Annotated in this window: 52 protein-coding genes (1 of these 52 cut by a window edge); 27 read left to right on the top strand and 25 right to left on the bottom strand. The window is 69.8% G+C overall.

The genetic code is table 11. The features are described from left to right. A protein-coding gene (locus HPO96_RS01475) for an alpha-galactosidase (protein ID WP_171670325.1) crosses the window boundary here: on the bottom strand, positions 1-1178 show its 5' portion. It extends 559 nt beyond the left edge of the window; 1178 of the gene's 1737 nt are visible here — the first part of the coding sequence; it begins with the start codon at positions 1176-1178; the stop codon falls past the left edge of the window. A gap of 114 nt (positions 1179-1292) precedes the next feature. Between HPO96_RS01475 and HPO96_RS01470 the strand changes: the two genes are divergently transcribed. The 5 genes from HPO96_RS01470 to HPO96_RS01450 all read left to right on the top strand — a co-directional run bounded on the left by HPO96_RS01470 (position 1293) and on the right by HPO96_RS01450 (position 6337). Beyond that, positions 1293-2507 carry a hypothetical protein gene (locus HPO96_RS01470; protein ID WP_171670323.1) on the top strand — a complete coding sequence of 405 codons (1215 nt, stop codon included), beginning with the start codon at positions 1293-1295 and terminating at the stop codon, positions 2505-2507. Next, complete coding sequence (locus tag HPO96_RS01465) at positions 2504-3751, top strand: extracellular solute-binding protein (protein WP_171670322.1); 1248 nt, start codon at positions 2504-2506, stop codon at positions 3749-3751. The genes HPO96_RS01470 and HPO96_RS01465 overlap by 4 nt, the downstream gene beginning before the upstream one ends. Continuing rightward, positions 3748-4794, top strand: a complete 1047-nt coding sequence (locus HPO96_RS39475; protein ID WP_202885457.1) for an ABC transporter permease subunit — start codon at positions 3748-3750, stop codon at positions 4792-4794. Before HPO96_RS01465 ends, HPO96_RS39475 begins: the two co-directional genes overlap by 4 nt. Continuing rightward, a complete protein-coding gene (locus tag HPO96_RS01455; RefSeq protein ID WP_171670320.1) occupies positions 4791-5618 on the top strand; it encodes a carbohydrate ABC transporter permease in 828 nt (275 codons plus the stop codon). Before HPO96_RS39475 ends, HPO96_RS01455 begins: the two co-directional genes overlap by 4 nt. Positions 5619-5737: 119 nt before the next feature. Next, the gene (locus HPO96_RS01450) at positions 5738-6337 is read left to right on the top strand and encodes a hypothetical protein (protein WP_171670319.1); all 600 of its coding nucleotides are present in this window, start codon (positions 5738-5740) and stop codon (positions 6335-6337) included. Between the two features lie 48 nt (positions 6338-6385). On the opposite strand, the gene HPO96_RS01445 is transcribed toward HPO96_RS01450, so the two are convergent. From HPO96_RS01445 to HPO96_RS01425, 5 genes are read right to left on the bottom strand one after another with little or no spacing between them, the layout of a single operon-like run. Then, the gene (locus tag HPO96_RS01445; RefSeq protein ID WP_171670317.1) at positions 6386-7027 is read right to left on the bottom strand and encodes a response regulator; all 642 of its coding nucleotides are present in this window, start codon (positions 7025-7027) and stop codon (positions 6386-6388) included. Beyond that, positions 7024-8262, bottom strand: coding sequence for a histidine kinase (locus tag HPO96_RS01440; RefSeq protein WP_202885456.1), 1239 nt, complete (start codon positions 8260-8262; stop codon positions 7024-7026). Before HPO96_RS01440 ends, HPO96_RS01445 begins: the two co-directional genes overlap by 4 nt. A gap of 20 nt (positions 8263-8282) precedes the next feature. Continuing rightward, positions 8283-9053, bottom strand: a complete 771-nt coding sequence (locus tag HPO96_RS01435; RefSeq protein WP_171670316.1) for an ABC transporter permease — start codon at positions 9051-9053, stop codon at positions 8283-8285. Beyond that, a complete protein-coding gene (locus HPO96_RS01430; RefSeq protein WP_171670314.1) occupies positions 9050-9961 on the bottom strand; it encodes an ABC transporter ATP-binding protein in 912 nt (303 codons plus the stop codon). Before HPO96_RS01430 ends, HPO96_RS01435 begins: the two co-directional genes overlap by 4 nt. Before the next feature lie 59 nt (positions 9962-10020). Further along, on the bottom strand, positions 10021-11016 hold the full coding sequence (locus HPO96_RS01425; protein ID WP_238354670.1) for a saccharopine dehydrogenase family protein: 996 nt from the start codon (positions 11014-11016) through the stop codon (positions 10021-10023). A gap of 73 nt (positions 11017-11089) precedes the next feature. On the opposite strand from HPO96_RS01425, the gene HPO96_RS01420 reads away from it, so the two are divergent. After that, entirely contained in the window at positions 11090-11662 is a 573-nt protein-coding gene (locus HPO96_RS01420; RefSeq protein ID WP_238354669.1) for a TetR/AcrR family transcriptional regulator, read from the top strand. Position 11663: 1 nt separating this feature from the next. Here the strand turns inward: HPO96_RS01420 and HPO96_RS01415 are convergent, their stop codons facing one another. Further along, positions 11664-13451: an AMP-dependent synthetase/ligase gene (locus tag HPO96_RS01415; RefSeq protein WP_171670310.1), complete on the bottom strand. Its 1788-nt coding sequence runs from the start codon at positions 13449-13451 to the stop codon at positions 11664-11666. A gap of 100 nt (positions 13452-13551) precedes the next feature. On the opposite strand from HPO96_RS01415, the gene HPO96_RS37800 reads away from it, so the two are divergent. The 7 genes from HPO96_RS37800 (at position 13552) to HPO96_RS01380 (ending at position 21306) form a co-directional block, all read left to right on the top strand. Then, positions 13552-14445 carry an SRPBCC family protein gene (locus HPO96_RS37800; protein WP_238354668.1) on the top strand — a complete coding sequence of 298 codons (894 nt, stop codon included), beginning with the start codon at positions 13552-13554 and terminating at the stop codon, positions 14443-14445. Positions 14446-14451: 6 nt separating this feature from the next. Continuing rightward, positions 14452-15744, top strand: a complete 1293-nt coding sequence (locus HPO96_RS01405) for a TRC40/GET3/ArsA family transport-energizing ATPase (protein ID WP_171670309.1) — start codon at positions 14452-14454, stop codon at positions 15742-15744. Further along, a complete protein-coding gene (locus HPO96_RS01400; RefSeq protein WP_171670307.1) occupies positions 15741-16121 on the top strand; it encodes a hypothetical protein in 381 nt (126 codons plus the stop codon). The genes HPO96_RS01405 and HPO96_RS01400 overlap by 4 nt, the downstream gene beginning before the upstream one ends. Continuing rightward, complete coding sequence (locus HPO96_RS01395) at positions 16112-17059, top strand: ROK family glucokinase (RefSeq protein WP_171670306.1); 948 nt, start codon at positions 16112-16114, stop codon at positions 17057-17059. The genes HPO96_RS01400 and HPO96_RS01395 overlap by 10 nt, the downstream gene beginning before the upstream one ends. Positions 17060-17132: 73 nt before the next feature. Beyond that, entirely contained in the window at positions 17133-18260 is a 1128-nt protein-coding gene (locus HPO96_RS01390; RefSeq protein ID WP_171670304.1) for an ROK family glucokinase, read from the top strand. Beyond that, the gene (locus tag HPO96_RS01385; protein WP_171670302.1) at positions 18257-18988 is read left to right on the top strand and encodes an endonuclease/exonuclease/phosphatase family protein; all 732 of its coding nucleotides are present in this window, start codon (positions 18257-18259) and stop codon (positions 18986-18988) included. The genes HPO96_RS01390 and HPO96_RS01385 overlap by 4 nt, the downstream gene beginning before the upstream one ends. Before the next feature lie 17 nt (positions 18989-19005). Continuing rightward, complete coding sequence (locus tag HPO96_RS01380) at positions 19006-21306, top strand: glycoside hydrolase family 95 protein (protein ID WP_171670301.1); 2301 nt, start codon at positions 19006-19008, stop codon at positions 21304-21306. A gap of 149 nt (positions 21307-21455) precedes the next feature. Here the strand turns inward: HPO96_RS01380 and HPO96_RS01375 are convergent, their stop codons facing one another. The 4 genes from HPO96_RS01375 to HPO96_RS01360 all read right to left on the bottom strand — a co-directional run bounded on the left by HPO96_RS01375 (position 21456) and on the right by HPO96_RS01360 (position 25084). Further along, positions 21456-22205, bottom strand: a complete 750-nt coding sequence (locus tag HPO96_RS01375) for an enoyl-CoA hydratase-related protein (RefSeq protein ID WP_171670299.1) — start codon at positions 22203-22205, stop codon at positions 21456-21458. 131 nt (positions 22206-22336) lie between these two features. Next, positions 22337-23566 carry an ornithine cyclodeaminase, nickel-pincer nucleotide-dependent gene (locus HPO96_RS01370; protein ID WP_171670297.1) on the bottom strand — a complete coding sequence of 410 codons (1230 nt, stop codon included), beginning with the start codon at positions 23564-23566 and terminating at the stop codon, positions 22337-22339. 56 nt (positions 23567-23622) lie between these two features. After that, positions 23623-24327 carry a hypothetical protein gene (locus HPO96_RS01365; RefSeq protein WP_171670296.1) on the bottom strand — a complete coding sequence of 235 codons (705 nt, stop codon included), beginning with the start codon at positions 24325-24327 and terminating at the stop codon, positions 23623-23625. Beyond that, positions 24311-25084 (bottom strand): alpha/beta hydrolase, encoded by a 774-nt coding sequence (locus HPO96_RS01360; RefSeq protein WP_337796460.1) that lies wholly within the window; start codon positions 25082-25084, stop codon positions 24311-24313. The genes HPO96_RS01365 and HPO96_RS01360 overlap by 17 nt, the downstream gene beginning before the upstream one ends. 303 nt (positions 25085-25387) lie before the next feature. Here HPO96_RS01360 and HPO96_RS01355 point away from each other — a divergent pair, with 303 nt between their 5' ends. From HPO96_RS01355 to HPO96_RS01330, 6 genes are all read left to right on the top strand, one after another. Then, on the top strand, positions 25388-26152 hold the full coding sequence (locus HPO96_RS01355; RefSeq protein ID WP_171670292.1) for a lysophospholipid acyltransferase family protein: 765 nt from the start codon (positions 25388-25390) through the stop codon (positions 26150-26152). 76 nt (positions 26153-26228) lie between these two features. Further along, the gene (locus HPO96_RS01350; RefSeq protein WP_202885455.1) at positions 26229-27602 is read left to right on the top strand and encodes a class II 3-deoxy-7-phosphoheptulonate synthase; all 1374 of its coding nucleotides are present in this window, start codon (positions 26229-26231) and stop codon (positions 27600-27602) included. Beyond that, on the top strand, positions 27599-28624 hold the full coding sequence (locus HPO96_RS01345) for a threonine aldolase family protein (protein WP_171670291.1): 1026 nt from the start codon (positions 27599-27601) through the stop codon (positions 28622-28624). The genes HPO96_RS01350 and HPO96_RS01345 overlap by 4 nt, the downstream gene beginning before the upstream one ends. 14 nt (positions 28625-28638) lie before the next feature. After that, positions 28639-28929 carry a hypothetical protein gene (locus HPO96_RS01340; RefSeq protein ID WP_171670289.1) on the top strand — a complete coding sequence of 97 codons (291 nt, stop codon included), beginning with the start codon at positions 28639-28641 and terminating at the stop codon, positions 28927-28929. 8 nt (positions 28930-28937) lie between these two features. Beyond that, a complete protein-coding gene (locus HPO96_RS01335) occupies positions 28938-29495 on the top strand; it encodes an NADPH-dependent FMN reductase (RefSeq protein WP_171670287.1) in 558 nt (185 codons plus the stop codon). Between the two features lie 37 nt (positions 29496-29532). Then, positions 29533-30507 (top strand): ribose-phosphate diphosphokinase, encoded by a 975-nt coding sequence (locus HPO96_RS01330; RefSeq protein WP_171670286.1) that lies wholly within the window; start codon positions 29533-29535, stop codon positions 30505-30507. Here HPO96_RS01330 and HPO96_RS01325 read toward each other — a convergent pair. Beyond that, the gene (locus tag HPO96_RS01325) at positions 30504-33104 is read right to left on the bottom strand and encodes an NPCBM/NEW2 domain-containing protein (protein ID WP_171670284.1); all 2601 of its coding nucleotides are present in this window, start codon (positions 33102-33104) and stop codon (positions 30504-30506) included. The genes HPO96_RS01330 and HPO96_RS01325 overlap by 4 nt on opposite strands. A gap of 78 nt (positions 33105-33182) precedes the next feature. Continuing rightward, a complete protein-coding gene (locus tag HPO96_RS01320; RefSeq protein WP_171670282.1) occupies positions 33183-36299 on the bottom strand; it encodes an amidohydrolase family protein in 3117 nt (1038 codons plus the stop codon). 138 nt (positions 36300-36437) lie between these two features. Here HPO96_RS01320 and HPO96_RS01315 point away from each other — a divergent pair, with 138 nt between their 5' ends. Both HPO96_RS01315 and HPO96_RS01310 read left to right on the top strand, forming a co-directional pair. Beyond that, entirely contained in the window at positions 36438-36962 is a 525-nt protein-coding gene (locus HPO96_RS01315; RefSeq protein ID WP_171670281.1) for a hypothetical protein, read from the top strand. A gap of 59 nt (positions 36963-37021) precedes the next feature. Continuing rightward, positions 37022-38092 carry a glycoside hydrolase family 172 protein gene (locus HPO96_RS01310; RefSeq protein ID WP_171670279.1) on the top strand — a complete coding sequence of 357 codons (1071 nt, stop codon included), beginning with the start codon at positions 37022-37024 and terminating at the stop codon, positions 38090-38092. Position 38093: 1 nt separating this feature from the next. Here HPO96_RS01310 and HPO96_RS01305 read toward each other — a convergent pair whose 3' ends face one another. The 5 genes from HPO96_RS01305 to thiO all read right to left on the bottom strand — a co-directional run bounded on the left by HPO96_RS01305 (position 38094) and on the right by thiO (position 44527). Further along, positions 38094-39311: a glycoside hydrolase family 15 protein gene (locus tag HPO96_RS01305; RefSeq protein WP_171670278.1), complete on the bottom strand. Its 1218-nt coding sequence runs from the start codon at positions 39309-39311 to the stop codon at positions 38094-38096. 7 nt (positions 39312-39318) lie between these two features. Beyond that, complete coding sequence (locus HPO96_RS01300) at positions 39319-40200, bottom strand: EamA family transporter (RefSeq protein ID WP_171670276.1); 882 nt, start codon at positions 40198-40200, stop codon at positions 39319-39321. Between the two features lie 38 nt (positions 40201-40238). Then, positions 40239-42194 (bottom strand): Stk1 family PASTA domain-containing Ser/Thr kinase, encoded by a 1956-nt coding sequence (pknB, locus tag HPO96_RS01295; RefSeq protein ID WP_171670274.1) that lies wholly within the window; start codon positions 42192-42194, stop codon positions 40239-40241. A 90-nt stretch (positions 42195-42284) separates the two neighbouring features. Beyond that, entirely contained in the window at positions 42285-43274 is a 990-nt protein-coding gene (locus HPO96_RS01290; RefSeq protein ID WP_238354666.1) for a LysM peptidoglycan-binding domain-containing protein, read from the bottom strand. Positions 43275-43384: 110 nt separating this feature from the next. Then, positions 43385-44527 (bottom strand): glycine oxidase ThiO, encoded by a 1143-nt coding sequence (gene thiO / locus HPO96_RS01285; RefSeq protein ID WP_171670270.1) that lies wholly within the window; start codon positions 44525-44527, stop codon positions 43385-43387. Positions 44528-44569: 42 nt separating this feature from the next. On the opposite strand from thiO, the gene thiE reads away from it, so the two are divergent. Genes thiE through HPO96_RS01270 form a run of 3 tightly spaced genes read left to right on the top strand, consistent with a single transcriptional unit; the run spans position 44570 to position 46066 of the window. Continuing rightward, a complete protein-coding gene (gene thiE / locus HPO96_RS01280) occupies positions 44570-45217 on the top strand; it encodes a thiamine phosphate synthase (RefSeq protein WP_171670269.1) in 648 nt (215 codons plus the stop codon). Next, entirely contained in the window at positions 45214-45639 is a 426-nt protein-coding gene (locus tag HPO96_RS01275; protein WP_337796459.1) for a guanyl-specific ribonuclease, read from the top strand. Before thiE ends, HPO96_RS01275 begins: the two co-directional genes overlap by 4 nt. Continuing rightward, a complete protein-coding gene (locus HPO96_RS01270) occupies positions 45632-46066 on the top strand; it encodes a barstar family protein (RefSeq protein ID WP_171670268.1) in 435 nt (144 codons plus the stop codon). The genes HPO96_RS01275 and HPO96_RS01270 overlap by 8 nt, the downstream gene beginning before the upstream one ends. Here the strand turns inward: HPO96_RS01270 and HPO96_RS01265 are convergent. Next, a complete protein-coding gene (locus tag HPO96_RS01265; RefSeq protein WP_171670266.1) occupies positions 46063-47133 on the bottom strand; it encodes a polyprenyl synthetase family protein in 1071 nt (356 codons plus the stop codon). The two genes, HPO96_RS01270 and HPO96_RS01265, sit on opposite strands and share 4 nt — an antisense overlap. A 58-nt stretch (positions 47134-47191) precedes the next feature. Between HPO96_RS01265 and metF the strand changes: the two genes are divergently transcribed. Further along, positions 47192-48109, top strand: coding sequence for a methylenetetrahydrofolate reductase [NAD(P)H] (gene metF, locus HPO96_RS01260; protein WP_171670264.1), 918 nt, complete (start codon positions 47192-47194; stop codon positions 48107-48109). 17 nt (positions 48110-48126) lie between these two features. Continuing rightward, on the top strand, positions 48127-48657 hold the full coding sequence (locus HPO96_RS01255; protein WP_171670263.1) for a SixA phosphatase family protein: 531 nt from the start codon (positions 48127-48129) through the stop codon (positions 48655-48657). Positions 48658-48660: 3 nt separating this feature from the next. Here HPO96_RS01255 and HPO96_RS01250 read toward each other — a convergent pair whose 3' ends face one another. From HPO96_RS01250 to HPO96_RS01235, 4 genes are all read right to left on the bottom strand, one after another. Beyond that, positions 48661-50112 (bottom strand): alpha/beta hydrolase, encoded by a 1452-nt coding sequence (locus HPO96_RS01250; RefSeq protein WP_171670261.1) that lies wholly within the window; start codon positions 50110-50112, stop codon positions 48661-48663. A gap of 19 nt (positions 50113-50131) precedes the next feature. Next, positions 50132-52348 carry a UvrD-helicase domain-containing protein gene (locus HPO96_RS01245; protein WP_171670259.1) on the bottom strand — a complete coding sequence of 739 codons (2217 nt, stop codon included), beginning with the start codon at positions 52346-52348 and terminating at the stop codon, positions 50132-50134. Positions 52349-52416: 68 nt separating this feature from the next. After that, the gene (locus tag HPO96_RS01240; protein WP_171670258.1) at positions 52417-53724 is read right to left on the bottom strand and encodes a phytoene desaturase family protein; all 1308 of its coding nucleotides are present in this window, start codon (positions 53722-53724) and stop codon (positions 52417-52419) included. Further along, a complete protein-coding gene (locus tag HPO96_RS01235) occupies positions 53724-54335 on the bottom strand; it encodes a DUF4126 domain-containing protein (protein ID WP_171670256.1) in 612 nt (203 codons plus the stop codon). The genes HPO96_RS01240 and HPO96_RS01235 overlap by 1 nt, the downstream gene beginning before the upstream one ends. A 145-nt stretch (positions 54336-54480) precedes the next feature. Here HPO96_RS01235 and HPO96_RS01230 point away from each other — a divergent pair, with 145 nt between their 5' ends. After that, positions 54481-56400 (top strand): N-acetylmuramoyl-L-alanine amidase, encoded by a 1920-nt coding sequence (locus HPO96_RS01230; RefSeq protein WP_171670254.1) that lies wholly within the window; start codon positions 54481-54483, stop codon positions 56398-56400. Here HPO96_RS01230 and HPO96_RS01225 read toward each other — a convergent pair whose 3' ends face one another. Beyond that, positions 56401-56871 carry a YbaK/EbsC family protein gene (locus HPO96_RS01225; RefSeq protein WP_171670252.1) on the bottom strand — a complete coding sequence of 157 codons (471 nt, stop codon included), beginning with the start codon at positions 56869-56871 and terminating at the stop codon, positions 56401-56403. It lies immediately after the preceding gene. An 11-nt stretch (positions 56872-56882) separates the two neighbouring features. After that, the gene (locus HPO96_RS01220; protein WP_171670251.1) at positions 56883-57482 is read right to left on the bottom strand and encodes a DM13 domain-containing protein; all 600 of its coding nucleotides are present in this window, start codon (positions 57480-57482) and stop codon (positions 56883-56885) included. Between the last annotated feature and the right edge of the window lie 189 nt (positions 57483-57671).

The following is a 57671-nucleotide window of genomic DNA, read 5'->3' as shown; positions in this document are numbered from 1 at the left end:
TCCCCAGCCCGGAGGAACGTGCCGAACTGCCAGAGCCGCGGGTTCACGTAGTCCTGCCGGAACTCGATCATCACCTCCGACCGCAACCGCTGCAGCTCGTCGCGCACCGCCTGCAGCAACAACTCCACACCCTCGTCGATCGACGCACAGTCGGCATCCGGCGCGTCCGGCACCGGCCCGTCCCACGCCCACGAGTCGATGAAGTCGATCTTCAATCCATCGACGCCCCAGTCCCGCACCGGGCGGACGCAGCACTCGACCAGATGCTCGCGTACCTCCGCATACCGCGGGTCGAGGATGGCGACGACATCGCCGTCGGCGAACCCGAGCGTCCGCGACTGCAGCCGCTCCCACGCCTTGGAGTGCACGCCGATCAGCGGCGGCGCGATCCACAACACGTACTGCAGCCCAGCCTCGTGCACCCGTCGTACGTGCGCCGCCATATCCGGGAACTTGCCGCTCGTCGGCTCCCAGTCACCACAGAAGGCGTACCCGCGCGCAGTGCTGTCGGTCTGCCAGCCGTCGTCGACGATGATCGCCTCGTATCCGTACGCCGCACTCGCGCGCGCATGGTGCTCGACCCGCTCGGCCGTCACATGCTGATGATCGCTGTACCAGGTCGAGTACATCGCCGACCGGGCCGGCTCCGGTACGACGGCGATCCGGTCGCCCAGCTCCGCCGTCCAGGCCGCGGTCACCCCGCGCAGCGCCTCCGCGAAGTGCACATCGCGCAGATCGACCCGCAGCACGAACCGTGTCACGCCGTCGGTCGGCGCGACATCGTCGACGAGCAGCTCAATCGCCTGCTCACCGGTCTCCTCGTTCACGCCGATCGCGAACTCGCAGCCGCGGACGAAGGCCGACAGCGAGACTGTGATCAGGCTCCGGTCCCGGACGTCGACGAGGCTGCCGACCGGCGCCGAGCGCACCGAGCGGATCCGCCGCCGGGAACCCCAGTCGGTCGGCAGCTCCCGGCGCGCGCCCTGACTGGCCCGCCACAGCGTCACGGCCGACCCGGTCGGCCACGTCCAGCGCAGGGTGACCGGGGCATCGGCCACCACCTCGAACAGCAGCACACCGGGCTCGGAACTCGGCAGCTCCGTGACCGTGCGCGCGCCGTCGGCGCTGCCGGTCCGGTGTGAGCGGCCGTCGGGAGAGCGGATCTCGAATGTCGTCACGGACCGGACTATAGCGGTAAAACCCGCAGCGCCGAAGTGTTGACGAAATTGGTCTAAGTCCTTACTTTAGCGAGTGAATTTTACCGCTAATATCCAGCTGTCGAGGAGTACCTCGTGCTCGTTGTGAGCTCCGACTCCGGCTACGTCGAAGAGGCCTTCGCCTGGGCCCGCGACCAGGCCCTGGCCTGGGTCCGGACCGGGCCGGGCAATCTGCCGTCGTACTGGGCCGGCTACCCGTCGCGGGAGCTGTTCTACCTGCGCGACGTCGCGCATCAGGCGGCCGGCGCCCACCTGCTCGGCCTGGACGCGGAGAACTTCGCGATGTTCCGGCACTTCGCCCGCTCCGCGACCCCGGCCCGGAAGTGGTTCCCGCTCTGGGCCTTCCACTTCGACGGCCGGATCGCCGCCCTCGACCACCACTCCGACGAGCACTTCGTCCGGGAGATCCCCGCGGTGTTCGACCTGACCTACCGGGCGCTGGAACAGTACGACTGGACCGGCGACCGCCGATGGCTCGACGACCCCGACCTGGCCGCCTACTACCGGACCTGCGTCGGCGAGTTCGTCACCGCACACGACTCCGACGGCGACGGCGTCCCCGAAGCCGGCGGTACCGCCGACATCTTCCTCGGCACCGCCACCTACAACGAGCGCGAAGCCCCGCTCCTGATCGCGGGCGACGGCCTGGCCGCCCAGTACGCCGTTCTCCGCAAACTCGGCCGGGACGCCGAGGCCGACCGGCTGCAAGCGATCTACCAGACCTGGTGGCGGGACGACCACTTCGCCCGCGGCGTCACCACGGACGGTCTGGACTTCGATTGGGGCCTGGAGTCGCACACCCTGGCTGCGCTCTTCGGGCTCGGCGGCACCGATCAGCACCTCGACTGGCTCGAGGCCAAGATGACCTCGGACCCGCCGAAGAACATCGAGTCGAAGAGCTACTACCCCGAACTGCTCTTCAAGTACGGCCGCGACGAGTCGGCCTGGCAGTGGACGAAACATCTGATCGACAGCCGCGACGACTACCCGGAGATCTCGTTCACCGTGGTCGAGCACCTGGTCGCCGGCCTGCTCGGGCTCCGGCCACGCGCGGGCGACGCCGTCCTCGCGGTCGACTCCCATCTGCCGGCCGAGCTCGGCGTCCTGACCGCGGACCACATCCGGGTCGGCGGCTGGGACCTGCGGATCACCCAGGAAGCCCGGCACACGACCGAGGTCACCGTGCACAGCGGCCCCGGCCCGCTGACGGTGGTCGTCGCGGGCACACCCCATCTCCTCGGCCCCGGCGAGACCGCCCGGGTCAGCACACCCACGAAGGACCGCTCATGAAGACTTCCGTCCGTCTGCTCCCGGCCGCTGTCGCGCTGCTGCTCGCCGCCGGCTGCGCGACCGGCAACCAGCCCGCCCCGAACGCCGGCAGCGACTCGGCCGGGATCACCTTCTCGTTCTGGGGGACGAACTCCGAGGCCGCCTCGCTGCGCGCGATCGCCGCCGCGTTCGAGCAGGCCAACCCGGGCACGAAGGTGACCACGAACTGGATCCAGTCCGACTACGAGCAGAAGATCCAGACCTCGATCGCCGGTGGCACGCAGTCCACCGTGATCCAGATCAGCAACACCAGCCTGGCCGGGTTCGCGCCGAGTTTCGCCGAGCAGCAGGTCGACCCGGCACAGTTCGTGCAGCCGAACATCTCGTCGTCGATGCAGTTCGAGGGCAAGTACTACGCGACGCCGTTCGCAGCCAAGCCGAAGGTGATGGCGATCAACGTCGACGCCTTCAAGGCCGCGGGCGTACCGTTGCCGAGCGCAACGACGCCGCTGACGCTGGACGAGTTCCGCGCGCTGGCCGCCAAGCTGTCGCACGGCGAGGGCAAGGCGCGCGTCTACGGTTCGAGCAACCTCTGGTACCGCGGCTGGCTGACCGCCGCGGGCGGCGGCTACTTCAACGCCGGCGCGACCGAGTGCACGTTCGGCGACGCGACCGGGGTGAAGACCGCGCAGTACGTCGTGGATCTGCAGAACGAGAAGTCGGCGCCGACCGCACTGGACATCCAGGGCCAGGACCAGGCGCAGTGGTTCGCCGCCGGGCGGCTGGCCACCTTCAGCGACTTCGGTCCGTGGACGGTCGCGGACTTCGCCAAGATCAGCAAGCCGAACTGGACGCTCGTCCCGGTCCCCGGCAAGGGATTCCCGATGGAGGTCAACGGGCTTGCGATCAGCAGGACCGCGAGTGGTAAGCAGCTCGAGACGGCCAAGAAGTTCGTCGAGTTCGCCGGTACCGACCAGACGGCCCAGGACCAGCTCATCCAGGGCAACACCGCGCTCGGCGTCCCGGTGATCGCCGCCTCGGCGCCGACGCTGGAGAAGGTCCTGCCCGCCGATCGGAACCTGGCCGCGTTCACCGCCGCGCTCAAGTCGGGCGAGGTCGGGGTCTCGGTCGCGCGGGAGGCGCAGCTGTCGGGGGACGCCGAGAAGGGGATGAACAGCTACACCGCGCTGGGCAGCGGTAAGGACGACGTCGCGAAGATCCTGCCCGAGCTCGCGGCCACCTGCACGCAGGCCCTGAAGAAGTGAACCCGACCGTCGGCTGGATCCGCGAGCTCGCGGCCGCCTGGGGCGTCCCCGGCCTCCTGGTGCCGCTGGTCCCGTTCCTGCTGCTCCTGATCGCCCTGTACGCCGTCATCGGACTGGCGGCGTACGGGGTCCGGCGCCGGTGGCCGCGCGCGGACCAGGCGGTCGCGTTCTGGCTGTTCATCTCACCCTGGCTGATCGGTTTCGCGATCTTCACGGTCGGCCCGATGGCGTCCTCGATCTACGTCAGCCTGACCTCGTGGGACCTGATCACCCCGCCGAAGTACGTCGGTATCGCCAACTACACCGAGGCGTTCCAGGATCCGCGGGTCGGCCAGGCGCTGAAGGTCACCCTGCTGTACGGCGTGATCAGCGTCCCGCTGCAGACCGCGCTCGCCTTCGTCGTCGCTCTGCTGCTGAACACCGAGCTGCCCGGGATGCGGCTGTTCCGGACCATCTGGTACCTGCCGAGCCTGGTGTCCGGCGTGGCCCAGATGGTCTTGTTCCTCTGGGTTTTCAACCCGCAGTACGGGTTGGCGAACGACGTCCTCGGCAAGCTGGGCATCGAAGGCCCGGGCTGGTTCAACGACGCCTCCTGGGCGCTGCCGACGGTGATCCTGATGAGCCTGTGGACGGTCGGCGGCGCGATGGTGATCTACCTGGCCGGGCTGAAGGACGTCCCTCCGAACCTGTACGAGGCCGCGGCCATCGACGGCGCCGGGCGGTTGCGGATGTTCTGGCATGTCACGCTGCCGCAGATGTCGCCGATCATCCTGTTCAACGCGCTCACCGGCATCATCGGCTCGCTGCAGATCTTCACCCAGGGGTTCGTCACCAACGGCGGCCCGAAGGACTCGCTGCTCTTCTTCGTCTACTACCTGTACGACAACGCGTTCCAGAACTTCCGGATGGGCTATGCCTCCGCCCTGGCCTGGATCCTGTTCGTCGTCATCCTCGCCCTGACCGCGGTCACCTTCCGCGGCAGCGCATTCGCCGTGTACTACGAGACCGAGCTGACCACGCGCCGGAAGCGGAGAGCCCGATGAGACGCCGCAGCACGCTGACGACCGTCGTCCTGTACGTCGTGCTGGCGGCCGGCTCGGTCGCGTTCGTCTACCCGTTCCTGTGGATGATCGCGACCTCGCTGCGCTCGCCGGCCGGGGTCGGCAGCTCCGGGGCGAGCGTCGTCCCGCGGGAGTTCCTCTGGGACAACTACATCCGCGCGGTGACGTCGTTCCCGTTCTGGCGCTACACGCTGAACTCGGTGCTGACGACGCTGATCCCGATCGTGGGCACGGTGTTGTCGTGCTCGCTGGCCGGTTTCGCCTTCGCCCGCTTGCGGGTCCGGTTCTCCGGGGTCGTGTTCGCCGTCGTCCTGGCCACCATGCTGCTGCCGGGGGAGGTGACGATGGTGCCGCAGTTCATGCTCTTCAACAACCTCGGCATGATCGACACGCTCTACCCGCTGATCCTGCCCGCGTTCTTCGGCTCGCCGTTCTTCATCTTCTTGTTCCGGCAGTTCTTCGCCCGGATGCCGGGCGAGCTGGCCGATGCCGCGGTCGTCGACGGATGTGGCTGGTTCCGGACATTCTGGTCGGTCTACCTGCCGCTGGCCCGGCCCGCGGTGGTCGCGGTGTCGATCCTGTTGTTCATGGGCTACTGGAACAACTTCCTCGGCCCGGCGATCTACATCAACTCCGACCAGTGGAAGACGTTGCCGCTGGCCCTGGCCGGTTTCCAGTCGGTGAACGGCACCGACACGCCGTTGCTGATGGCAACTTCGGTGCTGATCACCCTGCCCTGCTTGGCGTTGTTCTTCGCGGCGCAGAAACACATCACGCAAGGGATTACCTTCACGGGCGGAAAGTGACCGAAGGGTGGCGTTCGGTCACCGAACCATGGACAGCATTGGTCTACTTCCTTTAGCGTGTGCGCACCTTCTGCCTCCGCCCTCCCGTGAGGCACCGCCCCCCACAGAAGGAGGAATCAATGGCGCGCAAGCTGTTGATGCTGTCCGGCCTGGCCAGTGTGGTCGTTGCCGTCGTCACCTATGCCGCTCCGGTCTCGCTGGCCGGCGTCGTCGACGACAAAGCACCGGTCACGATGGCGGCCTCGTCCCCATCCGCCCACTCCGAAACCGAATCCGGCCACGCCGAAGGTGCGTCCGCACCGCACGGCACGACTGTCGCCCCGATGCCCGCAAGCCTGAAGGGCAAGGCGAAGGTGATGGCGCCGCCACCTGGCGGCTGGCCCGTTCCGAGCCAGCGCAGCTACACCATCACCGCTTCCTGTTCGCAGCACGCATCCGCCATCCGGCAAGGTGCAGCGGCGTGGCAGGGGCTCACCGAAGGTGGCGGCACCCCGATCGAGTGCCGCAACGGCTACATCACCGACTGCGGTGGCGGTAGCAACGTTGTCGGCTGCAACTGGGGCGCCGGTCAGCGCATCGCCTTGTACATGGGCGGTGTGAACGACGACGCGCTCTTGGTGGCGCACGAGTTCGGCCACAACTGGTACGGCCACTCGACGGTGCAATGCGCCGCGTGGGACAGCCCCACGACGGTGATGTCGCCAACCATCTGTAACTGACCGCAGATGGGTCCGGCCCACACCTGCCGGTGGACCGGGCCCCACGCGTCAGTCGCGGCCCAGAATCCCTTGTTCGTAACCCTTTGCTACCGCCGCCGCCCGGTCGTTGACCCCGAGCTTGGTGAACACGTGGCTCAGATGCGTCTTCACCGTCGCCTCGCTGATGAACAGCTCCCGGGCGATCTCCCGGTTCGAGGTTCCCTTCGCGACGAGCGCCAGTACCTCTCGCTCCCGCGCCGCCAGCGGTGCGGCCGCCGGCTCGCGGACGGCGGAGACCAGCCGGGACGCGACCGCGGGGGAGAGGACCGTCCGCCCGGCCGCGGCCTCGCGGACGCCGGTGAACAGTTCGTGCGGTGGAGCGTCCTTCAGCAGGTAGCCGGTCGCCCCGGCCTCGATCGCGGGCACTGTGTCGGTATCGGTGTCCCAAGTGGTCAGCACGAGCACCTTGGCCCGCGCGCCGCGACGGCGCAGCTCGGCGATCGCTTCGAGCCCACTGCCGCCTGGCATCCGCAGATCCATCAGGATGACGTCCGGGTCGTGCTCCTCGGCCAGTACGACGGCCTCGACGCCGTTGGACGCCTCAGCCAGCACGGTGAAACCGTCCGCGGCCTCGAACATGCCGCGCAGGCCGTTCCGGACGACGGGATGGTCGTCGACCAGTAGTAGCGAGATCACGTCGTCCCCTGTCATCGTTCGTCGACCACCAACGGTACGCGTGCGGAGACCGCCGTCCCGCCGCCTGGCTCGGCCTCCACGGTGAGCGAACCGGCGAGCCGCTCGGCGCGGGCCCGCATCCCGTCCAGTCCGAAACCACCGCTGTCGGAACGCACCGGCAGCGCGAGTGGGTCGAACCCGACACCGTCGTCCCGGACATCGAGTGTCACCTCGGTATCCATGAAGCTCAGCGTCACGCCGACTCTGGACGCCGATGCGTGTTTGGCCACGTTGGCCAGCGCCTCTTGGGTGATGCGCAGCAGCGTCGCGGACAGCTCGCCGTGCAGCCGGTGGGTCGTTCCGGTGACGGTGCACTCGGTGCGAACGCCGGTCCGCTCGGCCCACTGGGCAACCGTCTTCCGCAGTACCTCGGGGAGCGCATCCGACGACAGTCCTTCGGGCGCGAGGTTCTGCACCGAGCGGCGCGCCTCGCCGAGACTGTCCCGCGCCAGGTCGGTGGCGCGGGCGATGTGGTCCTTGGCGACTGCGGGATCGCTGGTCGATTCGACGGCCTGGAGCTGGGCGATGATGCCGGTCAGGCCCTGCGCGAGCGTGTCGTGGATCTCGGCGGCCAGGCGACGCCGTTCGTCCGCGACCCCCGCCTCGCGCGCCTGGACCAGCAGTTGGGCCTGCAGGGTGGCGTTCTCGGCCTGCGCCTGCTCGAGCTGTGCGATGGCTGCGGCGCGCGCTGTCGAGCGCTCCTCGGACTGCTCGCCGAGATGCCGCACGAAGCCCAGCAGCGCGTTGTTGGCGATCAGCAGGCAGCCGAACACGACCCAGCCGATCGGACCGTCGGTGGGAATGCCTCCGACCTGCGCGAACGAGATGGGCACGGAGCAGATGAACAGGCCGAGGCGCTGCCCGGTCCGGGACCGGATCATGCCGTCGGTGTCGAAGTAGCCCGCGGCGACGTAGAACGCGAAGAAGCCGTTCAGCAGCGCCAGCGTCGCGGCGAACGCCCAGCGGAGGACGAAGTACGCCAGGGTGAGGTTGTTCGGCTTGGGGTGCCGGGGACCGATCCAGAGCCACGACAGCTGCAGGAGCAGCGCACCGGCGACCAGTACGGTCGCAGTCGTCTGCTTCCACGGCTCCGGCATGATGAGGCCGGCCGTTGCATAGCCGAGCACGACCGACAGCCCGAGCAGTGCCAGCGGCGCCAGTTTGGTGAACAGCCGCTGGTGCCGGTCCAGGTCGCCGTACTGTGCCGTCACGACCTCAGTCTGCCCTGCCGCTACTGCCACCGGAACCAACGCATCGCCGCGGCGGACAAGACCAGCGCCCAGGCCGCGACGACGCCGAGATCGGACCAAGCCGGCCAGGCGCCGGTCGCTGCATCGCCCAGTGCCTGAGCTGCGGCGCCGAACGGTGTCAGCGTGACGATGCGGGCCATCAGGTCGGGCATCGCTTGGACCGGCAGCCACATCCCTGCGCAGGCCAGACTCGGGAAGAAGACTGCCGAGCCGATCGCCGCCGCGACCTTCGCTGTCCGGGCCACTGCGGTGATGAGCGCGCCGAACGCGAGTGCCCCGGCTGTGGTGAGCAGCAGCGCGAACGTGTAGGCGATCGGCTGCTGCGGCAGGCGGACGTCGTATACGAGCCGGCCGATCAGCAGACAGACGATGGCTGAGCCGAGCGCGATGCCGCCGGTCAGAACCATCTGGGCGGACAGCAGCGCGGCTGGGCGGACCGGTGTCGTGGACATCCGGCGCAGGATGCCGCGTTCGCGATAGCCGGTGATGACGGGTGGCATCGTCTGCAGACCGGTCATGATGATCGCGGTCAGGACCAGCACGGGCACATAGACATCGATCGTGCGCAGCCCGCCGAGACCGGCGCTGGGTTCCCGGAACGCCGGAATCAGCCCCAGGATGACCAGCAGGAGCGGCGGGAAGCCCACCGCCCAGAACAGGATTCCGGGCTCCCGGCTCATCAATCGCGCCTCGGCGCGCAGCACGGCAACGTACGGCGAGGTGCGCCGCGGCGCGGCGGTGGCGGTGCTCATCGGTTGGCTCCGGTCAGGTCGAGGAAGGCGTCGTCCAGCGTGGCGTCGGTGACGCGGAGCTGGTGCGCGGTGATGTGGTTGCGGACGAGCAGCGAGATGACGGCATTGACGGTCTCGTCGCTGCCCGCGAGCGTGATCCGGTCGTCCTTGTGCTCGATGGAGACGAGCGCGGGGAGCGCGGCCAGCTGCTCGTCGTCGAGCGGCGCGGACGGCGTGAACGAGATGACCGTCGAGCCGGCCGACCGGGCGATCAGGCCGCTCGGGGTGTCGAGCGCGGTGATCCGGCCCTGATCGATGACGGCGATCCGGTCGCAGAGCCGCTGCGCTTCGGCCATGAAGTGCGTGACGAGCAGGACTGTGACGCCGCGCGCCCGGATCTCCTCGACGACCTCCCAGGTGTCGCGCCGGGCGCGCGGGTCGAGCCCGGTCGTCAGCTCGTCCAGGACGACGACGCGCGGGCTGCCGATCAGCGCGAGCGCGATGAACAGCCGCTGCTTCTGCCCGCCGCTGAGGACGCCGAAGCGGGTGTTCAGCCGTGCGGTGAGCCCGAGCCGCTCGGCGAGCTGCCGCCAATCGGCCGGATCGGGGTAGAAGGCGGCGTACAGCTCCAGCGCCTCGCGAACGGTCAGTTTGGCTTGCAGTTCGCTCTCCTGCAGCTGCGAGCCGAGGATCCGGGTGACGGCGGCGTGGTCGGCTACCGGGTCCAGGCCGGCGACGCGGACGCGTCCGCCGTCCGGCACGCGCAGGCCCTCGACGCACTCGACGGTGGTGGTCTTGCCGGCGCCGTTCGGGCCGAGGATGCCGAAGATCTCGCCCTCGGCGACGGTGAACGAGATGTCGTCGACGACGGTCCGCCCGCTGTACGACTTGCGGAGATTGCTGACTTCGACGACCGGTGGCGTGCTCATGACTCGAGCCTGCCGGACGGTGCGGGGCCCGCGCATCGCCCGTTGAGCTCGACCCGGAATCAGCCGATCGGCTGATGGCCGATCGTCGCCCCGGACTCCCGCAACCGCCCGACGGCGTAGCCGGGATCGATCAGGCCCTCGGGCATGTGGATGCCAGGGGCAACCAAATCGCCGCGCAGGGTGAGCAGCCGCTCGACACTGAGCGCGATCCCGACCGCGGTCACCGGGCGCTGGCCACCGGGGTGCGTGAGCCGGACGCTGCGGGCCAGCGGCGCGCCGTCGCGATCGGCGCCGCGGAGGTCGATCCGGACGTCGTGCGACGGGTCGCCGCCGGCCCGGCGCCCGGACGACTCGCCCATCCCGAACGCGAACCGGACGTCGCGCGCGCCGGTCGCCAGGGCGACGCTCGGGACGTCGAGAATCCCGGCCAGCTGGCCGGGGAGGACGACACCGTCGCTCGCCGGGACCTCGACGTCCACCTCGGCGGTCCAGACGAAGACGCCGTCCCGGCGGATCATCGCGGTCGGGGCGGCGTCGGCCCAGCGTTCGAGATCCGCGGCCGCGGCGGGGCCGCCGGCGTCCTGCTCGTCGAGGACGGCGTTGATCTCGATCGCGTCCACCCGGCCGAACGCGCGGGCGGCGTCCATCGCGACCAGGACGACGATGCCGGCCGCCCAATGGCTGGCCACCACGATCGGGGCCGCGGCCGGGCGCTGCCCGCTGGCGACCAGCTCGGGGGCGATGTCCGACATACCGCTGGAGATGCTCAGGTACGGGATGCCGTGGTCCTGGGCGTAGCGGAGGCCGTGCAGGTGCTTGTCCCAGACGGTTGCCACGACGGCGGCGTACTTGGCCTCCTGGGGGAGACCGAGGCCTGGGCGGGACAGGTCGACGGTGACCGCGGACGCCGTCCCGAGCTCCGCGGCGGCTCGTTGCGCGCGGCCCGGGTTGCGGCCGGCGATCGTCAGCGGAAGCTCCGGATGCCAGCTCCGCAGCATCGCGGCGGTACTCGATCCGGCCTGGCCCGAACCGCCGAGCATGAGTACGGGTTCCATCATCAGCTCCTTAGCTACATTATGTAGGTTACAAGTTGTAGCTTAAGCTGGGGGCGGGACGCAAGGAGGACTTATGACGATCCGGATGTCGAAGCAGGCCCGGCGCGAGCAGTTGCTCGACACCGCGCTGACCCTCGTCCGCGCCCGCGGCACCGACGGCCTGACACTGGTCACCCTGGCTGAGGCCGCCGCCGTCAGCCGCCCGATCGTCTACGACCATTTCGGCACCCGCTCGGGCCTGCTCCTGGCGCTCTACCGGCTGCTGGACGAGCAGCACCGCACGGCCGTCGAGAAGGCGCTCGGGTCGGCGGCGGCGACATCCGCGGCCGTCGCGCAGGTGCTGAGCGAGGCCTACTTCGCCTGCGCGACGGATCTGCCCGAGTTCGGGGCGGTCGCGGCCGCGCTGAAGGGCGACCCGGAGGCCGACGCCGCGCAGCACGACCTGCTCGACGAGTACGTCGAGCTGATGTTCGTGGCGCTGACGCCGTACTCGGGCCTGCCCGCGGCCGCGCTGCGCGTTCGCTGCGTCGGCGTCCTCGGCGCCGCCGACGCGCTCGCCGTCGAGCTGAATCACGACCGGGTGACTGCCGCCGAGGCGGTCGCCGCGCTGACCGGGCTGATCACGGGCGACCTCCTCCGCGGGTGAGCTACTTCGTGTAGAGGGCCTCGACGTCGGCCTCGTGGTTCGCCATCACGATGTGGCGGCGCAGCGAGAGCTTCAGCGAGAGCTCGCCGGACTCCTGCGTCCAGTCGATCGGCAGGATCTGGAACTTGCGGATCGCCTCCGCCTTGGAGACCGAGCCGTTGGCCTCGTCGACCGCCTTCTGGATCTCGGCGATCAGCTCGGCGTCCTCGGTGAGGGCGGCCGGGTCGGTCGGCTTGCCGCGCTCCGTGGCCCACGGGACGATGTTCTCCGGGTCGATCGTGATCAGCGCCGCGATGAACGGCTTGCCGTCGCCGACGACCATGCACTGGCTGACCAGCGGGTGCAGGCGGATCTGGTCCTCCAGGACGGTCGGTGCGACGTTCTTGCCACCGGCCGTCACCAGGATCTCCTTCTTGCGGCCGGTGATCTTGATGAATCCGTCGACGTCGAACTCGCCCAGGTCGCCGGTGTGGAACCAGCCCTCGGCGTCGATCGCGCCGGCCGTCGCCTCGTCGTTCTTCCAGTAGCCCTGCATCACCTGGCCGCCCTTGAAGAGCAGCTCGCCGTCGTCCGCCACGGCGACCGTCACACCGGGCAGCGGCCGGCCGACGGTCCCGATCCGGATGTCGTCGGGCAGGTTCACCGAGACGGCCGCGGTGGTTTCGGTCAGGCCGTAACCCTCCAGGACCGGGACACCGATCCCGCGGAAGAAGTGGCCGAGTTTGTCGCCCAGCGGTGCGCCGCCGGAGACGGCGTACTGCACCTGGCCGCCGAGGACGGCCCGCAGCTTGCTGAACACGAGCCGGTCGAACAGCGCGTGCTTGGCCTTCAGGCCGAACGACGCGCCGCCCTTGTCCTGCGCCTGGGAGTAGGCGATCGCGGTGTCCGCGGCGGCGTCGAAGATCTTGCCCTTGCCGCCGGCGTGCGCCTTCTGGTGGGCGGAGTTGTAGACCTTCTCGAAGACCCGCGGCACGCTCAGGATGAATGTCGGCTTGACCTCGCCGAGGTCGGCGACCAGGTTCTTCACGTCCGGGCTGTGCGCGACCTTGACCCGCTTCAGCACACAGCCGACCTGGATGATCCGGGCGAACACGTGGGCCAGCGGCAGGAACAGCAGCGTGCTGGCGCCGTTGGTGTCGAACAGGTCGTCGAGGATCTTCACGGCCGGCTCGAGCTCGGCGGCGAAGTTGCCGTGGGTGAGCCGGCAGCCCTTCGGCCGCCCGGTCGTCCCGGAGGTGTAGATCAGCGTGGCCAGGTCGCCGGGCGCGACGGCCGAGCGGCGCTTGTCGAAATCGGCGTCGCTGACGTCGCGGCCCAGCTCGATCAGCTGGTCGACCGCGCCGGCCTCGATCTGCCAGACCTCCTGCAGCGCGGGCGCCTCGGCCCGGGCCGACTCGATCACGGCGCCGTGGGTGGCGTTCTCGACGACGGCCACGACGGCCTCGGAGTCGCTCAGGATCCACTGCACCTGCGAGGGGGACGACGTCTCGTAGATCGGCACGGTGGCCGCGCCGATACTCCAGATCGCGTAGTCGACCAGCGTCCACTCGTAGCGGGTCGGGCTGAGCAGGGCGACCCGCTCGCCGTGTTTGACGCCGGCCGCGATCAGGCCCTTGGCGACCCCGGTCACCTGCGCGGCGAACTCGGCGGCGCTGACGTCGGCCCAGCCGGCGCCTGCGCGGCGGCTGAACACCGCGGTGTCCGGGTAGGCGGACGCGTTCGCCCAGACCGCGTCGCTCAGGCTGCCGGTCGGCGGCTCGGTCACAGCAGGAACGGTGTACTCACGCATCCGCGTCTCCCCATCAGTCCGTCACGAATTGCCGGCTTCCGGCGCACGCTACAGTCACTTACCCACAGGTAGCCAGGTTTATGTGACCCAAGGAATAGCCATGCCCACGCTCGACATCAGTTGCGACGACTTGGTCGTTGCTGATCCAGCCTACGTCGCCGAGCGGCTCGGCTCGGACGCGGTGTGGCGCGAGTGGTGGCCGGAGCTGACGCTGACGCCGTCCGAGCGGCGCGGCGCGGAGGGCGTCCGGTGGATCGTCACGGGCGCCGCGCTGGGGACGGCGGAGTGGTGGCTGGAGCAGGTCCGCGACGGCGTCGTCGTCCACTGGTACCTGCGCGCCGATCCGGTGAAACCGCTGCGCGGGCGGGCCCTGACGCGGTTGCGGGAACGCTACGTCCGGCGGTACCGGGAGCGGCTGTGGGCGTTCAAGGACGAAGCCGAAGCGGGCCGCGCCGCGGGCGAGCGACGTACCGGGGACCAACCCGCGATAGTCTCTCGCTCTGAGCTCTACCCGACGGTGCAGTCTTCGTTTGGCAAGTCCCGGCAGCTAAGAGGTGAATCGATGGCGGAACAGACCACCTCGACCATCGTGGTCAACGCGACCCCCAAAGAGATCATGGCGGTGATCGCGGACTTCGCGGCGTACCCCGAATGGGCGGACTCGATGCGCGAGACCGAGGTGCTGTCCACCGACGAGGCCGGCCGGCCGAACAAGGTGCGTTTCAAGGTCGACGCGGGCGCGATCTCCGACGAGTACACGCTGGCCTACGTCTGGTCGCGCAACGAGGTGACCTGGACGCTCGTCGAGGCGAAGATGGTGAAGGGGATGGACGGCGCGTACGTCCTGAAGGATCAGGGCGCGGAAGGGACCGAGGTGACGTACCGGCTCGCGGTGGACGTGGCGATCCCGATGATCGGGATGCTCAAGCGCAAGGCCGAGAAGGTCATCATCGACACCGCCCTCAAGGGGCTCAAGAAGCGCGTCGAGTCCTGATCCGCGGTGACTCGGGTACTGCTGTACACAGGGAAGGGCGGCGTCGGCAAGACGACGTCGGCCGCGGGCACGGCCACGCTCGCGGCGCTGCGCGGGCTGCGCACGCTGGTGCTGTCCACGGACGCGGCGCACTCGCTGTCCGACGCGTTCGACTGCGAGGTCGGCCAGGAGCCGACCGAGGTGGACGATCTGTTGTTCGTCCAGCAGATCGACGCGCAGCGGCGGTTCGAGCGGTCCTGGGGTGACATCCAGGCGTACCTGCGCTCGCTGCTGCAGATGGTCGGCGTCGACCCGATCGAGGCCGAGGAGCTGACGGTCCTGCCGGGCGCGGCGGAGGTGCTGGCGCTGCTGGCCGTCCGCGACCACGTCCGTTCGGGCCGGTGGGACGTCGTCGTACTGGACTGCGCGCCGACGGCGGAGACGCTGCGGCTGCTCGCGCTGCCGGAGGCGCTGAGCTGGTACATGGACCGGATCTTCAACGCCGAGCGCAAGGTGATGCGGACGTTCCGGCCGTTCTTGAGCGGCGGGTCGAATCTGCCGGTTCCGGACGACAACGTGTTCGACGCGTTGCGGCGGCTGCAGAGCGATCTGGCTGACATCCGCACGTTGCTGGCCGGGCCGGATGCGTCGGTGCGGCTCGTGCTGACGCCGGAGGCGGTCGTCGTCGCGGAGGCGCGGCGGTCGCTGACGCGGTTGTCGCTGTACGGCTACCGCGTGGACGGCGTCGTCGCGAACCGGGTCTTCCCGGCCGCGGGCGCCGACACCTGGCGGCGGCAGTGGGTGGCCGCGCAGCGCGGCATCCTGGAGGAGGTGGCCGACTCGTTCCGGCCGCTGCCGATCTGGGAGTCGCCGTACCGGGTCTGCGAGCCGGTCGGCGTCGAAGAGCTGGCGGCGTTCGCCGTCGAGATGTACGGCGGTGACGACCCGTTCGCCCGGGCGACGGACGAGACCTCGCTGTGGGTCGATCGGCACATCGACACCGACGGGCGGACGTACACGCTGACGATGCCGTTGCCGCTGGCCTCCGCAAGTGAGCTGGAGCTGGCGCGGCACGGCGACGAGCTGATCATCACCGTCGGGTCGTACCGGCGGGTCCTGCCGTTGCCGGCTGCGCTGGCGCGTGGTGTGGTCGCGGGCGCGCGGCTGGACGACGGGCGGCTGCAGGTCCGGTTCGCGCCGCGAGAGGTCGCGCGGCCGGTGCCGACGCTGGAGTCCGCGCAGGAGCTGGCGCAGGGGCTCACAGCTGAGTATCTGGCTCAGCAGGAGGGCCGCGAGGCTGCGATCGGTGAGAGCCGGTGAGCAAGGAACCCGTCGGTTCGCTGGCCGAGGAGGCCGCGAAGCTGTTCGCCGTCCTGCAGACTGCCGGCGCGCCTGCTGCGGAGGAGGAGCCGGCGGCTGAGGAGCATGAGCACAAGCTGGGGCCGGATTGTGTGTGGTGTCCGGTCTGTCAGGTGATCAACAAGGTGCGGAACACCAGCCCGGAGACGATCGAGCAGCTGTCGACCGCAGCCGCGCAGGTGCTCGGGTCGGTACGTTCGCTGCTGGAGGCGGCCGCGGAGGCCGCCCGGCAGGCACGGGAGGACGCAGCGTCGCGCTCTCCTCGGCAGGAGGAGGAGCCGGCTCCGCCGAAGGTGGACCGGATCGACGTGAGTGAGGACCCCGAACCATGGGACTGAGCATCGGAATCGACGTCGGCGGCACGAAGATCGCCGCCGGCGTGGTGGACGACGAGGGCGCGATCATCGCCCGGGCGCACCGCGACACCCCGGCCGATTCGGTCGACGCGACCGCCGCCGCGATCTGCGCCGCGGCCGCCGAGCTGATCGGTGAGCACGAGATCGAGGCCGTCGGGATCGGCGCCGCCGGGTTCGTCTCCTCCGACCGCTCGACCGTCCTGTTCGCGCCGAACCTGGCCTGGCGCGACGAGCCGCTCGGCGCCCGGGTCGCCGCGGAGCTGAAGATCCCCGTCGTCGTCGAGAACGACGCCAACGCCGCCGCCTGGGGCGAGTTCGCCTACGGCGCTGCGAAACACGTCGAGCACATGGTCTGCGTCACCGTCGGCACCGGGATCGGCGGCGGTGTCGTGAGCGAGAGCCGGTTGCTGCGCGGCGCCCACGGCGTCGCCGCCGAGCTCGGCCACATGCGCGTCGTCCCCGGCGGTCACCGCTGCGGCTGCGGCGCCCGCGGCTGCTGGGAGCAGTACGCCTCCGGCCGCGCCCTCGTCCGCGAAGGCCGCGCCCAGGCCGAATCCGGCTCACCCGCCGCCGCTCAGCTCCTCAGCGTCTGCGGCATCACCGACCCCGCCGACCTCACCGGCCCCATGATCACCGCCGCCGCCACCAACGGCGACCCCCTCGCCGTCGAACTCCTCGAAGACCTGGGCCGCTGGCTGGGCGAAGGCCTCGCCAGCATCGCCACCCTCTGGGACCCCTCCGTCGTAGTCATCGGCGGCGGCGTCAGCGCGGCCGAAGACCTCATCCTCACCTCCGCCCAGATCGCCTTCGAAAAAAACCTCCCCGCCCGCTCCAACCGCCCCCACCCGACCTTCGGCATAGCCCTCCTGGGCAACGACGCCGGCCTGATCGGCGCCGCCGACCTGGCCCGCATCAAATGACGGACGGTGGGCTGGTGACCGGGGGAGCGGGGGATACTGGGGGTACTGCGGGGGGCACGACTAGGAGGCTCGTGTGGCGCTGACGCAGGCGTTGACGATCGGGATCGACATCGGCGGCACGAAGGTGGCGGCCGGGGTGGTGGATCCGGAGGGAAATATTCTGGATCGGCTGCGCCGGGAGACGCCGACCAAGGATCCGCGGGAGACCGAGGACGCGATCGCGGAGATCGTGCGCGACCTGGAGTCGCGGCACGATGTGATCGCGGTCGGGATCGGCGCGGCCGGGTTCGTCGACGGGACGCGGTCCTCGGTGCTGTTCGCGCCGCACCTGGCGTGGCGGCACGAGCCGCTGCGGGATGCGGTCGAGCGTCGGCTCGGTCTGCCGGTCGTCGTGGAGAACGACGCGAACGCGGCCGCCTGGTCGGAGTGGCGGTTCGGTGGCGGGCAGGGTGAGAGCCACCTCGTGTGCGTCACGCTCGGCACCGGCATCGGCGGCGCCATCCTGAACGACGGCGCCCTGCAGCGCGGCAAGTTCGGCATCGCGGGCGAGTTCGGGCACATGCAGGTCGTGCCGGGCGGTCACCGCTGCGAGTGCGGTAACCGCGGTTGCTGGGAGCAGTACGCCTCCGGCAACGCGCTCACCCGCGAGGCGCGCGAGCTGGCGCTCTCCGGCTCACCGGTCGCGCACAACCTGCTCCGCGCCGCCGGCGGCGACCCACGCAAGATCAACGGCCCGATGGTGACCGAGCTGGCCAAGGACGGCGACCCGGTCGCCGTCGAGCTGCTCGAGGAGGTCGGCCGCTGGCTCGGCATCGGCCTGGCCAACCTGGCCGCCGCGCTCGACCCCGGCACGTTCGTCATCGGCGGCGGCGTCTCGGACGCGGGTGAGCTGCTGCTCGCCCCCGCTCGCGAGGCCTTCAAACGCACCCTCACCGGCCGCGGCTTCCGCCCCGAGGCGCGCATCGTCCGCGCCGTCCTCGGCCCCGAAGCAGGCATGGTCGGCGCCGCCGACCTGGCCCGCGAAGAAGCCACCTGGCTGCGCCGCGTCCGCGTCAAAACCACCGCCGTCACCGCCAAGACCGCCGCCGCCCGCAACCGCTCCACCCGCCTCGAACGCGCCGCCCGCAAATCCGCCGCCCGCCGCAGCCCCCTCCGCCAGCCCGCCACCCCCGAACCCGAACTGAACGACACGGAGGCATGACCACCCCACCTACCCACCCCCGCGACGACGTAGGTGCGCGGGTGGTGCGGGTGCTTTCGTACAACGTGCATCGGTGGGGGGATGATCGGGAGGCGCTGGCTCGGGTGGTGCGGGCTTGTGGGCCGGATGTGATGTTGGTGCAGGAGGCGCCGACGTGGTGGGGGACCCGGCGGAAGCGGCGGGCGATGGCGGCGAGTTTCGGGTTGTCGTATGTGGCGGGTGGGGCGCGGAATGCGATTTTGGTTGCCGAGCGCATCGAGTTGGCGCAGTCGTTGCACTGGCGGATCTGGCGGCCGTTCGTGCGGCGGCGGTTGCGGTTGATTGCGACCCAGTTGCCGGGTGGGGCGGTCGGCGGGCGGGTGCAGATCGGTACGACGGCCGCGGCGCTGGTCGTCTGCCACCTGGGGTTGCACATCCTCGGGCGGCAGCGCGAGCTGGAGCAGGTGCTGCGCGGCTGCCGATCGTTCGGTACGCCGTTCCTCCTGGTCGGCGACCTCAACGAGACCCCCGACGGCCCGGTCTGGCAACGGCTCGCGGCCGAAGGGCTCACCGACCTCGGCGCGGACGCCGGCCCGACGTTCAGCTCGACCGACCCGCACAAGCGGATCGACGGCGCGCACCTGTCACCCGAGCTGACCGGGCGGATCGTGCCGATCCCGGCCGAGGTGCGTGACGACCTGCCGAAAGCCTCCGACCATCTTCCCCTCTTGATCGAACTGACGGATTGAGACATAGGATCTCTCCCATGGGAGATCCGGTGAGCAGCCTGCGCTACGACCGTCCGGCGTCCGAGTGGGTGGAGGCGTTGCCGCTCGGCAACGGGCGGATCGGGGTGATGTGCTTCGGCGGCGCCGGCAGCGAGCGGCTCTCGCTGAACGACGAGACCCTCTGGTCCGGCAGCCCGGCCACCCAAGAAGCACTCGAAAAGCCGCAAGGCGCAGTCGGACCACAAGCTCTGCAAGCGATCCGGGCCACCATCGCGGCCGGCGACATCCGCCGCGCCGAAGCGCTCGCGACCGGGTTCCACGCCGGTCACTCCCAGGCCTACCTGCCGCTCGGCGACCTCCTGCTCGACTACACGCCCGACGGCGCGGCCACCCAGTACGAACGCGGGCTCGACCTCGACACCGCAACCGCGACGACGACGTACGAGATCGGAGGTCTGACGGTCAAGCAGCAAGTCTTCGTCAGCCACCCGGCCCAGGCGGCCGTCGCCCGCGTCACGGCGTCCGGCCCGATCAACCTCACCACCCGCCTCACCTCGCAGCTCCAGTCGGCCGAGCACGGTACCGGTCTGCTCATCCAGGCCCCCGCAGACGTCGCACCACCACACCGCGACGTCCCGGAGCCAGTCCGGTACTCCGACGGCCCCGACCGCGGCATGGCCGCCGCCATCGCCCTCTGCGCCACCACGGACGGCGTACTCGACGGCAACACCATCACCGGCGCAACCGACATCACCCTCGTCCTCACCACCGCCACCGGGTACGTCGACCCGGCAACCGCCCCGACCAAGACCCGCGAGGCCTGCTTCGCCGAGGCCGACGAGCGCGCCCGCGCCGCGCTGGCCCGCGGCTGGGACGAGCTGTACGCCGAACACGTCGCCGACCACCAGTCCCTCTACCGCCGCTCGGTCCTCAACCTCCCACCGGCGGACGCCGCCACCCTCCCGACCGACCAGCGGCTGGCGCACAACGCTGACCCGGCCCTGGCCGCGCTGGTCTACAACTACGGCCGCTACTTGATGATCGCCAGCTCCCGCCCAGGCGGCCTGCCGACCAACCTGCAGGGCATCTGGAACGACATCCTCCAGCCGCCGTGGAGCTCCAACTACACGGTCAACATCAACACCGAGATGAACTACTGGCCCGCCGAGACCACCAACCTCTCCGAGTGCCACGAGCCGCTCCTCACCTACCTGGGCCACCTGGCTGCCGCCGGCCGCCGGACTGCGAGCGAGCGATACGGCGCTGCCGGCTGGGTCGCCCACCACAACGCTGACGCCTGGTGCTGGACCGCCCCCGTCGACGGCAACCCGAAGTGGGCCAACTGGCCAATGGCCGGCGCCTGGCTCGTCCGCCACCTCTGGGACCACTACGCCTTCACCGGCGACCGCGACTTCCTCACCACCGCCTGGCCCGTGCTGCGCGGCCAAGCCGAGTTCTGCCTCGACTGGCTGACCGAACTGCCGGACGGCACTCTCGGTACGTCGCCGTCCACCTCACCCGAGAACGACTACGTAGCCGCCGACGGCGAGCCCGCCTCCGTCACCACGTCGTCCACCATGGACCTGGCCCTGATCGCCGACCTCTTCGACCGCTGCGCCCAGACTGCGGAGGTGCTCGGCCTGTCCGACGAGCTGGTCGACCGCCTCGCCGCAGCCCGCAAACGCATCCCGGAGCCGTCGATCGGCAGCCAGGGCCAGCTCCAGGAGTGGGCCGCCGACCTCCCCGAGCAGGACCCGCACCACCGGCACATGTCCCACCTGATCGGCCTCCACCCCGGTGACTCGATCACTCCGGATCGCACCCCCGAGCTGGCCGCCGCAGCGACGCGCACCCTGGACCTGCGCGGGGACGCCGCCACCGGCTGGTCACTGGCCTGGAAGATCAACCTCCGCGCCCGCCTCGGCGACAGTGCGGCCGCGCACCGCCTCGTCCGCGCCTTCCTGACCCTGGCCGACGACACCGAGACGGACTACGTCGGCAGCGGCGCCGGCGTCTACGCAAACCTGCTCTGCGCGCACCCGCCGTTCCAGATCGACGGCAACTTCGGAGCCACCGCCGGCATCGCCGAACTGCTCCTCCAGAGCCACACCGACGACCTACACCTCTTCCCAGCCCTCCCCGCCGAATGGCCGTCCGGCACCATCACCGGCCTCCGAGCCCGCGGCGGCGTCACCGTAGACCTCACCTGGTCCCCAACCACCACGACCGCCACCCTGACGGCCGACACCACCCAAACCCGCACCATCCGCTACGGCGCCACCCGCAACACCACCACCCTCACCCTCACCGCAGGCGTCCCCCATCACACCCACCTATAACCCCGTTTGGTGGGCCCACCCAGCAATCGGTGGGTGGGCCACGCGCCTGCGATGGGCCGACCCGCCGGCTCTTGGGCGAGCCCAGCAAAGGTGTGGGCGGGCCCAGGAAAGGGGGCTGTGGGCGGGCTCAGGAAAGGGGGCGGGGTGGTTCAGCGCTTCTTGCGGTTCAGGAAGGCCAGCATGGCTTCCTGGGCCGCGGGGGAGCCGAAGAGGCCGGCCGACAGCTCGGCCAAGTCCTTGCCGCGGGCGTCGATATCCGCGAGCAGCTCCCGGTTCAGCAGTTGCTTGCTCTCGCGCAGACCCTGCGGTGCGCCCTTGAGCAGCGACGCCACCATCGTCTCGACGGCGGTGTCCAGCTCGTCGTCCTGGACGGTCAGCGTGACCAGCCCGAGGTTGGCCGCCTCGAGACCGTCGAAGGTGTTGCCGGTCAGGAACGTGTACCCCGCGGCCCGCGAGCTCAGCCGCGGCAGCACGGTCAGCGAGATCGTCGCCGCCGCCAGCCCGAGCCGAACCTCGGTCAGCGCGAACGTCGCCGACGCCCCCGCGACGCTGACGTCGGACGCGGCCACGATCCCGATCCCACCCGCCCGCACCGGCCCGGCAACCCGGGTCACCACCGGCTTCGGGTTGGCCACGATCGCCCGCTGCACGTCGACCATCCGCTGCGCGCCGACGCCCATCCCCACACTCGTCGCCTCGGACAGATCCGCCCCCGAGCAGAACACATCGAGCGCCGACCGGATCACGATCACCCGGACGGCGTCGTCCGCACCAGCCGTCTCCAGATGCTCGAGCAGCTCACCGGTCAGCTGCTGCGACAACGCGTTCTTGTTGTGCGGCGAGTCCAGCGTCACAGTCGCCACGCCGTCGGCCACGGTCAGATGCACAAGCTCGGTCATCCCCACATCAAACACCCTTCGCCGGCAGAACGCTGTGGCGCGGATCGCCACGCCGTCACAATCGCCCGCCGCGCCCCAGCCGAGCGTGCAGCCCGGCGGCCGGGGGCAAATGTGATGGCCTGGCGGATCGGCTACTTCGTCTCGGCGTAGGCCGGGGAGAGTTCGCGGGCGAGGTGTTCGACGAACAGGCCGACGTCGGTGACGATGCCGCGGGCCTGGGTGGAGCCGCGGTCGGCGAGTTTGGTGACGGTGGCGGGGTTGATGTCGACGCAGGTCAGCGGGATGGCCGCGGGAAGGATGTTGCCGGTGGCAACCGAGTGCAACATGGTCGCGGCCATCAGGCAGTAGCCGACGCCCTCGAGTTCGGCGCGCATGGCGCGCTGGCCGGCCAGGACGTCGGTGTACACATCGGGCAGTGGGCCGTCGTCGCGGACCGAGCCGACGAGGACGAACGTGTTGCCCTGCTTGACCAGCGCGTGCATGACGCCGGAGGTGAGCACGCCCTGCTCGACGGCGGCCGCGATCGAGCCGGCCTTGCGGATCGTGTTGATCGCGCGGATGTGGTGCTCGTGGCCGTGCTCGACGCCGCGGCCGCGGGCCAGGTCGACGCCGAGCGACGTCCCGTAGAGGGAGGACTCGATGTCGTGGGTGGCCAGCGCGTTACCGGCGAACAGGACGTCGACGAACCCGGCCTCGACGATCGCGACCATGGCCGGCGCGGCGCCGGTGTGCACGATGCCCGGGCCGCCGACCCAGAGCACCTTCTGGCCGTTCGCCTTCGCCTCGCGCATCCCGTCCGCGACCTGTTTGACCAGCACCCGCTGCGGTTTCTCGCTGGACACCTCGGACTCCATGAAGCCGAAGGCCTCCTCGGAGTTCGCGACGATCGGCGGCGTCACCTTGACGCCCTGGGCGCTGGTGATGATCCGCATCCCGGCCCGGACCTCGGACATCGGGATGGTCCGGACGGCCGAGCCCTCGACGAGCAGCCCGCAGTCCATCTCCGGGTTCCGGACGGCGACCCAGTGGCCGTCCAGCCGGACGCTGGTCGGCAGGTTGGTGGTCGAGTAGAACCCGTCCGGGAAGACGCCGTCGCGCTCCACCTCGGTGATCTCCGGCGTACCGGGGTCGACCAGGTTCGCGCCCTTGGTCTGGATCCGCATCAGCAGCCGCTGCAGCGACTCCTCGTCATCGGCCCCGACCGTCATCCGGACCGTCGAGGGGTCGTCCTTGTCGTAGCCGAGGTCGAACTTGTCCAGCGTGTACTCGCCGCCGTACCCACGGATGTCGTCGAGCACCCGGGACAGCAACCCCGAGTCCATCAGGTGTCCGGTGATCTCAACCGTCTCACTGACCTGCACGGGGTACCTCCCTCAGTCAAGAACGTCAGATTGTCCGACGATCTGCTGATGCTAACTCACACGACGGCTCCGTCATCGGGGGTGTCGTCCTGGGGAAGGCGGTCGCCCATCCGGATCACCAGGGTGAGGAAGCCGCCGACGAAGCCGACGACGCCGAGCGTGGTGATCCAGCCGGTGCCGAAGTCCAGGACGGCGGCCAGGATCAGGAGCAGCGGGCCGCCGAGCAGGCCGAGCCAGGCGGCGCGGCTGATCCAGTCCAGCCGGGGGCCGCGCGGGGGATCGGGCGGGATGTAGTGGTCCCGCGGGTCGTCGACCGGCCGCGCCGGGCGCTCCGGCTCCTCCTCCTCGGGCTCGTCGCGGACGGCGAGCCCGGCCGGTACGTCGATCAGCGGCTCGTACTTCTCGTCGACGTCCTCGCTGACCGGCCAGCGCGGCACCGGGCTCTCGCCGCCGTCGTGCCCCGGGGCGGATGGCTGGTTGAACTGCTCGACGAGCAGCTTCCACTCGACGTCCTCGGTGGTGCGGGAGATGACCGGACGGGCCTGGTCGACCTGGCCGGCGTCCACGAACAGCTCCTCCATCCCCTCGGGCACCGGATCGCCGGCCGCCTCCTCCGTCGTCCGCACCTCGCTCGGGGATTTCACGTACGCCGCGATCTCGGCCTCGCCGAGGCTGAGCAGCAGCGGCTCCACGAGCGCCGGGGCGATCGCGCCGGCCGAGGCGAACGTCTCGGCGGTCAGGCCGTTATGACGCAGCGGCACGGCTGGTCACCCGCCCGATGAAGGCCGCGGAGTCGGCGAAGATCCGCGGTGCGTCGTTGTCCAGCGTGGCCACGTGGTAGCTGTCCTCGAGCAGGGTCTCGGTCACGTCGCGGGACGAGATCGCGGCCAGCACGTTCCGCGCCGAGCTCGCCTCCACCACATGGTCGACGGTGCTGCGGAACAGCAGCACCGGCTGGGTGACCTTGGCCAGGTCGGCCCGGGTGACCTTCCACAGCTGCGACAGGGAGAGCATCGCGCGCAGCGGCATTCGGTCGTATCCGTGCTCGTCGACGCCGGGCTTCTTGATGTCGTTCGCGATCGGCGGGAACGACGGGACCACCTTGGCCAGCAGAGGCAGCAGGCCGATCCGCTTGTCCTCCGTGCTCACCGACGGGTTGACCAGGACGACGCCGGCGATCTCGTCGCCGTGCTCCTCGGCCAGCCGGAGCGCCAGGCAGCCGCCCATCGACAGACCGGCCACGACGACCTGGTCGTGCTCCTTGCGCAGGCGGGCCAGCTCGTTGTCCAGGACGGCGTACCAGTCCTGCCAGGTGGTCCGGTTGGCCTCCTGCCAGCTGGTGCCGTGGCCGGGCAGGCGGGGGACGGCGACGCCGTAGCCGAGCTCGGCCAGGTGCTCACCCCAGGGGCGCATCGAGTACGGCGTACCGGTGAAACCGTGACTCAGCAGGACGCCGATCCCGGCGTTCTCCCCGCTCCCGGGGCTGCGGTACTCCTCCGCGTGGGCTTGCACTGGCACGGTCGACTCCTCGCCCGGTCGTGGGATCCTCACAGGCGGCTCCGGGCGGTGCGCGTACGCGCCCTCCCCAGCCGCCGGTCCATGGTCGCATCTGGACTGCATCCAGTCTGCATCCAGATGACAACACGGTGAGCAACGCCAACATTCCTGGCGGTGACATTGCCTGAGGGGGAAGCTGGAACGTAGTGTCCTGCAGCGACGGCGAGCACTGGTGCCGGACGAAGGACGCGCCGACCATGGGACTGAGATCCAGTCTGGAGTCGGCGGTTGCACGTGTCGGGCGAGTGACGGAGGTCGAGGCGGATGCTGTACCTGCTCATCAGACAGTTCATCGTTGCACCAATCGTGAAGCTGTTCTTCCGGCCGAAGGTGACCGGGCTGCACCACATCCCGACCAGCGGCCCGGCGCTGCTGGTCAGCAACCACCTCGCGTTCTCGGACTCGATCTTCCTGCCGGTCGCCGTCCCGCGGCAGATCGTCTTCCCGGCCAAGTCGGAGTACTTCACCGGCCCCGGGCTGAAGGGCAAGATCGTCGCGACGTTCTTCCGCTCGATCGGCCAGATCCCGATCGACCGCTCCGGCGGCCGCGCCTCGCTGGCCGCGCTGAACACCGGGCTCGACATCCTGAAGAAGGGCGAGCTGTTCGGGATCTACCCCGAGGGCACCCGCTCACCCGACGGCCGCCTCTACAAGGGCAAGACCGGCGTGGCGCGGATGGCGATCGTGGCCGGCGTCCCGGTGATCCCGGTCGCGATGATCGACACCCACAAGCTGCAGCCCCCGGGCTCGGTGCTGCCGAAGATCTGGCGCCGCGAGCCGGGCAAGCTGTTCCCGCGGATGAACCGCCCCGGTGTCGCGATCGGCGCCCCGCTCGACTTCTCCCGCTACGAGGGCATGGAGCGGGACCGGTTCGTGCTGCGCTCGGTCACCGACGAGATCATGTACGCGATGATGGAGCTGTCCGGCCAGGAGTACGTCGACATGTACGCCGACAAGGCCAAGGAGCTGCTGAAGGCCGGCGAGTCGATCGACGACCACCTCCGCCTGGGCGACGAAAAGGCCTCCTGACGCCGCTGCCGGGCCGCTGCGCACTGTGATTGAGACGGCAGTGCGGCGGGTGCCCGCGCTCGAATAGGCTGAGGGCATGCAATTCGCGACGTTGAGTGCGGGGGAAGTGCCCGGGGTTCCGACTCTGGACGAGCTGCGGGGCCTGAAGCCGCTGCAGCAGCCGGAGTGGCCGGACCAGCCGGCGCTGGAGCAGGTGATGAGCGAGCTGCGGACGCTGCCGCCGCTCGTGTTCGCCGGTGAGTGCGACGACCTGACCACCAAGATCGGGGCCGTCACCCGCGGTGAGGCCTTTCTGCTCCAGGGCGGCGACTGCGCCGAGACCTTCGACGGCGTGACCGCGGAGAACATCCGCGCCAAGCTGCGGGTGCTGCTGCAGATGTCGGTCGTCCTCCAGTACGCCGCGAGCGTCCCGGTCGTGAAGGTCGGCCGGATCGCCGGTCAGTACGCCAAACCCCGCAGCTCCGGCGAGGAGACGCGGGACGGCGTGACCCTGCCGTCGTACCGGGGCGACGCCGTCAACGGGCTGGAGTTCACCCCCGAGGCCCGCATTCCGGATCCGCGCCGCCTGCGCGGCGTCTACAACGCCGCCGCCGCCACGCTGAACCTGGTCCGCGCGTTCACCACCGGCGGGTACGCCGACCTGCACCAGGTGCACGCCTGGAACACCGACTTCGTGAAGTCCTCCCCGGTCGGCCAGAAGTACGAGCAGCTGGCCTCGGAGATCGAGCGCGCGCTGGCCTTCATGCGGGCCTGCGGCGCGACCTCCGACGAGTTCAGGACGGTCGACTTCTACGCCTCGCACGAGGCCCTCATCCTCGAGTACGAACACGCCCTGACCCGGATCGACTCGCGCACCGAGCAGCCGTACGACGTCGCCGGCCACCTGCTCTGGGTGGGGGAGCGGACCCGTCAGCTGGACGGCGCGCATGTCGAGTTCCTCGCCTCGCTGAGCAACCCGCTCGGCGTGAAGATCGGCCCGACGACGACGCCGGAGTACATTCGCGCGCTGATCGACAAGCTGAACCCGAAGGGCATCGAGGGCCGGCTGACCTTCATCACCCGGATGGGCGCGGGCAAGATCCGCTCGGCGCTGCCGCCGCTGCTGGAGGCCGTCCGCGACCACGGCTCGCCGATCGCGTGGGTCTGCGACCCGATGCACGGCAACACCTACGAGACGCCGAACGGCTACAAGACCCGCAACTTCGACGACGTGATGGACGAGGTCCAGGGCTTCTTCGACGCGCACCAGCAGATCGGCACCTGGCCGGGCGGTATGCACATCGAGCTGACCGGCGACGACGTCACCGAGTGCCTGGGCGGCGGCGAGGCGCTCGTCGCCGAAGATCTGGCCAACCGGTACGAGACCGCCTGCGACCCGCGCCTGAACCGGCACCAGTCGCTGGAGCTCGCCTTCCTGGTCGCCGAGCGGCTGCGAGGCGCGCGGGCATGATCGACCTCCGGTCGGACACCGTCACCCGGCCGGCCGCGGGGATGCTCGCAGCGATGACGAGCGCCCCGCTGGGCGACGACGTGTACGGCGAGGACCCGACGGTCAACCGGCTCGAGGAGACCGTCGCGGGCCTGCTCGGGCACGAGGCCGGCCTGTTCACCGTCACCGGCTCACTCGCGAACGTTCTCGGCGTCCAGGGCCTGGTCCCGCGCGGCGGCGAGCTGATCAGCGAGGCCAGCGCGCACGTCGTCCGCGCCGAGCTGGGCGCGCACGCCGCCGTCAGCGGTATCACCACCCGGACGTGGAGCGCCCCGGCCGGGCAGATCGACCTCGAGCAGATCCGCGCGCTGATCGCGCCCGACCTCGGCCCGTACTTCGTCCGGACGTCGGCCGTCTCGGTCGAGAACACGCACAACTTCGGCGGCGGCGCCGTCCAGCACGGTTTCGACGCGCTCGCCGACGAGCTCGACGCCCGCGGCATCCCGCTCCACCTCGACGGCGCCCGCCTCTGGAACGCCGCCGTCGCGACGGGCCGGACGCCGGCGTCGTACGCCTCCCGAGCGGCCGCGGCCGGCGTCTGCCTCTCCAAAGGCCTCGGCGCGCCCATCGGCTCGGTCCTGGTCGGCTCGGCCGAGCTGATCCGCGAAGCCCGCGTCTGGCGCAAACGCCTTGGCGCCGGCTGGCGCCAAGCCGGCCTCCTCGCCGCCGCCGGCCTCTACGCCCTGGACCACCACATCGACCGCCTCGCCGACGACCACGCCAACGCCCGCCTGATCGCCGGCCTCCTCGCCGACGCCGCCCCCGGCTCGGTCAAACCCGACCAGGTCGACACCAACATCGTCGTCGCCGACCTCTCCGTCACCGGCAAGTCCGTCGCCGAGGTCGTCACGGCAGCCAAGGAGCAAAACGTCCTCGTCGGCGGCGTGGGCGCCACCCAGCTCCGCATCGTCACCCACCTCGACGCCTCCACCACGGACTGCAAGCACGCCGCCGAGACCCTGGCCAGGATTCTGACGACATAGGTGTCGATTTCGCGGTGGCCGTCCGACGCGTTGGCAAGTCCAACCGAGACGACGTCATCGTGACCACCATCAGCACCCGCACCCTGTTGTCCGCCGGGATCATCGCCGGCCCGCTGTACGCCGTCGTCGCCCTGGATCCGGCCGTGGGCTTCCCCGAGGGCGTGGTCAGCCGGCACGGTATCGCGCACTTCGCGGCCGGTGGGATCGGCTTCCTGGCGCTGATCGCCTTCTACCTCGCGGTCGCGCAGGCCTGGGCCTGGATCTCCGCCACCCTGTGGCAGCGAAGCAAAGTAGTTCATGTTTAAATAGTTGAATGACTGACATCAAGATTCTGGCCATCTCGGGCAGCCTGCGGGCGGGCTCGCTGAACACGGCGCTGCTTCGGGCGGCCCAGAAGCATGCGCCGGCCGGTGTGACCATCGAGTTGTACGACGGGCTCGCGGAGCTTCCGCACTACAACGGCGATTTGGACACCGAGGCCGTGCCGGCCTCGGCGCGGGAGCTGCGGGACCGGATCCGCGCGGCGGACGGTGTGCTGATCTCGACGCCGGAGTACAACTACTCGATCCCGGGCGGGCTGAAGAACCTGATCGACTGGGCGTCGCGGCCGGCGGCGACGTCGGCGCTGCTGCACAAGCCGGTAGCGATCATGGGCGCCGCGCCGACGAACTTCGGCACCGTGCGGGCGCAGCTGGCGCTGCGGCAGGTGTTCGTCTGGACGCACTCCGACGTCGTGGTCAAGCCCGAGGTGATGGTGTTCAAGGCGCACGAGCGGTTCGACGAGGCCGGCAACCTGGTCGACGACGACACGATCGCGCTGGTGTCTTCGCTGGTGGATGCTCTCGCGGGCAAGGTCCGCGCGACCAAGTAAGCTGCAGCTGTCTGGTCGGCAGCGTTCGGGGAGAGCCGTGCGAGAGATCGTCGTGTTCAGCGGAAGTGCCCATACCGATTTGGCGGAGCGGATCTGCGCCGATCTCGGCGTCCGGCTCTCGCCGGTGGAGATCCATCGGTTCAGCAACGACTGCCTGCAGGCGCAGTTGCAGGCGAACTGCCGGCAGCGCGACGTCTACATCGTGCAGCCGCTGGTCCCGCCGACGCAGGAGCACCTGATGGAGCTGCTGCTGATGGTCGACGCCGCGCGCGGCGCCTCGGCGCAGCAGATCACCGCGGTCATGCCGCACTACGCATACGCCCGGTCGGACAAGAAGGACGCTTCGCGGATCTCGATCGGCGGCCGGCTGGTCGCCGATCTGCTGGTCGCCTCCGGCGTCGACCGGGTGCTGACGATGGCGCTGCACGCTCCGCAGGTGCACGGCTTCTTCTCGGTCCCGGTCGACCACCTGACCGCGATCGGCGTCCTGGCCGACCACTTCCGCGGCCGCGACCTGAGCGACACCGTCGTCGTCAGCCCGGATCTCGGCAACGCGAAGACCGCGACGCAGTTCGCCCGCCTGCTCGGGCTGCCGGTCGCCGCGGGCAGCAAGCAGCGGATGGCCGACGACCGGGTCGTGATCGACGCGATCGTCGGCGACGTCTCCGGTAAGCGCGCAATCGTCCTGGACGACGAGATCGCGACCGGTGGCTCGATCATCGAGCTGCTCGACCGGCTCAAGGACCGCGGCTGCACCGAGGCGGCCGTCGCCTGCACCCACGGCCTGTTCGCGGGGAAGGCCGTCGAGCGGCTGCGCTCGCACCCGTCGATCACCGAGGTGATCAGCACCGACACCGTCCCGCGGCCCGACGGCTTCCCCGAGCTGCAGGTCAGCTCGGTGGCCTCGCTCTTCGCGGAGGCGATCAAGCGCATCCACGAAGGCGAGTCCGTCTCCAGCCTCTTCGACGGCGTCGACCCGACCCACGCCCCGCCGCAGCCGAAACTGTTCTAAGGCGCGCAGGTCAGGGCCGCGTGGCCCCAGTCGGCGTGATCGGAGTTCCGGCCGTTGCCGCCGTCGGTCGTGGCCAGGGTGAGTTTCTGCACCCCGGTGACGTCGACATCGAGTGCGATCGCGGCGCCGCGGCGGAGCACCGGCGTACTGGCGAGGGTTCGCCCGTCGCCGCTGACCACGAAGCTCACCGAGCCTTCGTCGCTGGTGACGTCGTCGTCGATACCGGCCTCGGCGACGAACCGCGTACAGGCCGCGCCGAGCCAGGTGGTCAGCGAGCTGGGCGCATGGGAGCCGATGCCCTTGGCGTAGGTCGTGCCCCCGATGCTCAGCGTCGCGGGCGGTGTGTCGCCGCCGTGGCTGCGGTCGCGCTGCTGCGGCCGCCCGTATCCGTTCGTCTCGCCCGTCCACGGCAGGTCGCTGACGTACGCCGAGCCGCGCGGCGGCAGCGGTTCGGCGAAGACCCGGGCCGCGTCGGCCGAGTGGATCTTCCGCCCGTCCGGCGCGGTGTAGTTCCCCGCGACCACCAGATCGACGTCGCCCGACCCAGCGCCGTCCAGCTTCAGCGTCCACGACCCGCTCACGCTCTCGCCGTCGCGCAACAGGCTCTTGCGGACCGGCTGACCCGAAACCAGCGACCACCCGGCCGGTACTTCGGGCGCCAGCACGAGATCCCGTACCGGACCACCCGTCCGCGCGACGAAGATCCCCTGGACGCGGACGGTTCGACCGGCCTTGACGACGCTCGGCGTCGCGTCGACCAGCACCGAGGTGTTCGGCGCGACCCGGCGCGGCTGATCGCAGGTGCTGCGCCCGGCTCGGTACGGGCAGGCTTGCAGGACGAAGCCGCCCCGATCGGCGACCGCGATCGACAGCCGATCCGAGCCGACCTTGACCGCACTCGAACGGCTGAGGTTCGGCCCCCGATCGGTGATCGTCTCGACCAGCCAGCGTCCACTGCCCAGAAACGCCAGCGGTACGTCGAGCGTCGTTGCCGCGCCCGATCGGATCCCGCCCGCGAACCAGGTGGAGCCGTTGCGCCGGGCAAGTATCGCCTGCGCGCCGGGATCGCCCGCGAGCAATCGGGTCTCGTCCCAGACCGTCGGCAGCTGGGCGAGGAACCGCGCGCCCTCGGGCTGCGAATCGAGCTCCTCCGGTGAGCTGACGACATGCGTCCAGGCCGACTCGTAGACGACCGGCAGCGCCAGCTCGTGCGCGTTCGTGGTCTGCGGCTTCGGGTTCGCCGCGGTCGCGAACCGGGTCGGAGTGTAGTCCATCGAGCCGATCACGTTCCGGGTGAAGGGCAGGATCGTGTTCCGGCGCGCGTTCAGCCCGTTCTCCTCACCGCGGACCCCTTCCATCGTCATCAGGTGCGGCCACGTCCGGGCCAGCCCGTGCGGCACGGTCGAGCCGTGGAAGTTGACCATTAGGCGCCGCTGCGCGGTGTCGGCCAGCAGGTCGTCGTACCACTGGTAGCGGGCCTGCGTGTCGGACTCCATGAAGTCGACCTTGACCCCCTTGATGCCCCAGGCAACCAGTTTCGGGAGCCAGGTGTCGCGCTGCTCCTGGGTCTGCAGGTTCGTCCAGTGGAACCAGACGAGCACCTCGACCCCGCGGGCGCGCGCGTACCGGGTGAGGGCCGGCAACCAGGCCGGGCTCCACCCCTCGTCGACAAGGATGTACTTCAGGTGATTCTTCGCGGCGGCGTCGACATAGTCCTTCTGGCGCTCGAAGTCGCGGGGGCTGGAGTTCTCGGCGAGCCAGGACCACGACGACAGGCCGGGCACGATCCAGCTCGTATCGGTGAAGCGGGCCGGATCGGCCAGGTCGTCCACCAGGGTCGATCCGGTGACGGTCGGCAGGTCGCCGACGATCATCGTCCGCCAGGCGGTCGCCAGCCGGCCGCTCGACACGACCTGCGGGTCGGCGAGTTGGACGTCGTACCGGCTGGAGCCCTGAGTGTGGGTGAGCCGGGCGCCGGAGTACCGGCCGTCGAGCCCGGACTCGGCGAGCAGTGCGTACGTGTCGCCCGTGCGGAAGAGGGCCGGGTGACCGAACTGCCCGGACGGCGCAGTCGCAGCCGTTGCCTGCTCGTGCTCGTTCTCGTGCTGCGGGGTGTACGTCTGGAGCCAGCTGGTCGCGGTCGGCGCCAGCTCGTAACCACCCGTCTCCCGCTGAACGGTCACGGGCCCGGGCAGCTCGTAGCGGAACCCGACGCCGTCGTCCGACACCCGGACGACGAGCGTGAACGACCCGGCGGCGTTGCCGAACGTCAGCAGGCTCTCCTCCTGGACGACGGTGTGCTGCCGCTGCTTGCCGGTCGTCATCCGATACGCCGTCCGGACCGAGCGGCGGCTCTCGGTCCGGAAAGTCAGATCCTTCGACAGATCGCCGGCTGCGGTGACCACGCCGAGGTCGGTCACGCCGACCGCCTCGGCGGAGCCACTCGTCACGCGTAAGCGCAGCGCGCCGCCGGTCGACTCGAGCGTCGCGCCGACGCTGCCGACCTGGGGGAGTACCCACCTGGTCTCGGCCTGGGCGGGGACTTGGACGGTGGTGGCGATCAGGGCAGCGCCGAGGGCGAGCGCGAGTCGAGGCATGGGCGGTCCTCACGAGTCGGTGATAGGGCGGATACACCGGGTGGAAACGATCCCAAGCCTAGCCGAGTCCGGACCGGCTCAGCCTTCGCAGCAAGCGCGGTGCAGCCATTCGGGCTCGTGCCACCAGTACTTCGGGTCGTGGGCGTGTGCTCGGTCGCGGCTGAGTGGTTGTGGTGCGTCGGTGGTTTGCAAGGCGGCCTTGGTGGCCGAGGTTGCGGCGTACGGCGCGAGCAGTTGGTCGACCGTGTGCAGCCGGCCCGCGACCATGACGCGGTCGACGGCCGCGGCTGCGCGGATGTCGGCGAGCGGGTCGCCGGTGACGAAGGCGAGGTCGGCTTGGGCGCCGGGTTTGACGACGCCGAGTTTGTCGTCGAGGTTGAGCCAGCGGGCCGGGTTGCGGGTCGCAGTGGTGAGCGCTTCGTACGGGGTGAAGCCGCCGGCCACCATCGAGCGCAGGTTGGCGTGCAGTGAGATGGCGATGTTGTCGAGTGGGGTGTCGGTGCCGGAGATGACGAGGCCGCCGCCGCGGTGAATGCGGAGCACCATGTCGACGTTGCCGCGGAGCAGCTCGCGGGTCGTGACGCCGGCGGGGCCGGTCGCGGTGTCGACCTCGCTGCGCAGGGCGGCGTACTCCCAGGACGGGAACAGGGTCGTCGTCCGGCGATCGGTGAGCAGCGACGGATCGTCGACGTGCGCCATCGTCGAGTTGAACAGGGTCGGCGTGACGGACATCCCGGACTTGGTGAACAGCGTGACGACGTCGGCGTACGCGCGACCGAGCCGGCTGACGGTGTGCGAATAGCCGAGCCGGTTGGTGGCGCCGGTGTGCTCCATGCCGTCCATGCCGAGGTGCTCGGCGGGGTAGAGGTAGTGCGACGACAGTTGCAGGCCGAGCCGATGGACGGCGGCGATCGCGCGGCGCTGGTAGTCGACCGGCAGCCGGACGTACGTCTTGACCAGGTCGTAGGCGAGCCCTTCGACGCGATCGAGCTCCAGGCCCAGCTGCCGTACCGACAGAGTCGGCCGCATGAAGTTGTAGAAGACCCGGGAGCCGTCGATGGCCTCGCCGGTCGCGAAGTAGCGCGGGCCGGTCAGAGAGCCGTGCGAGAGCGCTTCCCGGGTTTCCTGCATCTGGTACGCCGGATCGCCGGGAGAGCGCGTACTCGTGATCCCGTAGGCGAGCCACAGGTTGCCCTGCCGCGTGCCCCACGCGCGGCCGCGCAAATGCCAGTGGTTGTGCGCGTCGATCAGGCCGGGCATCACGGTCAGTGCCGAGGCGTCGATATCGGCCCGGCCCTGATGCGGCCCGACGGCGACGATCCGGGCGCCGTCGACGACGATGTCGAGATCGCGCCGGAGAGCGCTCTCGCGGCCGTCCCACACCGCGCCGGCGTGGATCGTGGTGTGCTGCTTGATCGTCGCCCGCCGCCAGTGCAGGTCGAGCGGGATCGTGCGCGGGCGCGCGCCGTGCAGGTCGGTGCGGCGGAGGCGGCCGTTGTTCAGGTAGAGCAGCGTCCGGTTGTCCTGCCAGACGGGGGAGTCGGTGACCTCGTCGGTGACGGCCCGCGGCTCGCCGGTCGGGCGGCCCCGGCCGTCGACCGGGACGACGTACAGCAGGCTCTCCACGACGAAGGCGAGGTGGTTGCCGTCGGGCGCGAAGACCGGGCCGTCGTCGCCGCGGGTGGCCAGGGAGCGGAACGGCATCGGCTCGACGTATTCGAGCTCGGCGGTGGCGACGTCGACGTACAGGAGCTGGCTGGTGCCTTCGCGGAAGCGTTTGCTGACCGGTTTCACAGCGGCGAGGACGAGAGTCTTGCCGTCGGCGGACCAGCTGACGCGGCCGGGCTGGAACAGCGTCGGCGTCACCGCGCGGACGGCGCCGGTCTCCAGGTCGAGGAGCTGAGCGATGCCGTCCTGATCCTGGTAGACGACCCGGCGGCCGTCGGGGGCGAACCGCGGGGCGGTTTGCGCGCCGGGGAGACCGGAGAGTTTGCTGTCGGCGCCGGTGCGCAGATCGTGCAGCCAGAGGTCGGCGGTGCCGTCGCGATCGCTTGCGTACAGGAGTTTCTTGCCGTCCGGGGAGAAGTCCGGGTCGGAGTTGAAGTAGCCGTCGGCAACGATCTTGCGCGGTGCGCCGCGACCATTGGCTGCTGCCAGCCACAAGGCGTTGAGGGCGCGGAACGCGATCCAGCGCCCGTCCGGGGACACGGTCGGGCAGGCGATCCCCTGAACCGGCCGGCGGCCGGTCGACTCGACGTCGGGCGCTTTACCGCGGAGGCGTCGAGTCGTCACCGGGACGGTCGCTGTGAAGGGGACGACGGTGTGCGCGCCGCCGAGGCGATACCGGACTACGTGGCCGTCCGCGGAGTAGACGATCTCGTCGGCCGACGCCCAGGACGGCGGGACCGCGAACACGTCCTTGCCTTGGGTGACCTTCTGGCCGTCGACCACCAGGTCGGAGACCGGCCCGGGCCCGAACCGCACGTACGCGAGCTTCCCGCTGGGTGAGTAAGCGGGCCCGTAGACGGTGCTGCCGGTCTGAGCCGGCGCGACGGTCCGCCGTACGCCGGTGCTCAGCTCGAGCTCGACGATCGCCGCGGCGTCCACCGTGAACGCGATCTTGCTGCCGTCGGGGGAGACTGTGGGCTCAGCCTCCTCGGCCGGGTCGTTGGTGAGTGCGGTGATCGCACCGCTGCTCAGGTTAAGCCGGTGCAGGTCGTAGCTGCCGGTGCCGCCGCGGTCCGACGAGAATACGACGGAGCCGCCGTCCGGCGTGAAATGCGGCTCGCGGTGGTCGTAGCGGCCGGTGGTGAGCTGGGTCAGCCGGCGACCGTCCGGCTGGACCGACCAGAGGTGGAAGTTACCGTCCCGGTAGGACTGGAACACGAGCCGAGCGCTGTCGGGCGACCAGCGCGGCCGGGTCGCGTCCTGGAGGTCGTCGGTCAGTCTGCGAGCGACTCCGCCGGTTGCCGGGGTCACCCAGATCGCTGTGATCAGATCGAAGGCCAGCCAGCGTCCGTCCGGCGACACGGACACCATGAAGTTGGTGCCCTCGCTGAGCACCGCCTGTCCGGCGGAGACGGCGTCCGGCGCCGCAGTCGCCGTACCGGTCAGTGCACTCGCCGCTGCGAGGCCGCCACTTGCTTGCAGCACCCGTCGCCGCGAGACGCTCCACTTTCCAGGATCCCCAGTCATTTGCTTTCCGTTCCTCGGTCGAGCCGGACGAGACCTGACCGACGCTGCCACCGAAGCCGCAAGCCGACCGCCGTCCCCGGCGTGTCGTGCAACAGTCCCGCCACAACGCCGACCCTGGGCACCCTCTAGGGTCTGGACATGCTTTCCCTGCTCTGGCGTTTGCAGTCGTTGTTCGCGACCGGCGGACTGGTCCTGCTGGCAGTGCTGATGGCGCTCGCCGTCGACAGCCGGCTGGACCGGCACTGGATCGTGCGAGCGCTGACGCTGCTGCTCGCGGTCTGCTGCGCGCTGCTGCTGGGCGGTGACCGCCGCCGCCGGATGCGTCAGATCATCGCTGCGGCCGGGGTGCTCATGTTCGGCGTGGTCTTTCCGGTGACGACGAGCGTCTGGTCCAGCCCGCCGGAGGTCGACTTCGTGCTGCAGGTCGCGACCGACGCCGAGAAGGCCGCTGAGAAGTCCGCTCAGTCGGTCGTCACGGTGGACGACGTGAAGGCCGCCGTGACCGCCCGCGGTGGCGCGGTCGGCACCCCGCAGACCGAGAAGACGCCGGTCGTCCGGGGCGCCGACGCCTTCCCGCTGATCGTGCGCACCAGCCCCACGGCCACCCGCCCCTGGGCCTGCGTGTCGTTCACCGGGCTGGAGGCCAAGGTCCGCGCCTGCTGAGTCCCACTTGGTGAGCAATCGATTTCCCGCGACCTTGGGCGGAGCCTAAGGTGCGGAGTATGACTCTTGGGAACCTGTCCGGAATCAGCGCGCTCGTGGATGTCGAGACGCGCTCCATCAGCGCGGAGAACCCGACCGGGGAGCCGGGGCAGGGCGGCCGGCGGACCGAGGGGACCGGCGCGCACGCGGCCCGCGATCTCGGCCAGGGCTGGAAGGTGTCGCCGTCGATCGAGATCGGGCCGGGGGAGACCGCGGTCCTGGCTGATGTCGCCGGCTCCGGTGCGATCACGCACATCTGGCTGACCACGCACGTCGACCACTGGCGGCGGCTGGTGCTGCGCGGCCACTGGGACGGTGACGAGGCGCCGGCGATCGAGACTCCGGTCGGAGACTTCTTCTGCTCCGGCTGGGGACGGTTCGCGCAGGTCAACGCGCTCCCGGTCGCGGTGAACCCGAACGGTGGTTTCAACTGCTACTGGGAGATGCCCTTCCAGCAGCAGGCCAAGCTGACACTCGAGAACACCCACACCGAGTCCGTGGTTGTCTACTTCCAGGTCGACTACTGGCTGGGCGCCGTACCGGAGCAGTCGGCGTACCTGCACGCGCAGTGGCGGCGCAGCAACCCGTTGGTCGCCGAGACCGTCCATACGCTGCTCGACGGCGTTGAAGGGCCGGGGCACTACGTGGGCACTTACCTCGCGTGGGGCGTCAACAGCACCGGCTGGTGGGGCGAGGGCGAGGTCAAGTTCTACCTGGACGGCGACGACGAGTTCCCGACCATCTGCGGCACCGGCACCGAGGACTACTTCGGCGGCGCCTGGAACTTCGACGTCCCGCACCTCGGCGGCTACACCGAGTTCAGTACGCCGTACCTCGGTATGCCGCAGGTGATCCGGCCGGACGGCCAGTACGCGAGCCAGCAGCGGTTCGGCATGTACCGGTTCCACCTCCCCGATCCGATCCGATTCCGGGAGAAGCTGCGCGTCGACGTCCAGGCGCTCGGCTGGCGGTCCGGTGGCCGCTATCTGCCGCTACAGGACGACATCGCCTCGACGGCGTTCTTCTACTCGGCCAAGACCAGTACGACGCGGCCGGACGCACCGGTCCACGACGTGATGGAGATCTGCTGACTCAGGGGATCGGCAGCGGTTTCTGAAGGGCCTGGTCGGCGAGGACGACGAGGGCCGCCGTCCAGCCCAATGGGGCCTCGCCGGCCGGCATTGAGTCCCGGTTGACCTTCTCCGGTAGGGCTCCGGTCCGAGTGCGGTACTGCGCGAGCCAGCCCAGCAACTCCTCCGCCTTGGGTCGATCGCCGCGTGCGGCCGCGCTGAGTGCGAAGAGCGCGGTCTGCGGGGTCCAGGAGACGCCGTCCGCCCGCCACTCTTCGCCCGGCGTGAAACCGCCGTTCGGCTGGCCCAGCGCCAGCTGGGTGGCAGAGATCGCTCGGTTGATCTCCTCCCGCTCAGCTGCGAACGGCGGCCCCAGCACGGTGACGATCGCGTCCGAACCGGCCCCGATCCGTGCTGGCGGCAGACCAGGCTCCAGGAAGCTCTCGGCGCGCGCTGGGGTGCGCGGGTACTCCGGTGCGAAGCGGCGCTCGGTGGCTGCGGACAGCGTCCGTACGGCGGCCTGCCAGCGCTCCGCTTCGGCAGTGTGCCCGAGCTCGGTGGCGATGTGGACGGCGGAGCGGAGCCCGGTCAGCAGCGGAGCCACCGTTCCTAGTGTCACCTCATGCTCCGGGCGCTCCCAGTAGTCAGGGGAGGGGTCGGGGAGACCGTCGGCTCCGAGCTCGCGGGTGATCTGGTCCGCGGACTCGCGGACCATGTCCCAGTAGCGCGCACCGGCCTTGCAGAACCAGGTTGCCCACGGCACCCAGCCGGAGCCGTCGAGCTGCGGCTCCCGGTCGTCCTCGACCGGCGCACCGGACTCGGCGTACCGGGCCTGCCAGCGGCCCGCGCTGGGGTGGATCCGGTCCAGGAAGTCGAGGATCTTGGCGGCTTCGGCGTCCTGGCCGACCGCACAGCGAGCTGCCGCGACGAACGAGGCGTCCCGCGGCCAGACGTACCGCCAAGGGCCGTCCCAGCCGGCCAGTGTGGCTCCACTGGGCAGCGTGAGCGCGTCCAGGTCGGCCAGGGCCCGCTCCGCCAGGTCAGCTGGTGGCCCGCCGTCACCGCGGGCTGGACCGGCGGCGTAGGTCACGTCGGCGCGATGCGGCACGTCCTCGGCCACCAGCCCTGGCTGCGGGTACCGGGCCAGGTTGTTCGCGCCACCGCCCACCACAACGGCCGACAGCACGCCGATGACCACGACCGGGAACCACCGGCCGCGCCGTCCGCTGTCGTCGCGCATGATCCCCCTACTGGGCCAGATGCTGTACTTCGGCCTCGAACTTACGCCGTGGCGCCAGCTCGACCAGATACATCGCCGACAGCACCAGTGCACCGCCGACCAGCATCCGCAGCGTCACACTCTCCGTGCCGAACAGCACGGCGAACGCCGAAGCGAACACCGGCTCCATTGTCATGGCGATCGCGGCCCGCGTCGGCGTCAGGTGCGCCTGCGCCCAGGTTTGGACGATCAGCGCGAGCGCACCGGCGACCAGCGCCATGTAGATCACGCTGACCCAGTCCCGCGCGCCGGTGGGGGCGGAGAACCCGCCAGGGATCGCGCCGATCGCGCACACACAGGTGATGACGACCATCTGCAGCGCAGACAGCCCGAACGCGTTCTCAGGTGTCGACCAGGCGCCCAGACCGATGATGTGCAAGGCGTAGAGGCCCGCCGAGGCCAGCGTCAGCAGCTCGCCGTTGCCCATCGTCATACCGCGGAGCGAGAGAACGCCGAGGCCGATCGTGGCCAGCACCACTGCGATCCACGCCCACCGGCCGATCTTGTGCCGCAGGATGACCGCGGCCAGTAGCGGTGTGAAGACGACGTACATGCCGGTGACGAAACCGGAGACGCTGGCGTCGGTGTGCCGCAGCCCCTCGGTCTGCACGAGCTGGGCGATGCCGTAGGTGATGCCGAGGGCAACAGCCCGGCCGCGGTCGAGACGGCTCAGCTTCGCGATCGCCGTCGGGTAGACCAGCAGCAGCGCGACCGAGGCGATCAGGAACCGCAACGCCAGGTAGTCGGCGACGTCCATCCGGGTGAGGAGGTCCTTGGTGAGGAAGAACGTCGACCCCCACGCCGCTGCGACCGCCAGCAGGGCCAGGACCGCGAGACGCGAGCGATTCACGCGGACAGCTAATCACCCCGCCCTGGCGGGCTCCAACTTCAGAGCACAGTGACGGTAACAGTGCTGCCCGGCTTGGCTTTCTTGCCGGCTCCGGGGTTCTGCGCGGCCACGATGTTCAGGCCGATGTTCAGCGTGGCCTTCTCCACCTTCACCAGGAAGCCGGCCGCGGTGAGGATCTGCTGCGCCTCGGCGAGCGGCTTGCGCTTCACATCCGGCACGTCGCGCAGCGCCGGGCCCTTCGACACCACGAGCTGCACCTTGTCCTTGGCGTACAGCGTCCCGGTCTTCGGCGTCTGGCTGATCACCGTGCCTTCCGGCGCCTTCTCGTCGTACTGCTCGGTGCGGGTGACACCCAGACCCAGCTTGCGCAGACCCTTGTTCGCCTCGCGGTACGTCTTCCCGGTGAAGTCGGGGACGCCGATCGGCCGCTTGCCCTTGCTGATCGCGAGATTGACCGCGGTGTTCGGCGCTACCAGCGCGTCGAAGCGCGGGTAGAACGCGATCACCCGACCGGCCGGCACCGTTTCGCTGTACTGCTCGTTGACCTGTCCCTGGACCAGCTTGATCGCAGCAAGCGCGCGGTTGGCCGCGTCCAGGTCCAGCCCGTTCAGTTGCGGGACGCGATAGCGCTCCGGCCCCTTGGAGACGGTGAGCTGGATCTCACCGTCCTTGCTGATCCGGTCACCGGCTTTGGGGTCACTGGAAATGACCTGACCCTTCGGCACGTCCTCGGAGAAGTCCTGGTTGGCCAGTGTGGTCCGCAGACCGACCTTCTCGGCCTCGACGGCCGCTGAGGCCGCGGTGAGTTTCAGCAGGTCCGGAGTGGTCGTGTAGCGATGGATGCCGTAGTACCAAGCCGAGGTGCCGAGTGCGATCGCCGCAGCGAGGATCAGAGCCAGCGCGATCAGCCCACGCCGGCGCCCGCGCTGCTGCGGCTTGGGCTGCACTCGCGGCGCTCCGGTCGGCCGGCCGTGCTCCACCGGGACGACGATCGTCTCGTGCCGCATCTGCGGAGCCGGCTGCAGCGTCGGGATGTCCCGGGTGTAGCCGTCGTCGTAGTCGCTGTCCTGCCGGATCTGCTGAATCGGGATGGTCAGGTCGCCAGTGAGCTCCGGGTCGTCCGGCAGGCCCTCGTCGAGCGCACTGCGCACTCGCCGTACCTGACGGCTCAGCACGCGCGCATCCGCGGGACGTAGGTCCCGCTCACGGGCGGTCGCGCGCTGGACCAGGGCGTCGACGTACGGCGGGACGGTCGGCTGCTCCAGCGACGGGGCCGGTACGTCGGCGTGGACGTGCGCGTAGGCGACCTGGATCGGGGTGTCACCGCTGTGCGGCTTCTTGCCGGTGAGGAGCTCGTAGAGCAGGATGCCGGTCGAGTACACGTCCGAACGGGCGTCGGCGCTACCGTCGGTGACCAACTCGGGCGCCAGATAGGACACCGTGCCCATCAGCAGGCCCTGTGTCGCAGTGTTACCGGTAGCGCTGACGGCGCGGGCCAGACCGAAGTCAGCGACCTTCACTGCGCCGTTGTCGCTGATCAGCACGTTCTCCGGCTTGATGTCCCGGTGGACGATGCCTGCGTCGTGTGCGGCGGACAGCGCGGACAGAATCGGCGTCAGCAGGTCCAGAGCCCGCGCAGGCGACATCGGCGCGTGCTCACGGACCAGATCGCGCAGTGTGCGGCCCGGGACGTACTCCATCGCCAGGAACAGGGTGCCGTCGTCGTCACCCTGGTCGAAGACCGCGACGACGTTCGGATGCGACAGCTTGGCCGCGGCGCGTGCCTCGGCGACGAACCGGCGGGCGAACTGCGCGTCGTCGCCCAGCCCGTCGTGCATGATCTTGAGCGCGACAGTCCGGTCCAGACGCATGTCGAGCGCCTGGTAGACGGTGGCCATCCCGCCTCTCGCGACGCGCGCGCCCACGCGGTACCGGCCGTCGAGCACACGCCCGACGAGGCGGTCGCCAACCTGCGTGTCCACGTCGTCCGTCACTGGTGGTGAGCCGCCTCTCAAAGCTGTCCTGCTGCAGAGCAGTGTAGATAAGGCTCTACGCCGACAGCGCCAGGCTCACCGCTCAGGGGGTCACTTGAGCGGATCCCAGCCCTTTTCGAACGCCGCCTTCAGCCGCAGCACGTTCTTCACGTAGACCTTGGTGTCGGGGTACATGCCGTTACGCCGGACGCCGCCGAGGCCCTGGTAGTAGCCCGCCACCGCGATGTCCAGCTTCGCGGCGCCGGTCAGCCGGTCCAGCAGGACGACGCCCGCGATGACGTTGTCCTGGGGCTTCAGCAGGTCCAGATCGCGGCCGACGATGCCCGACGAGAACCGGCCGGTCGACGGGATCACCTGCATGGCGCCGATCGCGTTCGCGGGGGAGACCACGCGCTGCTTCCAGCCGGACTCCTGCCAGCTGATGGCCAGCGCCAGCTCCGGGTCGACGCCGTACTTCTTCGCGGTGTTCCGGATCATCGTCCGCATCTGCGCCCGGGTCGGCAGGTTGCGCTTCTTCAGTGTGGCCCGGTTCCGGTCGGCCTGGGCGACGATGTGGTCGGCGTACGTCCGGCCGGCGAAGGTGTTGTTCTTGGTCTTCTTCTTGGCCGGCGGCTTCGCCTTCAGCTTGACCGGCACCTGCAGCGTCTTGCCTGCGAAGATCCGGTCGCTCGCCTTCAGCTTGTTGGCGGCCAGCAGGTTGGCCTGTGAGCACTTGAAGCGTTTGGCGATCTTGGAGATCGTGTCGCCCGGCTTCACGACGTACGTCACCCGGCCGAGCTGCGACCGGCGGGCCGGAGCCTTCGCGGCGCCGGGCTTGGCCGCGGTCTGCGGCTTGGCCTTCGCCTTGGGCGCGCCCGGGAGCTTGAGCACCTCACCGGCGTAGATCGCGTTCCCGTTCCCCGGGAGCTTGTTCAGCGCGACCAGCGTCTTGACGCTCGTCCCGTAGCGGGTGGCGATATGGCTGAGCGTGTCACCGCTCTTGACGGTGTAGGCCCCGAAACCGGGCGAGCCGGCGGTGATCACTCCGGCGGCCAGCACCGGTACGGCGATCCCGGTCAGTACACGTACGACGTTCCGCATGTCCATCTCCCCGTGTCACGTCACTTGACCGTAAGTGCTGGTACGGATGTGACAACAGAGGCGAATGGGGTGATTGTTACGCCTGTAATCCAATGTTTATATTGTTTTGCTCAGAAGTGACCGAAACGGCTCCGAAGGAAAGGTTTGCCGAGATCCGGGAGTGTGCCGGAGCGCACGGTCGCGCTCAGGATCGCCGCCGTGACCGGGGTCAGCAGGACGCCGTTGCGGTAGTGACCGGTTGCCCAGAGCAACCCGTCGAGCCCGGACGGCCCGAGGATCGGGGCATTGTCCGGGGTGGCCGGGCGCAGTCCCGCGATCGCCTCCATCAGTTCGAGTTCGTCGATCACCGGCAGCACGGTCCTTGCGTCGCGCAACAAAGCGAAGACGCCGCCCGCGAGTACGCGAGTGTCGTAGCCGAGCTCGTTGCTGGTGGCACCGACCACCAGCTCGCCGCCGGGCCGCGGCACCAAATAGACCGCGAATCCGCGGGCCGTCGCCCGGACCGTGTGATTGAGCGCCGGCCGATATGCCTCGGGCACCCGCAACCGCAGTACTTCGCCTTTTACCGGGCGCACCGGCGCGCGCAATTCATCGGGCACGCCTTTCAGTTGCGCCGACCACGGGCCGGTCGCGGCTATGACCTGACCGGCGTGCACCGCGGTGCCGTCGTCGAGTTGGACGCCGATCGCCGTCGTACCGGCAGTCAGGACCTGCGCGACGCGTTGGCGGATCAGACTGACGCCGGAGACCTCAACGGCGCGTAGTAGTGCTGTCAGCGCTTGCCGGTTGTCGACCGAGTGGTCGCCTGGCACCCAGACGCCGCCGGAGACGCCGTTCGCCAACAGCGGCTCGCGTTTACGCGACTCGCGACCGGTCAGTACTTCGACCTCCAGGCCGAGCGTCCGTTGGTACTCCGCCAGCCGGCGCAGTGCTGCCGCATCGTCGACGTCGTACGCGACCGAAAGCGTGCCTGTGCGGTGCAAACCAGCCGGTACGCCGGTGGCGTCCTCGAGCCGGGCGGCGAAGTCCGGCCAGGCGTTCACACCGGCCAGATTGAGGGCCAGCAGGTCGTCCTCGCCGTACTCGACCTCGGTGACCGGGGCGAGCATGCCGGCCGCGACGGTAGAGGTCTGCGTGGCTGGAGCTGGGTCGCACAGGGTGACCTGCAGACCGTCGGCAGCCAGCTGCCAGGCGGTCGCCAGACCGATGAGCCCGGCGCCGATCACCACCACATCGGACGTGTGCTCAGGCATGCCGTCAGCCTACGTCCGGCGCGGCATGGCAGGCTGTGCGGTGTGACTGAGTCCACGGACCGCCTGCAGGACGCACACCTGTACCTGTGCACGGATGCGCGTGCCGAACAGGGAGACCTCGAACAATTCCTGGACGCCGCGCTCGCAGGTGGCGTCGACATCGTCCAGCTCCGGCAGAAGGAGATGGAGGCTGCGGACGAGCTTGCGGCGCTGGAGGTGTTCGCAGCGGCCTGCAAGCGGCACGGCAAGCTGCTGGCGGTCAACGATCGCGCTGACATCGCTTTCGCGGCAGGCGCCGACGTACTGCACCTCGGCCAGCGCGACCTGCCGGTGCACGCCGCGCGGGGCATCATCGGGCCGGACGCCGTCGTCGGACGCTCGACGCACACGTTCAGCCAGGTGAATGCCGCAGTGGCTGAGCAGGGCTCGGACTACTTCTGCGTCGGTCCGACCTGGGAGACACCGACCAAGCCCGGTCGGCAGGCCGCTGGGCTGGAGCTGGTGTCGTACGCAGCGAGCCGGCAGCAGGCCAAGCCGTGGTTCGCGATCGGCGGTATCGACCTGGACCGGCTGGACCAGGTGATCGAGGCCGGTGCGACCCGCGTGGTCGTCGTCCGGGCGATCACCGACGCGGATGACCCCGGTGCGGCCGCCACGGAGTTCAGCCGACGGTTGCGGGGTGCCGGGTGATCAACAACCCGAAGATCGCCCGCATCGTCGCCGTCGTGGTGATCGCGATGCTGGTGATCACTCTGGCCGCTTCGCTGTTCGGCTGCGCGGCTGAGAAGCCCGCGAGTACGCCGAGTACCGACCCGGTCAGCGGACTGCGGTACGTCGCCGTAACGGACCTCCCGAAGGAGGCGCGGGACACACTGAAGCTGATCGACCAGGGCGGCCCGTTTCCGTACAGCCGCGACGGAGTGACCTTCGGGAACCGCGAGAAGCTGTTGCCGAAGCAGAACAACGGGTACTACCGCGAGTACACCGTGAAGACACCGGGGGAGCGGGACCGAGGCGCCCGGCGGATCGTCACCGGCAAGTCCGACGAGCGCTACTACACCGAAGACCACTACCAATCGTTCCGCCGGATCCGGGAGACGACGGATGAGTGAGCTGACTGCCCTGTTGACCAAGGGCCTGCGCCCCGGCGTCTACCGCTGGGAGTCTGCCCGGACGCCGGAGGAGGTCCGCGGCGACGTCACCGACGCCGGCTGGGACTTCGTCCTGCTCGACACCACCGACGTCCACGACAAGGCCGGCTTCCTGGACGTCTGCGCGACCGCCTTCGACCTGCCGCGCTGGTTCGGCCGGAACTGGGATGCGCTCGCCGACTCGCTCAGCGACCGGTCGACCGGTGAGCCGGAGATCGTCTACTGGACCGGCCTGCAGCATCTCCTCACTCACGACCACGACACCGTGGACGTCGCGCTGCAGATCCTCACCGAGGACATCACGAACTCCGGTCAGCTCCGGGTGCTCATCCACGAGCAGCCGGGTACTGCGACGCCGGACCTGCTCAGCGCCCTGCCGGCCGTCTAGAGCACTCGCGAGGTCGCAGCGATCGCCAGATCGGTCAACCCCTTACGGGCGGTGTCGTCGGCCAGCGGGGCCGCATGGAGTGCGTCGAGCGCGTCCTCGGTCCGCTCGGTGATGAGGTCCTCGCAAGCCTGGACAGCGCGCGAGTCCTGCAGGATTTCGCGCAGCAGCTGGATCTCGTCGTCCCCGAGGTCCGGGCGGCCGAACAGGCGGTCGAACTCGGTCAGCTGCACCTCTGACATCCGCTCGACCGCGTAGGCGACCAGAACGGTCCGCTTGCCCTCGCGGAGGTCGTCGCCGGCCGGCTTGCCGGTCAGCGCCGGATCGCCGAAGACGCCCAACAGGTCGTCGCGCAGCTGGAAGGCCTCACCGATCGGCTGGCCGTACGCCGACAGCGACTTGACCAGTCGCTGATCGCCACCGGCCAGCGCCGCACCGACATGCAGCGGCCGCTCGACGGTGTAGGTGGCCGCTTTGTAACGCAGCACGCGCAGAGCGAGGTCCATGTCCGACTCGCCACTGGCCTGGGCGACCAGGTCGAGGTACTGCCCGGCGGTCACCTCGACCCGGACTGCGTCGAAGAAACGCGAGGCGCGGGCCAACGCGGCCGCATCGAAGCCAGAGGTGTGCAGCAGCTCGTCCGCCCAGATCAGACACAGATCACCGAGCAGAATCGCCGCACCGATCCCGAAGCTGACCGGATCGCCGCCACGACCAGATGCCTGCGACCGCGCCCGCTGCAGCGCCTCGAATCGGCGATGCGCCGCCGGAGCGCCACGACGTACGTCGGAAGAGTCCATGACGTCGTCGTGCACCAGAGCGCTGACGTGCAGCATCTCCAGGCTGGCAGCCGCGGTCAGGATGGGCTGAGCGGGGTCACCGCCGGCAGCGCGGAAGCCCCAGTAGCAGAAGGCCGGCCGCAGCCGCTTGCCGCCGCTGGTCGCGTCACGCGCCGCCTGTACCTGCTCGGCCAGCTCGGGGCCGATGGCCGCGAGCCGCTGCTCCTGCAGGTCCAGAAAGCCGGTCAGCGCGTTCTGCACCTCGGTGGGGATGTCGACATCGCCATACACGTCTCGGAGCGTAGTCGGTCAGGGGACAGGCGCCGACGGCGCGGGTAGCCTTGGGCGCATGGCGAACGGTCTTCCTTCCACGCTCCCCGGCGGCACACCGACGATCCGTGAGTTGCTGGCGAGTGGAAGCCGCTCGTTCTCCTTCGAGTTCTTCCCGCCGAAGACGCCGGAGGCCGAAGAGGTGCTGTGGCGCTCGCTGCGCGAGATCGAGCAGCTGCGGCCGACGTTCGTCTCGATCACGTACGGCGCCGGCGGCACCACCCGCGACGGCACGATCCGGGTCACCGAGCGGGTCGCCCAGGACACGTCGCTGACGCCCATCGGCCACCTGACCTGCGTGTCGCACTCGCGGGACGAGCTGCGCTCGGTGATCGGGGCGTACGCGGGCTCCGGCGTCCGCAACATGCTGGCCCTGCGCGGCGACCCGCCGGGCGGGCCGAACCAGCCCTGGGTCGCGCATCCGGAGGGCCTGAACCACGCGGTCGAGCTGGTCGAGCTGATCCGTTCGCTCGGCGACTTCTGCGTCGGCGTGGCCGCCTTCCCGGACAAACACCCCGAGGCCCGTTCGCTCGAGGACGACGCCCAGGTGCTGGCCGCCAAGGCGCAGGCCGGCGCCGACTACGCGATCACCCAGATGTTCTTCGGGGCGGACGACTACTTCCGCCTGATCGACCGGGCCGCCGCCCTCGGCTGCGACATCCCGGTGCTGCCCGGCATCATGCCGGTGACCAACATCAAGCAGATCGAACGGATGGCGGAGCTGACCGGCATGGCGCTTCCGGCGGCCGTCACCGATCGCCTGCACGCCGTCGAGGACGACCCGGCCGCAGTCCGCCAGGTGGGTATTGAGATCGCCACCGAGCTGTGCGAGCGCCTGCTCGAAGGCGGCGCGCCGGGTATCCACTTCATCACGCTGAACCGCTCGACAGCCACCCGCCAGGTCTTCCAGAACCTGGGCAGCCACGCCACCGTCTGACTCCGTATCCTGGACCGATGGCTGACCCGTCGGACCTGCTGATCGATCGCACTCTCGTCCTGCTCCGGCACGCGAAAGCGGTGCCGCCGGAGTCGATGCCGGACCTGGAGCGTCCGCTTGCCGAGCGCGGCCGCGCGGACGCCGCCGCGGCCGGCCGGTATCTCGTTGCCCAAGGCATCGAAGCTGACCTGGTCCTGTGCTCGACCTCGAAGCGCACCCGCGAGACCTGGAAGTACGTGGCCGAGGGCGGCGCGACCGCGACCGACGTCTGGTACGACAAGCGGATCTACAACGCCGACACCGTCGAGCTGCTGGACGTGCTTCGCGAGGCCCCCGCCGAAGCGCGGACCGTCGTCATGATCGGCCACGCGCCGGGCATCCCCTGGATGGCCGACGAGCTGGCCCGCGCGAGCACCAGCCCGGAGCGCTTCGAGCTCACCCAGAAGTACCCAACCTCCGGGCTGACCGTCCTGCGCCTGACCACGCAATGGGCGGACGTCGCCGCGGACGACGCCGACCTGGCGTCGTACGTCGTTCCGCGCGGCTGACTACTAGCTGCCGCCGGCCGGGCAGCTGACGTTACCCGTCGGCACCCGGCCGGTGAGCAGGTACTTCTCGGCCGATTGGTCGATACAAGGGTTCTGCTGCTGCAAGTACGACGCGTGGTTGCCGCCGTCCTCCAGGAGCAGCCGGGAGCCGTGCAGCACGGCCTGCATCCGGCGGGCGCCGATCACCGGCGTCGCCGGGTCGCGGCGGCCCTGGATCAGCAGAATCGGCGGCACCTTCGTCGAACCGATCCGGACGCTCGGCTTCGGTGTGACCGGCCAGAACGCGCAGGGCGCGCTGAACCAGGTGTTGGACCACGCGAAATGCGGCGCGCGCCGGTTGGACACACTGGTGTCCCAGTGCCAGGTGCGCCAGTTCCGCGGCCAGCCCGGGTCGATGCAGTTGTAGGCCAGCAGGCCAGGGTCGACCGACTGCAAGGCGAACTGATCAGTGATGGTCAACAGGCCAGACGGGTCGCCCTGGCGGTACTGAACGATCGCATCGGCAAGTGACGACCACAGGTCATCGGTGTACAGACTCGACGCCAGCACATCCTCCAGCTCGGCCGCACCGGCCCGCCCACCCGCAGGCTTCTTCGCCAGGTCGCGGTGCAACTTGTCCCACAGAGCCTCGACGGCCGTCGCTGTCTTGCCCAGGTGGTACTCCTTGTCCCGGGCCGCGATCCACTGGAACAGGTCATCCGCCCGGGCCTCGAAGGCCGGGTTCTGCTCGAAGCCGGTGCGATACGTCGACACCAACGGGTCGACGACGCTGTTCAGGACCATCCGCCCGGTGTGCTGCGGGAACAGCGTCGCGTACGTCGCACCGAGCTTGGTGCCGTACGAGTAGCCCAGATAGTCGAGTTTGTCGCGGCCGAGCGCGATGCGGATCCGGTCCAGATCCCGGGCGGCGTTCTCGGTGGTGATGTACGGCAGCAGATCCTTGCCGTACTTACCGCACTGGGCAGCGATCCGTTGCGCCAACTGGACGCGCTGCGCCTCCTGCTGGGCGTTCGCCGGCGTGCAGGGGAGCGCGGGGTGCTTGACCAGTTTGCTCGTGTCGCCACAGGACACCGGCGTACTGGCGCCGACTCCGCGCGGATCGAAGCTGAAAACGGCGTACTGGTCGTAGAGCTCTTGGGACAGACCGACCCGGACCATCTGCTCGGTGCCGATCCCCGGCGCGCCCGGGCCGCCCGGGTTGACCATCAGCGCGTGTTTGGCGGCCAGACTGCCGACACCGGAGATGGTCAGCGTGATCTGCCGGCCATTCGGTTTGCTGTAGTCCAGCGGGACCTTGAGCGTCGCGCACCCGACCTGCGGGAGTGCAGCGGACTCCGGCGGGCATGCACCCCATTTGAGCTTGGACGGCGCCGCAGCAGCAGGGACAGTGAGCTGCGCGGCCAGCGATGCGACGAGGACGCCGATCGTGGCCGCGCGCAGAACCTTCTTGGGCAATACGCCGCTTCTTCCTGAATCAGGAGGCGCGGGCGGGCAGCCAGTTGGTTGTGCTGTTCACTGTAATCATCCGCTGGGTCGCCCGGGTCAGGACGACGTAGAGGGCGCGGACGCCGCCGAGGGTGTCGCTGACGATCCGGTCCGGCTCGACGACCACGACGGCGTCGTACTCGAGACCCTTGGACTCCAGCGGGCTGAGGGCCGCGATCCGCGGGTTGCCGATCTCGGCGAGCACCGGGTCGACGATCGGCCGCAGCTTCGGCGGCACGATCACACCGACCGTACCCTCGACCAGGCCGAGCAGCTCGGCCGCTGCGTCACCGGCGGCCTCGGCGACCTTGTTGGCGTCGAAGACCCGGTGCTCCGGCTCCACACCGGTCTGCCGGACGGCGTTCGGCAGGTCGGCGTCCGGCAGGGTCTGCCGGATCACCTCACCGGCGAACGCGTAGATCTCGGCCGAGTTCCGGTAGTTGGTCGACAGCCGGAACGAGTGCCGCTGCAGGTGCGACAACATCGAGTCCATCGCGGCGCGGGCCTCATCCGGGTCCGGCCAGGAGCTCTGCGCCGGGTCGCCGACGATCGTCCAGCTGGCCTGGGGGCCGCGCCGGGTCACCATTCGCCACTGCATGGGGGACAGGTCCTGCGCCTCGTCCACCAGGACGTGGGCGTAGTCCTCCGGCTCTTCGGCCTCTCTGGCGGCCACTGCGCGCGCACGACGCTCCGAGGTGGTCAGCACCTCGTTGACGCCGTCGCTGAGCCCCTCCAGCCAGTCGAACTCCTCGTCCCGGGTCTCCGGGATCGGGGCCCGGCCGAGCGACGTACCGAGCTCGTCCAGCAGGGCGACGTCCGCGATGGTGAACTCGTCGGTGCCGCGGATGCCGGCCGCGAGTGTCTCGATCTCGACCGGGGTCAGCTCGTTCCGCGCCCAGCGCTGCAGACGACGCGGGTCACCGAGCCAGCGCAGCACGGCTTCTGGGGTCAGAACGGGCCACCACTGGCTGAAGAACGTCCGAAACGCCGGAGTGTCGGTGACGCGGTCGCCGAACGCCTCCCGGTCGCCGTGCACGCCCGTCCGCAGGTCTTCGGGGAAGCGACTCCACAGCGCGGCCACCAGACCCTTACGAGCCTCACCGGCCGCGCGGTTCCGCGGGGTGCGCCGCAGCGCGTTCCGGCGGACGTTGTCGAGCTGGTTCGCGTCCAGCTCGACATTCGTGCCGCCGATAAAGATGCGGAGCGTGGTCGGCGCGTTCGGCACCCTGTCCCGCGCGGCGCGCGACAGAACGCCGCGCATCCGCAGCGAGCCCTTGATGGCGGCAACTGCGGCCTCGTCGACCGCAGTGGCCTTGACGCCGTCCACCAGCTCACCGACGGCCCGCAGCGCGACAGTGTTCTCGCCGAGGCTCGGCAGGACGCGCTCGATGTAGGCCATGAACGCAGCCGACGGCCCGACCACCAGAACACCGCCACGCTCGAAACGGCGCCGGTCGCTGTACAGCAGGTATGCCGCGCGGTGCAGCGCGACCACCGTCTTACCGGTCCCGGGCCCACCGCCGATCACGGTGACGCCGCGGGCAGGAGCCCGGATCGCCTTGTCCTGCTCGGCCTGGATGGTGGCGACGATGTCGCGCATCGTGTGGCCGCGGGCGCGGGACAGCGACGCCATCAGCGCGCCCTCGCCCATCACCGGCAGGTCCTCGGGGGCGCGCTCCGGGCCGAGCAGGTCGTCCTCGATGCCGACGATCCGCGGGCCCTTGTTGCGCAGGACGCGGCGCCGGACGACCTTCTGCCGGTCCGTCGCGGTGGCGCGGTAGAACGGCTCGGCGGCCGGGGCGCGCCAGTCGATCACCAGCGGCTCGTACTCCGCGTCGCGGACGCCGATCCGGCCGATGTAGAGCTTCTCCAGCTCAGCGGCGCTCGCAGCGAGCGGCTGGTCGTCGCCGCGGTCGGAGTCGAGCCGGCCGAAGACCAGGCCCTCGTGCTCGGCGTCCAGCTCGGCGATCCGGCGGGCCGCGGCGAACACCAGCACGTCGCGCTCGTACAGGCCGGTCTGCTCCTCCTCGCGGACCCGGCCGACGTTCTGCGCCTGGGCCCGCTGATGGCCGTCCACCGCGATCTGCGATGCCGATCGCGTCGCCACGTCGACCCGGTCGTACACCAGGTCCACGTGTTGTTGCTCAGCCGCCAGCTCAGCCCGCTCGACGTTCTCGTCATCGGCCGGCAGGGGGGTTTGATCCACCGAGGTCCTCTCTACTGCACACGAACCATCAATCTTAATGCGCCTCGGTAACCAACCGCAGACTGCCCTCAGGCCTTCCCGATCGCGTCCGCGACGATCGCCGCGCCCAGCGTCGTCGCCGGGACGCCGGAGCCCGGGTGCGCACCCGCGCCGACGCAGTACAGGCCTTTGACCGGGGACACGTTCGCCGCCCGGCGACGGGCCGTCCGGTAGCCCTCCCAGGCCACTCCGGCCCACCACGACGGCGATGCCTGCCGGGAGACGACCTTGTCCCGGATGGGCAGACCGCGAGCGACCAGCAGGTCCAGCACGTCGTCGGTCGGGTAGCCATGCACCAAGACGGTCCACGCCTGGTGCCCGGCCGGCGCTCGACCACCAGTACGGACGACGACGGTCGGCGTCCCATGCAGGACTGTCTCGAAGGGGAGCGTCGGCACTGGCTCCCGCAGCCCCAGGTGGACGACGTACGCCGCCTGGGCCTGATGCGTGGCCAGCACGCGTTTGCGCACCTTCTTGGCCGCAGGGTCGTCGACCAGCTGCCCATAGAGGTCACGAGGGTCGATGTCGCTGACGACGACGTCCGCGGTCAGCTCTGTACCGTCGGCGAGCCGGACGCCGGTGACCGTGCCGGCCTTGGTGGTGACAGCGGTGACATCTGCGCCGGTGCGAACGGTGATCTTGCGTTCGCTGGCTCGCTGCGCCAGGGCGTCGGCAAGTGCGCCGAAACCACCGTCCGCCGTCCATCTGCCGAAGGTGCGCTCCAGGTAAGACCAGACACCGACGTAGCCGGGGGTGAGTTTGGCATCCGAACCGCCTTGGGCGGCGAAGTGTCGCAGCACCGCACGCGCGCGTTCGTCGGACAGGTGGCGCTGGGCGACCTTCTCAAGGGACTGCCAGGGCTTCAGTGCCCGTACTGCGCTGAGCGGCAGCTTGTGCTCGAGCGGCGGCTCCAGCGAGGTCTTGCGGAGGATCTGCCAGGTGTCGCCGTAGCTGTCGACCAGATCGGTCCACTGCTGGGCCACCTGGGCGCCGGCCAGGTCGGTCCAAGCATCTGCTTGATCGCCGCGGTCGCTGACCGGCAGATCGAGTACTGAGCCGTCGGAGAACATGTGGCGCCGCGGCTCGGTCACTGGCTCCAACTGGAGCAGGCTGTCGATCGGGCGACCGCTCTTCCGGAAGAGGTCCCGCAGCGCGGCGGGGAGCGTCGTACTGGCAGCTCCGGCGTCCCACTGGAAGCCGTCGGCTTCGATGCGGCCGAGAACGCCGCCGAGCCGCTCATCCCGCTCGCAGATCGTGACCTGGTGGCCCAGCTTGGCCAACCGAACAGCACTGGCGAGACCGGCCAGACCGGCCCCGACGACAATCACCTCGGACATCAGACCGCACTGCTCCCCGTTGCTGGATTACCGCGATTCTCCCGCCAGGCCTTGAACCGCTGCCAGCCACGCCGGATGAAGCGGAAGGCGACGTACACACCGATCAGTCCGAGCAGCAGCAGCACCCCGGCGATGACGAGCGCGACCTCCGGGTGGAATGCGGCCAGCGAGATCACACCGGCGACGGCAACGTCCTCGCCGGAGGATGCGGCGATGTTGGTGACCGGCTCAGGGGAGGTGTTGATGGCCAGCCGCAGACTCGATTTCACTGCATGCGACAGCAGGGCGACCAGACCGCCCGTGGTCGCGATGACGGCCTGCTCCAGCGTGCCGGCCTGACCGGACATCAGCGCGGCGATGATTGCGCCGACGGTCGGGCGGATGACGGTCGAGATCGCGTCCCACGCCGAGTCGACGTACGGGATCTTGTCGGCGACGAACTCGAAGGCGAACAGCACGCCTGCCGCGATCAGGACGCCGTTGCTCGTCAGCGCCGCCGGCACCTCCTCGGCGCCGGCGAACCGGCCGAGCAGACCGAGGATCAGCACGCAGGCGTAGGCGTTGATACCGCTCGCCCAGCCCGAGGTCACCGCCAGCGGCAACACTTCCATGGCACTACCTTTTCGTCAGAATCGAACCTTCAAGGGGGAGATTTGGTTAACCGTTGACAGCCCGGGTCGCCTCGACTAACAGTGATCGCACTGCCAGTCTGTCTGACCGGCAGACCCCGCCCTCGGGTTCCCCAGGAGATCGAACATGCTGCGTCGAACGAAGATTCTCGCCGCACTCGCGGCAGTAGCGTTGCCCATCACCGTGACCGGCGTGTCTTCGGGTGGGCCGCCTGCGGTCGCCGCGCCACCCGAGACCGGCGCTTATGCGGCCGCTTTCGGCGCCGCTGCGGCGAAGTACGGCGTACCGGAGTCGGTGCTGCTGGCCGTGTCGTACGCGGAGAGCCGGTGGGACGACCATCAGGGCGCTTCGAGTACGTCCGGTGGGTACGGGCCGATGCACCTGACTGCTGTCGACCCGAGCACGGTTCTCGACCTGTCCGGTAAGCAGCGGACGTTCAAGACGCAGTCGCTGCTGACGCTGTACCGGGCGGCCAAGCTGACCGGTCTGGACCCGGTGGCCCTGCGCAGCGACCCGGCGTCCAACATCGCCGGTGGTGCTGCGTTGCTGGCGGCGTACCAGAAGGAGCTGGGTCTGCCTGTCGGCGCTGAGACCTCACCGGCGCAGTGGTACGGCGCTGTGGCGTCGTACGGCGAGACGGCGGACCGGACTGCCGCTGCGGGGTTTGCTGACGACGTCTACGCGATCTTGGCGCGTGGTGCGACTCGTACGACGAACACCGGGCAGCACGTCGCGATGCAGCCGCTGGCTGTGACGCCGGACAAGAGCCAGGTCGAGAAGCTGGACCTGCCGGCCGGTGCGAAGCGCACGAACGCCGACGTCGAGTGCCCGGCCACTGTCGCTTGTGAGTGGCTGCCGGCGCCGTACCAGAAGCTGGGGCCGGCGCCGACCAGCTACGGCAACCACGACAAGGGCAACCGGCCGAAGACCGGCAAGATCGACTACATCGTCATCCACGACGCCGAGGGCTACTGGCAGGGCACGCTGAACCTGGCGCAGGACCCGACCTGGACGAGCTGGCACTACACGATGCGGGCGTCCGACGGGTACATCTGGCAGCACGTGAAGACGAAGGACGTGCCCTGGCAGGCCGGCAACTGGTACGTGAACATGCACAGTGTCGGTATCGAGCACGAGGGCTTCGCGAAGACGGGCGCCGCCTGGTACAGCGAGACCATGTACCGCAACTCGGCCAAGCTGGTGCGGTACCTGGCGAAGAAGAACGACATCCCGCTGGACCGCGCGCACATCATCGGCCACGACCAGGTGCCCGGTCTGCTGCCGCCCAGGGTGAAGGAGATGCACTGGGATCCGGGCCCCTTCTGGGACTGGGAGCACTACATGGACCTGCTGGGCGCGCCGATCTACGGGCACTCGATCTTCCCGGTGAAGGTCGGCTCGATCGTCACCATCAAGCCGGGGTTCGCGGGTAACCACCAGGTCATGTACGGCTGCGCCGGCGCCGGCGTCCCCTGTGCCGAGCAGGGCTCGAACTTCATCTACCTGCGCCAGGCGCCGGACGACAACGCGCCGCTGGTTAAGGACATCGGTCTGCGGCCGAACGGCGCGGACAGCACGACGGAGGTGTCCGACATCGGCGCCCGGGCCGCTGCGGGCGGGGAGTACGTCGTCGCCCAGCGGCAGGGTGACTGGGTCGGAGTCTGGTACCTGGGTGCGATCGGGTGGTTCAAGAGCCCGAAGTCCGCGCCGGATGCCTTTGCCAAGCCGGGCGCGGTGGTGACGCCGAAGAAGGGCAAGACGTCGGTTCCGGTGTACGGGCGGGCGTATCCGGAGGAGTCGGCGTACCCGGCCGGCATTCCGTACCAGGAGATCACTCCGATGCAGTACTCGATCGGAGCCGGGCAGGCCTACTCACTGGGAGATGCGTCGATCCAGACCGACTACTACCGGGCTGTGACGTTCGACGTGACGGATCCGAACGACCACGTCCAGGTCATCGGCAAGGACCGGTACTACCAGATCTGGTTCGGGCACCGGATGTACTACGTCCGCGCCGCCGACGTGGACATCAGGCCCGCGTTCTGATCAGTTGACGGTGATCTGGGTGGCCTTCGTCAGGCCCAGCAGCTCGGTGTAGCTCGTCGGGAACACCGAGTGCGGGATGCCGGCGGCCGCCCAGATCACGTCGTACTGCTGGAGCGCGGCGTCGACGTACGTCGGGACCGGCGCGGGATGGCCGACGGGCGCGACGCCGCCGATCGGCTGACCGGTGTGCTCCTTGACGAACTCCGGCGTCGCACGGCGGAGTTTGCCGACGCCGATGGCGGCCGCGACCTTCTGCGTGTCGACGCGGTGCGCGCCCGAGGTCAGGATCAGCACGGGTGCGCCGTCGCCGTCGAAGATCAGGCTGTTCGCGATCGCGCCGACCTCGCAGCCGAGCTGCTCCGCCGCGGCGGCCGCGGTCGGGGCCGCCTCGGCCAGGATCACGATCTCTGCGGTGGCGCCGCCCGCCTGCAGCGCGTCGGCCACCAGTTGCACGTTGGGATGGTTGCTCACGGCTCGCAAGCCTATGCGAGCGTGGCCGCCCCGAAGGACACGTTGAACCGGTCGCACCAGATCGCCACGCTGCGGAAGTCCTCCAGCCGCACGCTCTCCGGGATCACGTAGTTCTGGTTGCCCCGGTTGCCCTTCAGCTTGCCCAGCGACTTGTACCGCCCGTCGTCGAACACGTGCCACCCCTTGCGCCCCTCCAGCACCCGCGCGTCACTCAGCCAGACCCGCAGATCCGGCCCGTCCGACGTCGCCAGCCCCTCGAACCGCAACACCCGCCTCCCGTCCGCCAGCCGCAACACCGCCACCCGCCCCGAAGTCTCGTGCTCATGCGAGATCAGCTCGCCCCGCAACAACACCCCAGCCCCACCCTTCTCCTTCTGCACCGGAGTCTGAACCGGAGCCGAAGGTTTGGGAGCAGCGCTCTTCGGTGCTTCCTTCTCTTCACCTTCGAAAACTGTCGGTGGCGGCTTGGAGGATGTGGTTGTGGAAATCGGAAGCGCCTCGTCGACCGTTCGATCGGTGACGAGCCGCCACGGCTGGAAGAGCGGTAGTCCTACCGCCGCGACCACGACGGCCACCGCCGCCGTGGTGACCAGTGCTGCCCGTTTCCGCATCGCCCGTCCTTCCGCTGCCGGATCTGTGCTCCCAGTCTCCCGGCCCGGGAGCCCGCTGTCCGCCACGCCGGGATTACCGGCCGTTGACGATTCCGCCCGGGCGGCGATACTCTTCCAGTGTTCGAACAGATGTTCGATTACCTTCGGTCCGGTGTCGTCGGGACACCGGCCGCGGGTGACCCGGGCAGC

The organism is Kribbella sandramycini (assembly GCF_013131805.1).
GTDB classification, from domain to species: Bacteria; Actinomycetota; Actinomycetes; order Propionibacteriales; family Kribbellaceae; genus Kribbella; species Kribbella sandramycini.
This window is presented reverse-complemented; position numbering and strand designations above follow the sequence as displayed.

Bases quoted from the DNA above. Each gene is read 5' to 3' on its own strand.
- HPO96_RS01465 (WP_171670322.1), top strand. From the start codon at position 2,504: ATGAAGACTTCCGTCCGTCTGCTCCCGGCCGCTGTCGCGCTGCTGCTC.
- HPO96_RS01455 (WP_171670320.1), top strand. From the start codon at position 4,791: ATGAGACGCCGCAGCACGCTGACGACCGTCGTCCTGTACGTCGTGCTG.
- HPO96_RS01450 (WP_171670319.1), top strand. From the start codon at position 5,738: ATGGCGCGCAAGCTGTTGATGCTGTCCGGCCTGGCCAGTGTGGTCGTT.
- HPO96_RS01445 (WP_171670317.1), bottom strand. From the start codon at position 7,027: ATGACAGGGGACGACGTGATCTCGCTACTACTGGTCGACGACCATCCC.
- HPO96_RS01435 (WP_171670316.1), bottom strand. From the start codon at position 9,053: ATGAGCACCGCCACCGCCGCGCCGCGGCGCACCTCGCCGTACGTTGCC.
- HPO96_RS01430 (WP_171670314.1), bottom strand. From the start codon at position 9,961: ATGAGCACGCCACCGGTCGTCGAAGTCAGCAATCTCCGCAAGTCGTAC.
- HPO96_RS01425 (WP_238354670.1), bottom strand. From the start codon at position 11,016: ATGGAACCCGTACTCATGCTCGGCGGTTCGGGCCAGGCCGGATCGAGT.
- HPO96_RS01420 (WP_238354669.1), top strand. From the start codon at position 11,090: ATGACGATCCGGATGTCGAAGCAGGCCCGGCGCGAGCAGTTGCTCGAC.
- HPO96_RS01415 (WP_171670310.1), bottom strand. From the start codon at position 13,451: ATGCGTGAGTACACCGTTCCTGCTGTGACCGAGCCGCCGACCGGCAGC.
- HPO96_RS37800 (WP_238354668.1), top strand. From the start codon at position 13,552: ATGCCCACGCTCGACATCAGTTGCGACGACTTGGTCGTTGCTGATCCA.
- HPO96_RS01395 (WP_171670306.1), top strand. From the start codon at position 16,112: ATGGGACTGAGCATCGGAATCGACGTCGGCGGCACGAAGATCGCCGCC.
- HPO96_RS01385 (WP_171670302.1), top strand. From the start codon at position 18,257: ATGACCACCCCACCTACCCACCCCCGCGACGACGTAGGTGCGCGGGTG.
- HPO96_RS01380 (WP_171670301.1), top strand. From the start codon at position 19,006: ATGGGAGATCCGGTGAGCAGCCTGCGCTACGACCGTCCGGCGTCCGAG.
- HPO96_RS01375 (WP_171670299.1), bottom strand. From the start codon at position 22,205: ATGACCGAGCTTGTGCATCTGACCGTGGCCGACGGCGTGGCGACTGTG.
- HPO96_RS01355 (WP_171670292.1), top strand. From the start codon at position 25,388: ATGCTGTACCTGCTCATCAGACAGTTCATCGTTGCACCAATCGTGAAG.
- HPO96_RS01350 (WP_202885455.1), top strand. From the start codon at position 26,229: ATGCAATTCGCGACGTTGAGTGCGGGGGAAGTGCCCGGGGTTCCGACT.
- HPO96_RS01345 (WP_171670291.1), top strand. From the start codon at position 27,599: ATGATCGACCTCCGGTCGGACACCGTCACCCGGCCGGCCGCGGGGATG.
- HPO96_RS01335 (WP_171670287.1), top strand. From the start codon at position 28,938: ATGACTGACATCAAGATTCTGGCCATCTCGGGCAGCCTGCGGGCGGGC.
- HPO96_RS01325 (WP_171670284.1), bottom strand. From the start codon at position 33,104: ATGCCTCGACTCGCGCTCGCCCTCGGCGCTGCCCTGATCGCCACCACC.
- HPO96_RS01320 (WP_171670282.1), bottom strand. From the start codon at position 36,299: ATGACTGGGGATCCTGGAAAGTGGAGCGTCTCGCGGCGACGGGTGCTG.
- HPO96_RS01315 (WP_171670281.1), top strand. From the start codon at position 36,438: ATGCTTTCCCTGCTCTGGCGTTTGCAGTCGTTGTTCGCGACCGGCGGA.
- HPO96_RS01310 (WP_171670279.1), top strand. From the start codon at position 37,022: ATGACTCTTGGGAACCTGTCCGGAATCAGCGCGCTCGTGGATGTCGAG.
- HPO96_RS01305 (WP_171670278.1), bottom strand. From the start codon at position 39,311: ATGCGCGACGACAGCGGACGGCGCGGCCGGTGGTTCCCGGTCGTGGTC.
- HPO96_RS01290 (WP_238354666.1), bottom strand. From the start codon at position 43,274: ATGCGGAACGTCGTACGTGTACTGACCGGGATCGCCGTACCGGTGCTG.
- thiO (WP_171670270.1), bottom strand. From the start codon at position 44,527: ATGCCTGAGCACACGTCCGATGTGGTGGTGATCGGCGCCGGGCTCATC.
- HPO96_RS01270 (WP_171670268.1), top strand. From the start codon at position 45,632: ATGAGTGAGCTGACTGCCCTGTTGACCAAGGGCCTGCGCCCCGGCGTC.
- metF (WP_171670264.1), top strand. From the start codon at position 47,192: ATGGCGAACGGTCTTCCTTCCACGCTCCCCGGCGGCACACCGACGATC.
- HPO96_RS01255 (WP_171670263.1), top strand. From the start codon at position 48,127: ATGGCTGACCCGTCGGACCTGCTGATCGATCGCACTCTCGTCCTGCTC.
- HPO96_RS01240 (WP_171670258.1), bottom strand. From the start codon at position 53,724: ATGTCCGAGGTGATTGTCGTCGGGGCCGGTCTGGCCGGTCTCGCCAGT.
- HPO96_RS01235 (WP_171670256.1), bottom strand. From the start codon at position 54,335: ATGGAAGTGTTGCCGCTGGCGGTGACCTCGGGCTGGGCGAGCGGTATC.
- HPO96_RS01230 (WP_171670254.1), top strand. From the start codon at position 54,481: ATGCTGCGTCGAACGAAGATTCTCGCCGCACTCGCGGCAGTAGCGTTG.
- HPO96_RS01220 (WP_171670251.1), bottom strand. From the start codon at position 57,482: ATGCGGAAACGGGCAGCACTGGTCACCACGGCGGCGGTGGCCGTCGTG.